The organism is Chitinophaga sp. 22308 (assembly GCF_052045305.1).
Lineage (GTDB): Bacteria > Bacteroidota > Bacteroidia > Chitinophagales > Chitinophagaceae > Chitinophaga > Chitinophaga varians_A.
In genome coordinates this window covers 271,261-328,931 of the sequence record NZ_JBQEOP010000005.1, presented here as the reverse complement: position 1 = coordinate 328,931, position 57,671 = coordinate 271,261, and the positions used below count along the sequence as shown (strand labels likewise).

Here is a 57,671-nt window from a genome sequence, read left to right as displayed (position 1 = left end):
AACAGGCGCCAATGATGCCCGGTTGTATTCACCACCGCCATCTTTCGGCGGTACAGGCGGTGAAGGTACCTTTACCAACAAATCCATCCACATTCAGAGCAATGTGCCTATCGTAGCTTATGCCCATATTTTTGGCAGCGCCTCTTCCGGCGCTACTATGCTGATGCCGGAAGAAACATGGGGCTACTCCTATATTTCTGTCAACAGCCAGCAGGACTATGCCTCCGATTGTTTTTCCTGGATGTTTGTGGTGGCCAACCAGAACAATACCGTGGTGGAAATAAAACCTTCGGTACTGACGCGTAACGGCCGTGCGCCGGGCGTTCCGTTCACCGTAACACTTAACCGCGGCGATATTTACCAGCTGGTAGGCGCTTCCCTCGGCGGCTCCAAAGGCCGTGAACTGACCGGTACCACGGTGAAGTCCATCGGTAACTCCGCCGGCGAATGTTACCCGGTAGCGGTGTTTTCCGGCAGTAGCCGTACCTCCCAGTCGTGCACCAATAGCGGCGGCAGCGGCGATAATAATATCCAGCAGGTGTTCCCCTTCCAGGCATGGGGAAAACGTTACCTGACTGCGCCTTACTCGCATTCTGCCACCCCTACTTCCAATCAGACCTCGATGTATAAAGTAGTGGTGAAAGATCCGACAACGATTGTAAAATTAAATGGCGGCAGTATGCCTGGCCCATTGATCGCTAATTCCTACTATGAGTTCAATAGTAAAACGGCCGATTATATTGAAGCCGATAAACCTATACTGGTAGCACAATACATGCCGTCATCCGGCTCCTGCGGCAATAGTGATCCGTTGGGTGATCCGGAGATGGTTTACCTCAGCCCGATAGAACAGGCGGTTAAACGGACAGGCTTCTATCGCAACAACCGTGAGTTCATCACAGTCAATTACCTGACGCTCATCATTCCGACAGGCGGTCTCACCTCCCTGTTGATCGATGGCAGTCCGTTGTACAATACTTCATATCCGCATCCCAATATGCCGGGTTATTCCGTCGTGGTGAAACGCTGGAATGCCGCACAGGCACAGTGTATTGTGACCAGTGATTCCGCTTTTACCGCCACCACTTATGGACTGGGCAGCGTGGAAAGTTACGGTTACAACGCCGGTACGCTGATCAACAACCTCAACGCAGTGGGTTCTATTCACAACGAACTTGATACTTCTAAAACAACCAATGATTTTACCTGTACACAAACACCGGTAGAACTATCTATCCTCATGGCGTATAAGCCTACCAAGATGGTATGGAAACTGAGCCTGCTGGGAGCCGCTATCACGCCCAATGCCGATGTGACGGTGAATAATCCTGTACCGGTGGCTACCGTGGTGATCAACGGTATCACTTACTATAAGTATACTTTACCGGGCTCTTATAAATTCGCCAACACCGGTGAGTTTGATATCACGGTGATGTCTACCCATCCATCCATTGAAAACTGTACCAATACCGAAAAGGTAGGCTATACGATTTCCGTAAAGACCAAGCCCCGTGCGATATCCAGCTATACCTACAGCGGCTGTACGCTGGACAGCGCCATCTTCAAAGGAGAGAACAATCAGCCGGATTATAAAATAGGCCGCTGGAAGTGGGAGTTCCCCGGTCCGGCGCTCGATAGCGGCATCGAAGTACATCATGTGTTCCAGCCGGGACAGGCCAATGTGAAACTGACGGTGATCTCTACCGATGGTTGCGTGGGCGACACCGCCTTCCAGGTGACCGCTGCCGCTAAACCGGTAGCTAATTTCGCCAGTGACGTGCCGTCGCTGTGTGAAGGCGCGCCGGTAAAACTGACGGACAACTCCACCTACGGCGGAACAGCACCCTTAAAAGAGTGGTACTGGGATTTTGGCAACGACTCCGTGAAGAAAGCCACTACCAATGCGCCGGAATCCATGACCTATAATGGCTATAAAACGTATACCGTCAAACATGTGGTGAAAGTGAGCGATCTGTGTATCAGCGATACCGCCACCCAGACCATTACCGTATATGCGAAGCCGCATGCAGCCTTCGCCTTCCCGGGCGACTGTCTGCCGGTAGATGGCATTGTACAGTTTAACAGCACCGCCACTGTACCGGACGCGCAGACCCTTACAGGCCACAGTTGGGATTTCGGCGATGCCAACGCCACACCAACCAATCCCAATACCTCGTTGCTGGCCTCGCCTTCGCACGCCTATACGAAGTTTGGCACTTATACCATCAAATACCAGGTAACTACCGATAAAGGCTGTACGAAAGATACTACCGTCACTGCCAGCTTTAAACTGAAGCCGCAGCTGGCCTATGCACCGGTGACCGGTGTATGCGTGAACGTGAAAGGCAGTATCAAAGTGGCCAATGCCACCGTACAGAACGGAGTGACCGGCAATGGCTACTACAAAGGACCAGCGACCGACTCCTCCGGTAATTTCACACCTTCCACAGCAGGACCGGGAACCCATCAGATCTGGTATGTGTTTAACGCCAGCACCGGTTGCACGGATTCAGTGGCCACTAACGTGGTCGTATATCCGAAGCCATCGGCGGCCTTTACCGCTACGGCCAGTGTATGTCTTGGTCAGCCGGCGGTGATCACGGACCAGTCCACCATCAGTGGTGGCGCTATCACCACCTGGAAGTGGGACGATGGCAAAGGCCAGCAAACACAGGCCACCAACAATAGTCCGTTTAACGTGCTCTATACCACCGATGGCAGTTATACCGTGAAACTGGTTGCCGTCAGCGATCAACAATGCGTAAGCGACACCGCCTCCATGCCGGTGGCCGTACATCCGTTGCCGGAAGTGAATTTCCAGCTGCCTGCTTCCGTGTGTATGCCGGAGGGTAGCGCGAAGTTCACCAATCTGACCACTATCAAAGACAACTCAGCCCTCACCTGGCAGTGGAATTTCGGCGATGGCAGCGCTACTGCTGCATTAAAGGACCCGTTGCATAACTACACCGCTTACGGTCCGTTCGACGTGGTGCTCTCCGCTACTTCCGCTTTCGGATGTAACGCACAGGCCACCAAACGGATGGAAGCCTTCTTCGGTCAGCCGGTGGCCTCCTTTAAAGTAGCGCCGGACACACTGTGCCAAGGTACAGATAACACTTTCACCGACCAGAGCACTGATGATAAAAGCAATATCACCACCTGGGCATGGGAATTCGGCGATGGTTCTACTTCCACCGCACAGAACCCCGTGAAAAAATATACTTCCCCTGGCGAATATGGCGTACAGCTGAAAGTAACGAATGCCGCAGGTTGTACCTCCGCGCCATTCAGCAGCAAAGTAGTGGTGTACCTGCAACCTGTCATCGATGCTGGCCAGTCATTTGTGGTGCCGCAGGGAACAGTGATCACCTTCAGGCCTACGGCCAATGATTCCGTGAACCTGAAGTTCCGGTGGGAGCCGGCCGCAGACTTCCCCAACCCAACGTTGTTGTCGCCCACTATTCCGGCTATGCACGACCAGATTTATACACTGACAGCGATCGGTAAACACAACTGTACCGCCACGGACCAGATGTCTGTGAAAGTGTTGAAACCAGTGGTACCGCCCAATGCTTTCTCTCCCAACGGTGATAACATCAACGACAAATGGGTGATCTATAACCTGAGCGATTATCCTGACAGTAAAGTGGAAGTATTTAACCGCTACGGTCAACGGGTATATGAATCCAGTGGTTATGCACAGCCATGGGACGGCCGCTTTAAAGGCAATCCGCTGCCGGTAGGCACTTATTACTATGTCATCACCCTGCGTAACGGATTTGCGCCGCTTTCAGGGTATGTGGCCATCATCAGATAACGAACATTATTCACATAAAACACGGACACAAAATGAGAACTAAAATTGCAACATGGCTCATGTCAGTGACAGTCTTCTTCGCCGGCTCCAGGGCGATGGCCCAGGCTGACCCGCATTTCTCGCAGTACTATACCTATCCGTCGTGGCTTAATCCGGCCCTCACCGGCGCTTTCGACGGCGACTACCGTATTGCTGCGATATACCGCACCCAATGGGGAAATATCAGTCCCTTTAAAACATACGGCATCACGGCGGAAGTGCCCACCGCGAAGAACATCAACTTCGGCGCCAGTGTACTGAACCAGGCCGCCGGCGATGGTGGCTATAACTACACCACCGGTTATATCAGTGCCGCCTATACGGGCGTAAAGCTGGACGCCGCGCATTACCATCAGCTCAACTTCGGTCTGCAGCTGGGATTTATACAGCGCCGTTTTGATCCTTCCAAGCTCACCTTTGGTGAGCAATGGAACCCGGTGACCGGCTACAATCCCGGCAACCCGGTAACGGATATACTGACAAGGACCTCTTCTCTTTCCTTTGATGCGGGTGCCGGCGCACTCTACTACGACGCTACTCCGGGCAAGAAGTTCAATATTTACGGCGGCTTCTCCGTGATACACCTTACCCGTCCGCAGGACCAGTTTGCCGCGAAGGGCGATGCCCGTTTTCCGATGCGCTTCAACGTGCATGGCGGCGTGAAACTAACGTTGTCGGACGTATTGAGCATTACGCCCAACTTCCTGTTTATGGCACAGGGACCAGCGCAGGAAAAGATGATCGGCGCCTATGGACAGCTGAAAGCCGCAACAGAAACAGATTTTCTCCTTGGGCTGAACTACCGTTACAAAGATGCTGTCACCACGCATGCCGGTTTTATTTATAAGACCATGATGCTGGGCGTGAGCTACGATATCAATACATCAGACCTGAGCAAAATGGCCCGCGGTTCCAACAGCTTTGAAGTATCACTCACATTTATCGGACGGAGGAAGGTGAAGACACCGGAAGTGGAATTTGTATGTCCCCGTTTGTAATTCATCTCTACTTGTAACAGACATCTCATGAAAAAAATATTCTTTACAGCATCCGTGTTACTGGTCGCTATGACGCTACAGGCGCAGTTTACCTACGATTACCTGAAAGCCGCCGATCAATATTACAAAAAGGAAGATTATAATTCAGCTATTCAGTATTATGAAAAATACCTCGGCACCAGAACTAAATCCTTCCGAAAGGATTCCTATAAGCCTTATGCGGCGGTGAATGCCAGCCGTAAGAACATGGTGCCGGTGAGCAGTGAGCAGCAGGCTGTGTATAAACTGGCAGAGAGTTACCGCAATCTGCATAACTATGAAAAGGCGGCGCCTCACTACGAAAACGTACTGGAAGCAGACAGAAAAAATTTCCCGCTGGCAGCCTACTACTATGCTGTTTCACTCCGTGCCCTCGGTAAATACGAGGAGGCCGAGAAAGCCTTCCATAGCTTTCTGCAGGGCTATGGCGGTAAAGACAGTTACAGTGCTTCCGCTGAACGGGAAGTCAATAACCTCGCATTTATCAATGCCCAATTAAAACGGTCTGACCTTTCCCTCTATGAAATACGTAAGGCGCCGGCTGCGCTGAATACCACCGGAGCGAGCTATGCGCCGCTCTGGACGGCAGATGGCGCATTGCTGTTTACCTCCACCCGCCCCGACCCCGCCAAAAATAAAGGGTTCATCAACAGGGTGTACACCGCAGATTATGCTGACGGGCAGGCTGCCAACATCCGGCTGCTGCCGGTTGCACAGCCTGAATCGCTGCACCAGGGTGCTGTCAGCATCAGCCCTGACGGACAGCAGCTGTTCATCACCCGCTGGCAGATAGATCACGGTAAAAAAAGCACCGCTATCTGGGTATCCCGGAAAAACGGTAATAACTGGGGCGAACCTGCGCCACTGGACGCTGTGATCAATGTGCCGGGCAGCAACACACAACAGCCTTTTGTATTGCCTGATGGCAAACACCTGCTGTATGCCAGCGACCGCCCCGGCGGCCAGGGCGGATTTGACCTGTGGTGTGCCACACTGGACGAAACCGGTAAGCCTGTGAGCACCGTCAATCTCGGTGAAGTCATCAATACTGCAGATAACGAACAAGCGCCTTATTATCACGCTGCCACCCGTACGCTGGTGTTTTCCACTGACGGCCGCACCGGTATGGGCGGGTACGATTTCTTCAGCAGTAAAGGAGAGCCGGGCAACTTCCAGGTGCCGGTGAACATGGGGTATCCGGTCAATTCCGTCAAAGATGACATTTACTTCGCCAGCCGCAGCAACAACCGTAACCTTCTCGATGATGTGCTGCTGGGGACAGACAGGGCGGCCGAATGTTGCCTGGAACTTTTCTTCCTGCACAAGACCCGTCCGGCACGGCAGCTCAGTGGCATCGTAGTGGCATGTAACAGCAATACCCCTGTTGCCGGTGCGGAAGTACGTATCATCGATACCGTTAGTCACCAGGTGGTCACCACCCGCAGTACCGGTGCCGATGGTAGTTACGCCTTTACGCTGAATGAATACCAGCCGCTGGTGGCCGTTGCCAACGCAGCGGGTTACCGGCAGGGCACCCAACACATCGGGGTGCCGCAGAATGAAGATACCGTGGCCATCACAGCGCCGGAGCTGTGCCTGACGCCGATAGTGCCGCCTCCATCGCCGGTGACACTCGAAAACGTATACTACGACTACGACAAAGCGACGCTCAAAGAAGAATCTTTTGCCTCCCTGGATAAGCTGGTAACGCTGTTGCAGACCAACCCGACAATGGAGATACAGCTGAGCGCGCATACTGACGGCAAGGGAGGCACGCGTTACAATCAGCGTCTTTCCGAAGCCCGCGCCAAGAGCTGCGTAGACTACCTCGTGGAAAAAGGAATAGACCCTCACCGCCTTACCCACAAGGGTTATGGCGCATCCATGCCAATAGAGCCCAATACACTGCCTGATGGGTCTGATAACCCCGAAGGAAGACAGAAGAACAGAAGGACCACTTTCACGATAACGAAGAAGTAATGCGGGCCTGTTTTTAACCTAAAACATTGAGTCATGAAAAAGTTTGTGTTAACTGGTCTGATGGGATTGATGACGATGTGGGCGCAGGCACAACAACAGCCGCACTACACGCAGTATATCATGAATCCTTTCATCATCAATCCTGCTGTGGCAGGAATAGAAAACTACTGGGACCTGCGGCTGAGCCACCGGCATCAATGGGCAGGATTGAATGGTGCGCCGGTGACCACCTATCTGACGGTGCACGGGCCGTTGCGCAAATCGGATTACAGCAATGCGTCTCCTACCGGCTTTGAGATGCCGGGCGAGAACCCACGGGGCAAGGCTTACTGGCGTGACTATACGACACCGCCGCCGCACCCCGGCGCCGGCCTGACAATCCTGAATGACAAAGCAGGACCGCTTAACCGCTTCTCCATCAGCGCCGCCTATGCACATCATATCAACCTGTCGCCACGAACCAGCCTGAGCGCGGGCCTGTCGCTCGGTATGCAGCAGGTGAGCCTCGATGCCAGTAAAGTAGGGTTCCTGGACCCTAACGATCCGGCCATTGGCGGCACGGGCATCCTGAACCGCTGGCGCCCTGATATCGGCGCAGGGTTGTGGTTGTATTCAGCAGATTTTTTTGCAGGCCTTTCTGCGCAGAACATCATTCCCCAGAATATCGGCTATGATAACGGTAAGCTGGTGGGAGACAGTGTGTACCGCGGTAAACTGGTGCCTCATCTCTTTTTCACGACGGGCTATCGCTTATGGATAAACGACGATATCAATGTATTGCCTTCCGTGATGGTGAAGTTTATTACCGCTATGCCGGTCAGCGTGGATGTGAATGCCCGCATGATGTTCCGTGACCGCTTTTGGGCGGGGGCGTCTTACCGGCTGCACGACGGCGTGGCAGGCATGTTTGGGGTGAACATCAACTCCACTTTTAACATCGGTTACTCTTACGACTATACGGCATCTTCCCTGAATACCGTCAGCAAAGGCTCTCATGAGATCATGATCGGTTTCCTGCTGGGTAATAAATACGGGGATACCTGTCCGCGGAATGTATGGTAGAAAAAATCAATCAAAATAAACACTTAAACCAAAATTGAAATGATGAAACAAGTAAAGCGCTTCATGCCCTATGCACTGGTCCTTTCTGCTGTAGTATTTTTCATGTCTTGTTCTAAAGATGGTCCTGCCGGTCCTGCTGGTCCTGCCGGTAACAATGGCACACAAGGTCCGCAAGGTCCTAAAGGCGATCCCGGAGATCCAGGTTCAGCTAACGTTATTTATTCCGGCTGGCTGGATGTTCGTTTCCAGGGAGCTCAAACTGTCACCAATCCTGATGGTACCGTAGACACTGTTTTGTACGCCGCGGCCATCAATGCGCCTAAACTGGATTCCGCTGTATTGGCCAATGCCCTGGTGAATGTGTATATCAACCTGGGCACAGCTTCGCAGCAAAGCATTGTGCTGTTGCCTTACACCGATGAATTCGGAACGCTGATCCGGTATGTGGCGGCTTCCAAATCCATCAGCCTTATTTCAAATGGTAATCCCAGTACCCAGACAACATCAACCGGTAAACGTTATCAGTACCGCTATGTGATTGTGCCGGGTGGTGTGGCAGCCCGTTCTGCCAGCAATCTGGACTGGAAAAATTATAGCCAGGTTCGGCAGGCGCTGAACCTGCAAGACTAGGTTATTACTCATAGCCTCCAGCATATAGAAATAATGGTCTCCCTGTCGAGGGAGACCGTTTCCTGAACCTATTTTTTAACGCTTGAAACCTGTGTATGAACAAGTATTCTGATTTTACCGACCACGAACTTATTCGCCTGTATATTGATGGCGATAACCATGCGTTTACCACGCTGGTACATCGTCATAAAAACAGATTGTATACAACAATAGTGCTGCTGGTACGCAACCGTGACCTCGCAGAAGATATTTTTCAGGAAGTCTTCATCAAGATTGTCAATGCCCTGCACAGCGGGCAATATGCTGACAACAACCGTTTCCTGGCCTGGGCCGTACGGATTGCCCATAACTGCTGTATCAGCCATTTCCGCAAGGCCAGCGCCTGGGGCAAAACCATGGTAGCGCCCTATAATGATGAAATGGGCGACAGCCTCGATCTGATGGAGCATAGCGCAGAACATCACCTGATAACGCACGAAACCAACCAGGAGATAGGGGCCTTGCTGGACCAGCTGCCGACGGTACAGCGGGAAGCCGTGATCTTACGGTATTATGCAGACCTGAGTTATAAAGAGATAGCACAAACCATCGGTATCAGTATAAATACAGCCCTTGGCCGGGTGCGCTACGCGATCATGAACCTGCGGAAACAGATGTTGGTGGAAGAGGCCTGAACCTTGTCAATTCAAAGTATTGATCAGGTTAACCACTACTTTAATCATCATGTCCATTTCATCAGCTTTACTTTCTGCAATCATCAGTGTCATGGCTACGAGTGCGTTGTCCGCGATACGTTTGGACCCGTCTTTCCGGTAAAGCAAATTATTTCTTGCCATAAACCAGACAAACAGAAAAGCAGCGATTCGCTTGTTGCCATCTGAAAAGGAGTGATTTTTAATCACGAAATATAACAGGTGCGCTGCTTTTTCTTCTACGCCAGGATATAACTCTTTGCCGTCGAATGTTTGGTAAATGACCGCCAGGGAACTGCGGAAGGAGTCGTCTTTTTCATTGCCAAACAGGCTGCTGCCCCCAAATTTATCCTTCAGGCCCTGGACTGCCTCCATGGCTGCCGGATAGGTAATGTGAAAGCGATTGTCCGCCGTGGTGTCGATAGTTTGCAAACGCTGATGGTCATATTGGTCGAGTATGTCTAACGCATATGCATAATCGGTCAACACGCGCTGCAAGGCTGCGGTTTCGTCTTCCGCGGCAGGGAAGGTGGTCGTCGGCTGTGTCAGTTGCTTGCTGATGGTCTGGTTCACCCATGTCCGGAATTGAATGCACCGCCGGGATTTAATGCGATAAGCTATTGCAATAGCCATGTCCAGCGTATAGTTATCAGCGCCGTTGCTGGTGGCCGCTTCCTCGGCTTCTCCTTCGAGATAAATATAATTAATGTGAAGACGGATGTCGTTTTCGGGCTGCCGAAACAATGTCGCTATCTGCCTTGGCGTGAGCCAGATATTGTTGTGTTTTATCTGAATGTCGACGGAAGTAAGTTCTGTGTCTGTTTGATAGACAAGGGCGGGCTGATTACCCGTGGTAGTGATGTGATACATGACTTTTCTCTTTTGGGTTAAAAAAGTATGGATGATTTGCAAAGATATATTTAAAAAAATATTTGATAGCTTTAAGGAAATGAGCTGTCAGGTATTACTAGACAGCTCGTTTTTTCCAATGATGCTTTTGCCTGTCTGCACTTCGTTTGAAGCAGGAATTCTATAACTCGCCTGGAACGGCTTCCTCTCTTTTCGGTTTCTGGCCTTTCCCCCAGGCATATCCACCCCCAACGCCGAGAGTAGTAGTGGTGATATGTTCAAGTATGCGCATCGAAACCTCCTCTTTATCCAGATATATGCAATAGACAAAAACACTGGCTATAACCAATACAAGGATGGTCAATAAAATAAAAACTAATATCCGATTTCGAAGCATGTATTTGGGCGCAGATCTGAGATATTCTGCCTGCAAGCGCAGATTTTCCCTGGAAATTTCATAGTCGTTTTGTTGTCCCTGCGACTTTAGCCGCATTTCTTCCTGGCGGAGTTTCAGCTCTTCCCTTTGGGTTTCCAGAAGATTTAACAAAGCGGTTTCCGTCAATAACTCATCTTGTTTTTGATGATCGATTGGTTGAAAGGTATTTTCTGACATGGGTTAACGATTTGAATTTTACAATAACATATCCAGTCACTTCATTACTTCCCAGCTTCGGCGGTACAAACTTTGTTGCCAGAATAGATTGTGGGTCTTTTTGAAAAAGTCTGACATACGCCGACGGAGATAATAACAGCTCCTGGCGTAATTGAAAAGGCTTGGGCATATTTATAATCATATACAAAATGTTTAGTTGCCTGCAATATCCGCCAATCCATCCCTCCAAATGTTAACCACTTGTAAATGATCGAAATCCGATCCAGGTGATACTTCGTGTATCACAGAACCCCGTGCGGTCATCCCATAACAGTCCATGACAGCCCGGCCCGCTGATTTATCTACTTTAGTAAAAACAGATACAAAAATTCCACATGGCTGTAATCGCAGGTATCATATTCCACTTCATAGGCGGCTTCGCCTCGGGCAGTTTTTACATGCCCTTCAAAAAAGTAAAAGGCTGGCAATGGGAATCATACTGGCTGGCAGGAGGCCTGTTCTCCTGGCTGATAGTACCGCCGGTAGCGGCATGGCTTACCCTGCCGGGATTCGCTGATTTCATTGCACAGGCTTCCTGGCGCACGCTGGCGGCGACCTACGTGTTCGGGCTGCTATGGGGCATCGGCGGCCTCACTTACGGACTGGGCATCCGCTACCTGGGCATGTCACTGGGCAACTCAGTGATGCTCGGCTGCTGCTCGGTGTTCGGAGCGCTGGTACCGGCGATATACTACAACATCGTCCCCACAACAGGGAAAACATCGCTGTCGGATATGCTCGGCAGCACCTGGGGACAGGTAGTCCTTACCGGCATGCTGGTATGCCTCGCAGGCATCTGCATCTGCGGAAAAGCGGGCATGATGAAGGAAAAGGAACTGCCGGAAGAAGAAAAGAAAAAGACAGTGGCGGAGTTCAACGTGATAAAAGGCCTGATAGTAGGCGTGGTATCGGGTATCCTCAGCTCCTGTTTTGTCTATGGGATAGAAGCAGGGAAAAGTATGGCGGAAATGGCTGTCACACGCGGACTGGACCCGCTGTACCAAAACAATGTGACCTATGTGGTATTACTCTGGGGCGGCCTCACCACCAACCTGGTTTGGTGCGTGTTGTTGAACCTGCGTAACCGCTCGTACACGGATTACACCAACAAACAAACACCACTGGCGGCTAATTACTTTTTTTCGGCGTTGGCCGGCACTACCTGGTTCCTGCAGTTTTTCTTTTACGGCATGGGCGAAAGTAAACTGGGCAACGGCGCCAGTTCATGGATACTGCACATGGCTTTCATCATCCTGATCGCCAACATGTGGGGACTGGTGCTCAAAGAATGGAAAGGCGTCAGTAGCAGGGCTAAAGCTACCATTATCGCGGGTAATCTTACTATTCTCCTTTCTGTATTAATCGTTGGTTACGGAAACTCTCTTAAATAAATATTTGTATGTCGCTGGAAAGAACACAGTTTAAAAATGTCAGTTATTTATGGGACGATGCTACCGCCGCTGCTATGGCCGGCGATGATGTAGCACTGCTGATATACCGCTCTAACCTGCTGGGGGCTGATCTGCGCCTTACCAACTATGGCGGTGGCAATACATCCTGTAAAGCCGTGGTGCCGGACCCACTTACCGGCAGGGAAACGGAGGTGATGTGGGTAAAAGGCTCCGGCGGCGACCTCGGCACCCTGAAACGTAATGGCCTCGCTGCGTTATACACAGACCGCCTTCGCAACCTGGAAAATGTATACCGGGGCATCGCCTTCGAAGACGAGATGGTGGAACTGTTCAATCTCTGCCTGTATGATCCTGCTTCCCGGCCTCCGTCCATCGATACCCCGCTGCATGCTTTTCTGCCATTCAATCATATCGACCACCTGCACCCGGACGCGGTGATAGCTATTGCTGCGGCGAAAAACGGTGAACAGATCACACAGGAACTGTTCGGAGGCACTATCGGCTGGGTGCCCTGGCAGCGCCCGGGCTTCGATCTCGGGCTGCAACTACGGAAATGCCTGCACGACCATCCGGGTATCAGGGGTATTATCCTTGGCTCCCATGGCCTGTTTACCTGGGGAGATACTGCCTTCGAATGTTATTTGAATACGTTGGAAGTGATCGATAAAGCGGCGGATTATATCCATGCGAAAGTATCTCAGCAGCCTGCTGTTTTTGGCGGCGCGGTGATACCACGCCTCCCGGAAGAAAAACGGCACAGTCAGGCAGCCGCACTGGCACCGGTATTGCGGGGTTTCGCCTCCTCTTATCAGTCGATGGTCGGACATTTTACGGATGTGCCTGACGTCATGGAGTTCATCAATGCGAAAGACCTGCACCGCCTGGCGCCTATGGGCACCAGTTGCCCGGACCATTTCCTGCGGACTAAAATCTCCCCGCTGGTACTGGATATCGGGCCGGAAGAAGACCTGCACGACCTGCCGGCGATGAAAAGCCGGATAGCGCCGCTGTTTGAAGCTTACCGGCAGATGTATGCGGAATATTATCAGCAATGCAGACATGATGATAGTCCGGCTATGCGCGACCCCAACCCGGTAGTGATACTGTGGCCCGGCATCGGTATGTTCACCTTTGCCAAAGATAAACAGACGGCCCGCGTGGCGGCAGAATTTTATATCAATGCCATCCATGTGATGCGTGGATCTGAAGCAATTTCTGAGTATATTTCGTTACCAAGGCAGGAAGCTTTTAATATCGAGTACTGGCTGCTGGAGGAGGCAAAGCTGCAACGTATGCCTAAGCCTAAAGCCCTCAGCGGCCGCGTGGCGCTGGTGACAGGCAGCGCCGGTGGCATCGGTAAAGCCATCGCCCGGAAATTTGTGGCGGAAGGTGCGGTCGTAGTGATCAGCGATAATGATGAAACACGCCTGCAAACCGCCAGCCGGGAGTTTGAACAGCAGCTGGGCAAAGACGCTTTCACCGCTGCGTTGCTGGATGTGACCCGCCCGGCTACTATTCAGCAGGCTTACACACAGGCGGCACTGACTTTCGGCGGGGTGGACCTGATTGTGAACTGTGCCGGCCTCTCTATCTCCAAACCGCTGGAAGCCCATACGGAGGCGGACTGGGACCTGCTCTACGATGTGCTCGTAAAAGGACAGTTCCTGGTTACGCAAGCCGGCGTGGAGGTGATGCGCAAACAACAGCTCGGTGGCGATGTGATCAATATAGTCAGCAAAAATGCCCTGATGAGCGGCCCGGACAATGCGGCCTACGGCTCGGCCAAAGCGGCGCAACTGCACCTTAGCAGGCTCAACGCCGCAGAGCTGGGAAAAGATCGTATACGCGTTAACGTTGTCAACCCGGATGCGGTCATCTCCGACAGTAAAATATGGGAAGGAGCCTGGGCGGAAGGCCGCGCCAAAGCCTATGGCATTACAGTGGCCGAACTGCCCGCATTCTATGCCAAACGCACACTGCTGAATGAAATCATCCTGCCGGAAGATATTGCCAACGCCTGCTTTGCACTGGCAGGCGGACTGCTTCATAAATCTACCGGCAACGTGCTCAACGTGGACGGCGGTATTGCCGCTGCTTTTGTCAGATAATAAAAACCGTTTGTATGCAGATAGACCAACACCGGATCGCGGCCTGTAATGAACCACTCACGGCGACGCACCAACGCAGGCTTCAGTCCCTTCGGGAGGAAATACCCCATACAGAAGACATCATCGGCAAACTGACCGCCTTCCAGGTGGCCATCCCCAGCTGGGCATTGGGAACAGGCGGCACCCGCTTCGGCCGCTTCCCCGGTGGCGGAGAACCCCGCTCGCTGGAAGAGAAACTGGAAGACATCGGACTCCTGCATGCGCTCAACCGCGGCAGCGGCGCGGTGTCCCTGCACATCCCCTGGGACATCCCGGCCAATGCGGCACATATCCGTGCGGTGGCCTCGCAGCTGGGACTGACATTCGATGCCATGAATTCAAATACCTTCCAGGACCAGCCCGGGCAGGAGCATAGCTATAAATTCGGCTCCCTCGCTCATACGGACAAGCATACACGCCAACAGGCGGTGGCGCATAACCTGGAAGTGATTCAATATGGCCGTGAACTGGGCTCCAAAGCACTTACCGTATGGCTGAGCGACGGCTCCTGCTTTCCCGGCCAACTCAATTTCCGCCGCGCATTCGATTGCGCACTGGAGAGCTTCGGCGAAATTTATCAGTCATTGCCGGACGACTGGAAACTGTTGATCGAATACAAAGCTTTTGAGCCTAACTTCTATTCCACCACGGTGGGCGACTGGGGCCAGTCGCTGTTATATGCTTCCAAACTGGGGCCTAAAGCCTTTACACTCGTGGACCTGGGACACCACCTGCCGAATGCCAACATCGAGCAGATTGTGGCCCTGCTGCTCCGCGAAGGTAAACTGGGCGGCTTCCACTTCAACGACTCCAAATATGGAGACGACGACCTGACAGTCGGCAGCATACGGCCCTATCAGCTGTTTCTCATCTTCAACGAACTGATAGACGGCATGGACGCAAGGCATATGCGGCACGCCACAGATATGGGCTGGATGATCGATGCAAGCCATAATGTAAAAGACCCGCTGGAAGACCTGCTACAGTCTGTGGAGGCTATCCGTATCGCTTATGCACAGGCCCTGCTGGTGGACCGTGAGCAGCTCACCGCCGCGCAAAATAATCACGATACGGTACTGGCACAGGAAATCCTGCAAAACGCCTTCCGTACAGATGTGCGGCCGCTGATAGCGGAAGCCCGTCTCCGTGCCGGCGGCGCACTGGACCCGCTGGCGGTTTTCAGGCAAACAAAAGTGCGCGACGAACTGGTACGCGAAAGAGGGAAAACTGCCGTCGCTACCGGGTTGTAAATTCATCTGCCGGTTAAATAAATTCCACATGCCCGTTCCCGTTATAGCTGTTTTTGATATCGGCAAAACCAATAAAAAACTGTTGCTGCTCAATGAACAATACCACATTGCCTTTGAGCAGCAGACCTGTATGCAGGAAACCACAGATGAAGCCGGCGACCCCTGTGAGGACTTGCACCTGCTGATAAACAATATGCGGCAGCAATTGGCCGCTGTATTGGCCATGGAGGCCTTTGAGGTAAAAGCGGTCAATGTGTCCGCCTATGGCGCCAGCCTTGTGTATATCGATGAAAGCGGCGCACCGGCCGGCCCGCTGTACAATTACCTGAAACCGTATCCGGAAGAGCTGTCAAACCGCTTTTATGCCGCTTATGGCGACCGTGAGCGCTTCTCCCATGAAACGGCTTCACCTGCTTTGGGCAGCCTCAATGCAGGGTTGCAGTTGTATCGCATACGTCACCGGCAGCCTTTGCTGTTTAGCCGTACCCGTTATGCCTTGCACCTGCCGCAGTTCCTCGGCTATCTCTTTTCGGGACAGGCATTTTCAGAGATGACCAGTATCGGCTGTCATACCGGGCTTTGGGACTTTACCCGCAAGCAGTACCACACATGGGTGGATAGGGAAGGTTGGCTCGATAAGTTGCCGCCGACCGTTCCTGCCACCCAGACTACCCCCGTGCATGTAGCGCATTATGCTTTACAGGCGGGCGTAGGCATACATGACAGTTCGGCCGCATTGGTGCCTTACCTGTTACAGTTCCACGAGCCATTTGTGCTGCTGTCTACCGGCACATGGTGCATCAGCATGAACCCTTTCAATCATGAACCCCTCACCACGGAAGAGCTGCAGCAGGACTGCCTCTGTTATATCCGCTACGACGGGCTGCCGGTAAAATCTTCCCGTTTGTTCGCCGGGCATACGCATGAAACAGCTGCGCATGAGATAGCAGGATTTTTTGGAGAAGATCATCAAAGTTATAAAGTACTGCCCTATGATCCGCAGGTAACGGCGCAGTTAGCACAATCGCCGGAATTTAGTATTTTGGAAATGTCGCGTTATGAAAACAGCACAGTGGCCTACCACCATCTGGTCATGATGCTGGTAAAACAACAACAGCACGCCACCCGGCTGGTACTGGGACATACAGCAGTAAAGAAATTATTTGTAGATGGCGGCTTTGCCCGTAATAACATCTATATGCAACTGCTGGCAAAGGCTTTTCCGGAAATGGAGGTGTATGCTGCCACAGTGTCCCAGGCATCAGCCATGGGCGCCGCGCTGGTAATACATGACAGCTGGAATACCCAACCCGTGCCTGCTGACCTGGTGCAACTGAAACACTACACCTGATATGCCGATAAAAAAATACATACCGCTATTGTTATTGCTGATGCCACTGTTCTCTCTGGCGCAGGGACAATGGACTGCCCGCTGGATAGGACTGGACACGCTTTCCACCCCTAATCAATGGACCGCCTATACGCAGAAAGCGGTTCGTACCACAAAGAAAAAGCAGGTGATCGCCCGTATCGCCACTGACAGCAAATATATGCTAGTGATCAATGACAGAACAGTACTCCGGGAAGGGCAGCTCAAACGCGGTCCCAACCCGCAGGACACCTACTTCGACGAGTTAGATATCGGGCCCTTTCTGCAAAAGGGGGAAAATACGATCACTGTGATCACATGGTTCTGGGGCAAAGAAGGGTTTGCCCACAAAAACAGCGGTCGTAATGCGCTGTTGTTTCAATGTGAAGATACGGCCTTCAATAGCAATACGTCCTGGAAGGCCCGCCGGATGAAAGAATATTATAACCCTGACGGCATACAGCCCAACTTCCGCCTCGCGGAAACCAACGTAGGTTTTGATGCAGGCAAAGCCGGCGCTGAAACGTGGCAGCCGGTGACTGACTTCGGTGCGCCGCCGGTGGCGCCCTGGCATCAGCTGGTAAAAAGGGATATTCCCTTCTTCCGGGAAACTGAACTGAAAAACTATATCGGAGAACCGCTGAAAAACGGCGATACGCTGATCTGCCGCCTGCCTTATAATGCGCAGGTAACGCCGGCATTTACCGTCACGGCGCGGGCAGGCCTGAAAATACAGCTGCTGACAGATAATTACCTCACCGCCGGCGATCCCGAACTGGCCAGTGTGCGCACGGAATATATTACCCGGGAAGGGGAGCAGTCATTTGAAACCCCTGCATGGATGAACGGCCATTACGTAAAATATGTGATGCCGCCGGCAGTGAAAGTTCTCTCCCTGCAATACCGCGAAAGCGGCTACGATACCAGGCTGGCTGGATCTTTCCACTCAAATGATTCAGCTTTGAATACCCTGTGGCAGAAAGCCCAGCGCACCTTGTATGTAAACATGCGGGATAATTATTTCGACTGCCCCGACAGGGAAAGGGCCCTCTGGTGGGGCGATGTGGCCACTGAAATAGGAGAGACGTTCTACGCTCTGGACACGAATGCGAATCAACTATCCCGAAAGGCTATACGAAATCTGGTAGACTGGCAGGCGCCGGACAGCAGTCTGTATGCTCCCATTCCTGCCGGCAACTGGCATCAGGAACTGCCGCAACAGATACTCGCAGCTATTCATGGTATGGAAACCTACTACCTGTACACCGGCGATACGGCCATGATGCGGTACGTCTATCCCGCCGTCAAAAGATACCTGTCACTGTGGAAAACGGATGAACGCGGCATGATCATTCACCGCAAAGGCGGATGGGACCTGCCGGACTGGGGCGCTAATATCGACGCATCGTTGTTAGACAACGCCTGGTATATTGTTGCGGCGAAGGCGGTGGTGACCATGGCGTCACTGAGTGAGGATAAAACATATGCAGCACAGCTCGAAAAACAAATAGAGAAAGTGACTTACGCGTCGCGGCAATATTGCCTGCGGAACGGTGTTTACCGTTCTCCTGATTATCAGGGAGAGACAGACGACCGTGCCAATGCAATGGCTGTCATAGCCGGCATCGCCCGGGTGACAGATTATCCGGCCATTATCAAATTGTTGGAAACAGCGCGCCATGCAAGCCCTTATATGGAAAAATATGTGCTGGAAAGCCTGTTTGCCATGAACGCGCCCGGAGAAGCTTTGGAAAGAATGAAATTACAGTACCAGGTAATGATCGATAACCGGTACACCACGCTCAATGAATTGTTTGATGCCAACGAAGGCGGTACCAATAACCACGCCTGGTCCGGCGGTCCGCTTACGCTGCTGTCGCAATATGCATGTGGGATTGTGCCGCTGAGGCCCGGTTACGAGCGCTATCTCGTAAAACCGATGCCCGGCGGGCTCACTGTTGCCGGCTGCGCTCATGAAACCATCAAAGGACGTATAGCCGTGCAGTATGCCAAAACTGATTACGGCATGAAGCTGGAACTGAATGTGCTGCCTGCAACGCAGGTGGCCGTGGCCATCCCTTATGAAGAAGGACAGAAGGTGGTGGTGAATGGCCAGGACGCATTTGTCGGCGGTGGTTTTATTCCCGTAAGAGGGCTGTCCTGGATTGGCATAGAGAATGGCTACATGTATTTTTCAACGAACATAAAAGGTAAATATGTTTTTGAAACTTATTGAGATATGAAAGCACCCAGACTGATAGACCTGATTGTGATAGACGAGTACTCCGCCACGCCGAAATACCTGCAGCTGGCCAATTCCATCCTGAAAGGACTGGAGAACGGACAAATCAAACCGGCAGACGTGCTGCCCTCTATCAATGAACTTAGCTTTGAACTGGATATCTCCCGCGATACGGCGGAGAAAGGTTACCGTTACCTGAAAAAAACAGGCGTGTTGGGTTCTGTGCCTGGCAAAGGATACTTTATTCCCGATAATGAAGTACCGGCTATCCCACGTATTTTTCTGTTGTTCAATAAACTCAGTGCGCACAAAAAAATCGTGTACGATGCTTTCATGGCGGCTTTGGGCGATCAGGTGGCCGTGGATTTTTATGTCTACAACAATGATTATGCGTTGTTCAAAAAATTGCTGACCAATAAAAGAGAAGACTATTCCTATTACGTGATCATCCCTCATTTCACAGAAAGAGGAGAGAAAGCGCATGCGATCATCAATACATTGCCCAAAGACAAACTGGTGATACTGGATAAAAAAGTAGACGGTATCACCGGTGATTTTGGCGCGGTGTATGAAAATTTTGAGGAAGATATTTACAATGCCCTGCGGGAAGCACGTCCTGCACTGAGCAAGTATCATACGCTGAAGATCATCTTTCCTGATGACTGTTACATCCCGTCGGAACTGTTGACCGGATTTACCCGCTTTTGCCAGGACTATGCCTTCTCCTATAAAATCCTGCACGATGCAGCAGATGAGCCGGTGAATACAGGCGAGGTATATATTACGTTGATGGAAGACGACCTGGTAAAACTGATAGAGAAGATCAACGCTTTGGAGTTGACGGTTGGAACAGATGTGGGCGTGATTTCCTACAACGAAACACCGCTGAAACGTATCATTCTCAATGGTATTACCACCATATCCACTGATTTTCAGAAGATGGGGGAACTGGCCGCCCGGCTGGTCCTGGAGCGCTCGGTAGCGCATATGGAAGTGCCTTTTCGTCTCCGGTTAAGGGCTTCTCTCTGATATTATGCTTTGCGTGTATATACGTAATCGCAGAATGCGTATTTACAGAACGCTTTTTGTGTTGCTGAAGCTGTAATTTCGTATCGCAGTTTCCGGAAAACGGCATACAGTTCACTTTACCCCAAAAACTCCAAAAACTACAAGGTACGCCTGTGCAATACCTCGTTGTACTTAAACCCCAACATCATGAAAAAGTTAGCAGCAAGTCTGGCTGGCGCTATCGGATCGCGCTACCTGAAAAACAGGAACCAGCTTATCCTCGTCGAATACGGCGGTTTTATTTCCACTATTGATCTTTCTCCTGCCGCCGCTACAGTGGTATCCCAGGGCACTGTTGATATAAAAGGCACCTGGTCGTTTGACTGTGAAACCGGTACCAATGTTCCCATGGGCGGCAACGCTGATATTTTCTGGGAACAGATCGATGCCGTCAAAAGACAAATGGTGCCACAAGGCAATGCCGGTATCATCAATCTGGGCGTTACTGATTTTAACCTGGTAACGGCCGCTTCCCTGCAATCCTACGCCTACAGCAATACGCCCGTGATTGGTAATAATGATGCCACAAATAAACTGGTCAACGGTGATGTCTTTTGTGTACAGACAAAAGAAGGTAACTATTGCAAATTAAAGGTGATCACTTACGGTTATAATCTTACCGTGCAGTGGGTCACTTATAGGTTAAACCCCATCTACAGGCATATCGGCAGCGGATACAATCAGCCGGAAGATATTGCCGCGACAGCCAATGAACAAACCGCCTACGTAACAGAACGCGCCGGTAACCTGCTGAAAGTGAACCTCGCCACAGCAGACCGTTCTGCGGCAGCTGTGGTATGCTCCGGCCTCAATACGCCACAGCAGCTGTGGCTGGACGAAGCGCATATGCAGGCTTACGTAGTGGAATATGCCAATCCTGGTAATCTGGTACGTGTGGACCTGAACACCGGTGCCAAAACAGTATTGTATAGCGGCCTTAACCTCGCGGTGGGATTAACCCTTACCGCTGACCTGTCTGCCGCCTATGTGACTGAACAGGGCGGAACGCCCGGTATCAGCCGCATTACCCTGGCCACCGGCACTAAAACGCTCATCGCGGGCGGATTGACAGCCCCCTTCTTCCTGACCTGGGCAGACACCACTGAAACCCGGCTGCTGGTAGCAGAACGTGACCCGGCCAATCGCATCTCCGCGGTAGACGTTACCCAAACCAGCGGTAATGTTAATGTGTTCATCGGTGGTACGGCTTCACGTCCGTCCAGTATCGCGGTGATACAGCCGGGCAACTACTGTGTATGCTGCAATGATGAAGTGGACCAGTACACGCTGACCGCCACTTCCGGCAACTGGCTCTACAAAGGCATCGGTTATGTGCCCTGGAACCTCATCACTGCCGCAGGTAAAGCTGATACTACCACCCAACCGGCCTATCCTTTTCAGTTCCCCAAAGATTCGCCTTTTGGTGGCACATTGCCGGTGAATATCGATCATTATAATGCCTGGAACAACAATGTGCGTTACTATAAAGTGCTGGTAGACGGCAGTCCGCGTTTTGATTCGTGGAATGATCTCCGACTCAATCCCGTGAATGGCCATTATGATATCATCGAGCTGCAAAAGCCTGATGTCAATGGTTTCTATGGCATTCACAATCCTGCGTTCGTGTACTACAATACCGATCTGGGTTGCCTGTTGAACAGTGTGTCTGTGCCTAACGGCGCACATACGCTTAAACTGGAATTTTACGATGGATCACATGTGTTATTGTCTTCCATGAGCAATGCGTTGCTGGTGAATAATGATCAGTGTGTGGCCAGTATGGACATCCCGTTATTGAATATTACGCCGGCAGATCCGAATTGTGGCTATCTGAAATACACCAATACCGCAGATATTGTGAAGTTACATTGGACAGCTTCTCACCCGCAGGGATTTGCTACCTGGTCTTTTGGTATCATCAAAGGTGCTCATGGTTATTTTGGCACGTCCGGTGCTTTGTTTCCGGCTACCTTCCATACAGAAACGTTTACTAAAAGCGTGGCAGACATGCTGGGCGCCTGTCCTGGCGTAGCGGCCTTTGCCGAGTCTTTGTATGTGGCGTCTACGGTGATTAATGGGGTAGGGCGTCAGAGCCAGTATGATGCGTCTGCGTCTATTGCTTTCTGTCTGGCACCGTAATGACGGATTAATTTGATTTAACCAATCCGGTTACAATATTTACCAATCCGGCTACTTTTTGCAAATAAGTAAGGAGGAAATTTGTATCGTAATTGGATTGGTTAAATCAATTAAGCGTATAACTTATGCAAAATCAAATCAGGGAAAAAGTTGTTGTCATTACCGGCGCAAGCGCTGGTATTGGTGAAGCTACAGCCTTAACATTGGCGGAAGCAGGTGCGAAAGTAGTGCTGGGCGCCCGCAGGACAGAACAGCTGGAAAAAATCACCGGAATAATTAACAGGAACGGTGGAGATGCTGCGTTTCTGGAAACAGATGTGAAGCATAAAAGTGATCTGGTAAGGCTGGCGGAGCTGGCAGTGAATAAATATGGAAGATTGGATGTTATGGTGAACAATGCCGGCGTTTGTCACCTCAGCCGGATAGATGAGATGGACATTCCAGGCTGGGAAGAAATGATAGATATTAACCTGAAAGGTGTTTTGTACGGAATGGCTGCTGCCATGCCGCATTTTAAAAAGCAGCAATCGGGGCATATTGTTAATATTATCTCTACCGCAGGAATTAAAATTGTTCCGACACAGGGGGTATATGCAGCGACTAAAAATGCAGTCCGTACTATGGCGGAGGCATTTCGCCAGGAATCGGACGGTACAATAAGGATCACCGGTATTTCCCCAGGTTTTGTGAAAACCGGTTTTATCAGGGATGTCAAAGAACAAACGTTGAAAGCGGCCATGCTAAAGGATATGGAGCAATGGGCGATTCCCCCGGGAGCGGTGGCGAATGCGGTGCTGTATGCTATTGGTCAGCCACAGGAAGTGGAAATTGGTGATATCGTCATTCGGCCTTCAGCTCAAAAATGAGTACATTTAGTATGTTGAAAATGAAAAATACATCCGGTACATATCATTTTAACAGTATTTCCCAGTTGATGCGCTACCTGGGACAGCCTGCGCCATTGCACCCGTTGATAGGGTGGGTGGACTACAGCAAAGGATTAATAAACACCTTTGAAAAGGATGCCAAAATCAGTCTTGATTTCTATAAAATTTCATTTAAAAAAGAATTTAAAGGACAGGTAAAATATGGTCAGGGATATTATGATTTTGAAGAAGGTGGGTTGGCCTTTTTGAAACCCAGACAGATAGTTGTGTCTTCCGGGAATACAGATAGTTATGAGGGTTGCGTATTATATTTTCATCCTGACTTTATCAGAAATTATCCCCTGGGCAACCAGGTAAATCAATACGGCTTTTTCTCCTATGCCGTTTCAGAAGCACTGTTTTTATCAGCAAAAGAGAAAGATATTATCGGGAATTTGTTTAGTACAATAGCGGGTGAGCTGGAAACGAATATTGACAAGTTCAGCCAGGATATCCTGGTAGCGCAGATTGAACTGCTGTTGAGCTACAGTAACCGCTTCTACAACCGGCAGTTTATTACCCGGAAAACCATTAATCACCAGGTGATAGCTTCGTTGGATAAACTGCTGGATGAATACTTCAATGGAAATCATGGATTGGAGGCAGGTGTACCTTCCGTTCAGCAAATCAGTAGCCGATTGAATTTATCGCCACGTTACTTAAGTGATATGTTACGTTCCCTTACAGGATTAAACACACAACAGTATATTCAAAACAAGTTGATTGACTATGCTAAGGATTTACTCAGCACCACTGCTCTTTCTGTAGCCGAAATTGCCTATCGGTTAGGGTTTGAACATCCGCAATCTTTTAGTAAACTATTTAAGACAAAAACCGACCAGACCCCGGTTAGGTACAGGCAGTTATTTAACTGAGGCGCCAATTGCTGTCTACATAACAGCCGGCAGCCCTTCATATTCCACCCGTGCAATCACCGTTTCATCATCAGGCTTTACTTTACGAACAGAATTCACCGGCCAGTATTCCAGTTGTTCGGCCGGATATTCATGCTGAATAATATTACGTATATCCGTGTCTGTTAGATCTTTTTTGATCCATTGCAGCGCCAGGTCATCCGGTAGCATCAGCGGCATTCTGCCGGCATTGTCGCCACCATTGTGTATTTGCCGCATCACGGAGTTGGCGGCGCGGGTGAGCAGAGTGAAAGTAGGGATGCGTTCAGGTTTGTCCACGTCCCAGGAGTTGGAGTAGGCCCATAATCCGGCGATGAAGAAAATTTCCTGTTCACGGGAATGAATATAGTAAGCTACTTTGTTTTTCCAGCCGGGTATCTGCCGGTATTCGAAGAAACCCGTCACCGGTACGAGGCAGCGCTGGTGCCGGATAGCGTTCCACATGGTGCCGCTTTCCGGAACTTTTTCGCTACGGGCGTTCAGGTACATTTGCCGTTGTCTTTTCACTTTTTCGGCGGTGTCCAGCAGCCTTGGAATAGGGCCCCAGGTGAACCTGTCCAGCTGTGGTCCGTTGTTGTCCACGATAACAGGCCATTGTGGAAAAGACATGCCTATTTTATGATAAGTGGGGGCAAAGTCGAAATCCAGGTTGATGCCTGTCTGTAGCAGGGGCACCCGCTTCAGGATCTTTTGCAGGTTGGCATTCAGCGCAATATCGTAACACATTATTTTAGTAGCTTTCTATTGCCGGTAAAGGTACTTTTATTTCTTCATCTCCATATTTCAGGGAGAGATATAGTTCCCCGTATTGCAGGGCGTATTGAATACAGATATCTTCCGTGGGCCAGGTGGTATATTGACTGATATAATGTTTCACATGCTGTACCAGCTGCGGGGCCGGGGCTTCATGCTCCGGGTCTATCAGGGCCAGATATATTTTGTAGCCCGCAGGCTGTGTGGCGGCGTGGCGCAACTTTTCTTCTTCTTCCGGATGAGAGGTCTGGTAGATGTACTTGCGCCGGTCGAACCGGATATGCTGGAAATGTGCGTTGGCGCTGGCAATGTCTTTATATGGTGTGATCAGAAATGCTTCCCGGATATGGGTATCAGCAGCTGAGATGCCGGCAGGATAACCCTGGCGGACAAAGAAGTGGTATTCTTCTTCCAGCAGCGCGGATAACAGCGCTGCCGACAATAACGTTAACGGATGATGCATAAGTTGTTGTTTCGCTATTTACGCATGTCCACAATTACCGCCGTTACAATGCCCCATACCTGGAAATCCGCGTCGTCCGTGATCATCACCGGTTTGTGAAACGGGTTCTCCGGATGTAATACCCAGTTGCGCCCCGCTTTTACCAGCCGCTTGATGGTAAACTCGCCATTCAGCGTGCCAACGATAATATCGCCGGTAGAAGGCCGGATGGACCGGTCCACCACGGCAAGGCTGCCATCCGGGATATGCGCCTCGCTCATACTGTCACCTTTTACTCTTACAATAAAGGCGTTGCGGGCATCTGTGGGTATAATACGGGAAAGATCGATCCTTTCCTGTTCGTTGTCAAAGGCAGGTGAGGGAAGCCCCGCGGCAATACTGGTATCAAAATATGGCAGGGTCATGTCAGGCTCACTCCACTTCATTGCTTCCATACAACTATCGCTTTAAATGAATACTAATATTATTAGCAAAATAAAGCTAAATAATTTAGTTTAAGAAATACATTAACAGATCATTTGCAAAGCCCGTAACCCCCATTGGATGCTAACTGCCGGCTAATCAACCGGATGGGGGAAATGATTGCTAAAACAGGCGCACCGTAAAAATTTTCCGGCTGAAACCCGGCAGCGCTCCGCTGCGAAGGCATTTCAGAATATGGGAATTATTTCTATATTTGTAACGCAATTTGTACGGAGGAACAGGATTTTTAAGTTCCCGGATTAACCAACATAGCCCCACGCCCGCAGCTATATCCCGCTTACTTTCAGTTATTCCGTCGATTTTTTATGAAAACAGCATCCGGGAGATGTGATCCTCGTGTGCCACAGCGCCGTGCCACAATGAGAATGCATTCGCCGGTGCATATTTGTTAACAACTTTAATACGATCAACCTATGGCTTACATAATGGTAGATGTAGAATCAGACGGCCCCATCCCCGGAGACTATTCCATGATCTCTTTCGGCGCCGTACTGGTAGATGAAGCCCTGAACACCACGTTCTACGGGCAGTTAAAACCCATTTCAGATAATTATGTCCCTGAAGCGCTGGCCGTGTCCGGCCATACACGGGAAGAAACCCTGCAATTCGATGACCCCCGGAAGGTCATGTCGGCCTTCGCCGCATGGCTTGGCAGGAACTGTAAGGACAGGCCCGTGTTTATCAGCGATAACAACGGGTTCGACTGGATGTTCATCTGCTGGTATTTTCATCATTTCACTGGCAGCAATCCCTTCGGCCACAGCTCCCAGAACCTGGGCAGCCTGTACAAGGGAATGGTAAATGATACCTTTAAGAATTTTAAACACCTGCGCCGGACCAAACACACCCATCACCCTGTTGATGACGCCATCGGCAACGCGGAAGCCTTGCTGACACTTAAAAAAGAATATGGACTGAAAATTAAATGGTGATTAACAAAAAAATAAGTTTGATTTCCCGATTTACTTATTATTTTTGTACCCGACATTATGATTATCAACGTACATATCCATCATCACCATCATTCTTACCGAGCAGGTAGGCTGGGATGATAATGTGTATACAACCATATTAGATTCATCATCAGGGGCTTACCACACGGTAAGCCCTTTTTTTATTTTTACACATCATGAAACTAAAGATCGCCATCCAGAAATCCGGCCGCCTGCACGATGATTCCATCAAATTATTGAAGGAATGCGGCATCGACATTAACAATGGTGTTAACAAACTGAAAACGGAAGCCAGCAACTTCCCGCTGGAAGTGTTCTTCCTCCGTGATGATGATATTCCGCAATACATTGAAGACGGCGTGGCAGATATTGGTATCGTCGGCGAAAACGTAGTATTAGAGAAGAAAAAACAGGTCAACATTGTTGAGAAACTGAACTTCGGCAAATGCCGCCTGTCCATGGCGGTGCCTAAATCCTTTGAATACAATTCTGTAAAGGATTTGGAGAACACCCGCATCGCTACCAGCTATCCGGTGATCGTACAGGAATTCCTGCAACGCAACGGTATCAAAGCTGAAATACACGAGATCAGCGGATCTGTGGAGATAGCGCCCGGCATTGGCCTGGCAGACGCGATCTGTGACCTTGTCAGCAGTGGTTCCACCCTCTTCATGAACGGCCTGAAAGAAGTGGAGACCGTCCTTAAATCAGAAGCGGTGCTCGCTGCCTGCCATAACCTGCAACCGGAACAACAACAGCTGCTCGACAAACTGGTGTTCCGCATTCAGGCGGTGAAAAGGGCTAAAAACACCAAATACATCCTGCTCAACGCGCCTAATGAAAAACTCAATGATATCATTGGCCTGCTGCCCGGCATGAAAAGTCCTACAGTATTGCCGTTGGCACAAGAAGGATGGAGCTCCGTTCACTCCGTGCTCAATGAAAATGATTTCTGGGACATCATCGAAAGCCTGAAAGCCGCCGGCGCACAAGGTATCCTCGTAGTGCCCATCGAAAAAATGGTGATCTGATAAAAAGCAACAACAAACATGCAAACAATAAAATTTCCCGATAAAGCTACCTGGAACACTTTGCTGCAACGCCCGGTGATGGATACTTCAGCGCTGGAAGCCAAAGTGGAAGCCATTCTTCGCGATGTACAGCAGAATGGCGACCAGGCGGTGAAAAAATATGCGGCTGAATTTGACAAGGTGCAACTGACAGAGCTGGAAGTAAAACCGGAAGCATTCACCGCAGCGGAAGCAGCCCTGGAACCTGCGCTGAAAGCAGCTATTCAGCAGGCGGCTAAAAACATCGCCACTTTCCACAAAGCACAACAGGAAAAAACACAGATCATCGAAACCATGCCCGGCGTACAATGCTGGCGCAAACCGGTAGGCATTGAGAAAGTAGGACTGTATATCCCCGGTGGCTCTGCGCCACTGTTCTCTACCATCCTGATGCTGGGCATTCCTGCTACCATCGCCGGTTGTAAGGAGATCATCCTCTGTACGCCTTCGTTGCACCCGGCTATCCTGTATACGGCTCAACTGGTGGGCATCTCCCGGGTATTCACCATCGGCGGGGTACAGGCCATCGGTGCTATGGCCTATGGCACAGAAACAGTGCCCAGGGTGTATAAAATTTTCGGTCCGGGCAACCAGTACGTTACCTGCGCCAAACAGCTGGTCAACAAAAGAGGTGTGGCCATCGATATGCCTGCCGGTCCTTCGGAAGTGGCTGTGCTGGCAGATGACAGCTGTGTGCCCGATTTTGTGGCAGCCGATCTGCTCTCCCAGGCGGAACACGGTCCGGACAGCCAGGTGGTGCTGGTCACCACCAGCGAAAAAGTAATCGCAGACGTGGAAAAAGCCCTGCAGGCGCAGCTGGACAAGCTGCCCCGCAAATCCATCGCCACGGCGGCGCTGGACAACAGTAAGATGATTTTGGTGCAGGATCTTGATACCGCTATGGAGATGCTCAACGCGTATGCGCCTGAACACCTGATCCTGGCCTGCCGTAACGAGCTCAACGTGGCAGATAAGGTAACCAACGCGGGCTCCGTGTTCCTGGGCAACTATACACCGGAAAGCGCAGGCGACTACGCCTCCGGCACCAACCACACCCTGCCTACCAACGGCTATGCCACCGCCTACAGCGGCGTGTCTTTGGATAGTTTTGTAAAGAAAATTACCTTCCAGCAGATAACACCACAGGGCCTTCAGCAAATCGGGCCCACTATTGAAGCCATGGCCGCGGCAGAAGGACTGGACGCACACAAAAACGCCGTGTCTGTCAGATTGCAGTAACTACATATTAAAATATTAAAATATCAAGATGTTTAATCTGGAATCCCTGCTCAGGGAAAATATAAAAAGACTGGTGCCGTATTCTTCCGCAAGGGATGAATTCAAAGGGCAGGCGTCCGTATTCCTGGATGCCAACGAAAACGCCTTCGGATCGCCGCTGCCGGTGAACTATAACCGGTATCCTGACCCGATGCAATGGCCGCTGAAATACAAACTGGCCGAAATCAAAGGTGTGCCGCCGCAGAACATCTTCCTCGGCAATGGCAGCGATGAGCCTATCGACCTGCTGTACCGCGCTTTCTGCAATCCTGGTGGCCGCGATAACGTGGTGCTGTGCCCGCCCACCTACGGCATGTACGAGGTGAGCGCCCACATCAACGACGTGACCATCCGCAAAGTAAGCCTCACCCCCGATTTCCAGCTGGACCTCGAAGGGCTGCAACAGGCAGTGGATGAAAATACCAAACTGGTGTTTATCTGCTCTCCTAACAATCCTACCGGTAATTCTATCAACCGGTCAGATATAGAACTGCTGCTGAATAATTTCGACGGTATCGTGGTGATCGATGAAGCATACATCAATTTCTCCCGCCAGAAGTCCTTCATACAGGAGCTGACAGAATATCCCAATCTGGTGGTGCTGCAAACCCTGTCCAAAGCATGGGGACTGGCCGGCCTCCGCGTAGGCATGGCTTTCGCCGGCGAAGACATCATCAATGTTTTCAATAAGGTAAAACCGCCGTACAATATCAGCCAGGCTACACAGGAACTGGCCTTGCAGGCGCTGGACAACGTGGCGCGCGTCAATGAATGGATACGCGACATCGTGATAGAACGTGACCTGCTCTCTGCCGGCCTGGAACAGCTGCCGCAGGTGCTGAATGTATATCCCAGCGACGCCAACTTTATTCTGGTGCAGACCACCGACGCAAAAGGCATCTATCAATACCTCACCGAACGTGGCATCGTGGTGCGCGACCGCTCCAAAGTAGAGCTTTGCATGGGCTGTCTCCGCATCACCGTAGGCACACCGGAAGAAAATGTGCAGTTGCTCGACGCATTAAAAACTTTTAACCTGAAAACTGAAACACCGGTATCAGCATGAAACGAGTGCTCTTTATAGACCGCGACGGTACCCTTATCAAAGAAGTGCCGCCTACCTATCAGATCGATAGCCTGGATAAAGTGGAGTTTTATCCGAAAGTATTTGTGAACATGGCCCGTATTGCGGCCGAGCTGGACTATGAGCTGGTGATGGTCACCAATCAGGACGGACTGGGTACGGCTTCTTTCCCTGAAGATACGTTCTGGCCCGCTCAGAACATGATCCTCAAAGCATTTGAAAATGAAGGGGTGACCTTCAGCGAAATATTCGTTGACCGCAGTTTCCCGGCAGACAATGCGCCTACGCGCAAGCCTGGTACCGGTATGCTGACCCGCTTTTTCTCCGACGGTTATGACCTGGCCAATTCTTTCGTGATCGGCGACCGTATCACCGATGTGCAGCTGGCCAAGAACCTCGGCGCCAAAGCGATCTGGCTCAATGAAGGCAATAACCTCGGCGGCACCGAAATCAGTGATACCCTGCAGGCCCTCGAATCAGTGATCGCACTGGAATCTACCGACTGGGACCGGATTTATGAGTTCCTGAAACTGGGCTTGAGAACGGTAACGCATGTACGAAAAACAAATGAAACCGATATTACCATCGACATTAACCTGGACGGTAGCGGTAAAGCAAACGTACATACCGGCCTGGGTTTCTTTGATCACATGCTGGACCAGATCGCCCGCCACGGCTCCATCGATCTCAGCATCACGGCCAAAGGCGATCTGCATATAGACGAACATCATACGATTGAAGATACCGGCATCGCCCTCGGTGAAGCCATTGCCCGGGCGCTGGGCGATAAACGCGGCATCGAACGGTATGGCTTCTGCCTGCCCATGGACGACTGCCTGGCGCAGGTGGGCATCGACTTCGGCGGCCGTAACTGGCTGGTATGGGACGCTGAATTTAAACGGGAGAAAATAGGGGAGATGCCTACAGAGATGTTCTTCCATTTCTTTAAATCCTTCTCCGACGGCGCTAAAGCCAATCTTAACATCAAAGCGGAAGGCGAAAATGAACATCATAAGATAGAAGCGATCTTTAAATGTTTCGCCAAAGCTATCCGGATGGCGGTAAAACGCAATCCCTATAATATGCAGCTGCCGAGCACCAAGGGTATGTTGTAGCAGACGAAAAAAAAATTTGCATTTGTTATAAAAATGTTCCAATTTTGTCTCGCTATGAATAATAACATGACAAATAAACATTGGTGGTGGCACGGAATCAATTCCTGATCTGTGTTACAGTGCCATGTTTCGTCTGAAATATACTTGGAAAGGCTCGCTGTTACACAGCGGGCCTTTCGGCTTTTTAGGCACATCCTTTTTCTAACAAACAGCAAACACTTTCACCCTGAATATCATGCGTACCATTCAAGTAAAAACGAGATCCAAACAGATGCTGGCGGACATCTTCACACCAGTAGGCATCTATCTGCGGTTGCGCGATAAGTTCCCCGGCTCTATCCTGCTGGAAAGTACCGACTACCGCGCCAGCGAAAACAGCTATTCCTATATCTGTATCAAGCCTATTGCAGGCATCGAGGTAACTTCCACCAGCCACTTTGAATTTAAATATCCCAATCTGCCGGTGGAAAAGAAGGAACTGAAAGACACCCAGAAAGTACTGGACGAATTACAGAAGTTCCTGGGCAGCTTCTCCTTCAACGGCAATCACCCGGTACCCCTTGCCCAGACGCTGTTTGGATACAGTACGTTTGATTCGGTGCAGTTCTTTGAAACAATTGAATTCGATAAAAAGAAAAAAGGCGGTAATGCACAGATCCCCCTGATGCGGTACCGGTTTTACCAATATGTGATCGCCATCAACCACTTCAAAGATGAACTTTACCTCTGCGAAAATCAGATAGAAGGCCTCGACAGTGAGTTTGACCTGGTTGAATCACTTATCCGCCACAAGGATTCTCCCGGCTATCCTTTCGCCACCACCGGGGATGAAACCAGTAATATGACGGACGCGGAATATATGCAGATGGTGGAACAGGGCAAACAGCACTGTTTTCGCGGAGATGTCTTCCAGGTTGTTCTCTCCCGCGCCTTTAAACGCTCTTTCTCCGGTGATGAATTTAATGTGTACCGCGCGCTCCGCTCCATCAATCCTTCCCCCTATCTCTTCTTCTTCGATTACGGCGATTATAAATTAATGGGTTCTTCTCCTGAAGCACAGATTGTGATCAAGGACGGTACCGCTGCTATCCACCCGATCGCAGGCACTTTCCGCCGTACCGGTGATGACAAGCAGGATAAATTGCTCGCTGATAAACTGCTGCAGGACCCGAAAGAAAATGCGGAACATGTGATGCTGGTGGACCTGGCACGCAATGACCTCAGCAGAAATGCTACCAACGTAGCAGTGTCTACTTACCGTCAGGTACAGTACTACTCCCACGTGATACACCTGGTAAGCGAAGTGAAAGGGACAGTAGACCCCGCCACCAATCCTTTTAAATTGCTGGCTTCTTCCTTCCCGGCAGGCACCCTTTCGGGAGCGCCCAAGTATCGCGCCATGCAGATCATTGACCAGCTGGAACCGACGCCCCGTGGCTTCTACGGCGGCTGTATCGGTTGGGTGGGCTTTAACGGCAACTTCAACCACGCTATTATGATCCGCTCCATCCTCAGTAAAATGAATACCCTTTACTATCAGGCCGGAGCCGGTGTAGTAGCCAAATCGGTGGCTTCTTCCGAACTGGAAGAGGTAAACAATAAACTCAATGCATTAAAACAAGCCATCCTGCTGGCACAAACCATCTGACATGAACATCCTCGTTTTCGATAATTACGATTCTTTTACCTATAACCTCGTTCACCTCGTGGAGAAGCTGGTCAACGGCAAAGTGACCGTTGTCCGCAACGATGAAATTCCATTGGAGAAAGTGAACGATTATGATAAAATCATCCTGTCGCCCGGCCCCGGCATTCCGGAAGAAGCCGGACTGCTGCTGCCGCTGATCAAGGAATATGCGCCGTCTAAATCCATCTTCGGCGTATGCCTCGGCTTACAGGCCATCGGGCAGGCTTTCGGCGGTTCGCTCATCAACCTCAGCGAGGTATACCACGGCGTGGCCACCAATGTGAAAATAGTGTCCGACCAGGGCCGCCTCTTTAAAGGCATGCCCCGCGACATACAGGCCGGCCGTTATCACTCCTGGGTGATCGACAAAGCCACCCTTCCTGCTGATTTAACCCTGACAGCAGAAGATGAGGAAGGCTTTATCATGGCCCTGCAGCATAACAAGTACGATGTAAGCGGTGTACAGTTCCATCCGGAGAGTGTACTCACGCCACAGGGAGAACAGATACTGAAAAACTGGCTGGAACTATAATACCACCGCAGTTTTCCACCTTCTCTTTGATCATTTTAAATACATCATTCTGGTATGAAAAAGATACTTAACTACCTGTTCGAACATAAAACTTTTACCCGCGAAGGGGCTAAAGATATACTCATCAATATCTCCAAAGGCATGTACAACGAGAGCGAGCTCGCTGCTTTCATGACCGTGTTCCTCATGCGCAGCATCACCATCGATGAGCTGCTGGGCTTCCGCGATGCCCTGTTGGAGCTGTGTATCCCTGTAAAACTGAACGGCTACGATGTCCTCGATATCGTAGGTACCGGCGGAGATGCAAAAAATACCTTTAATATTTCTACCTTGTCGTGCTTTATCGTGGCCGGCGCAGGTGGTAAAGTGGCCAAACACGGTAACTATGGCGTGTCTTCCATCAGCGGCGCTTCCAATCTCATGGAGCTGGTAGGCTACAAATTTAAAGCCGACGACGCCAAACTCCGCACAGAACTGGAAGAGGCAGGCCTCTGTTTCCTGCACGCGCCCCTGTTCCATCCGGCCCTGAAAAATGTGGCCGGTATCCGCCGCGAACTGGGCATCCGCACGTTCTTTAACATGCTGGGACCATTGGTGAACCCTGCCTTTGCCCAACACCAGCTGATTGGCGTGTACAGCCTCGAAATGGCCCGCGTGTACAACTACCTGTTCCAGCAGACAGACAAAAAGTTTGTCATCGTGCACAGCCTCGATGGTTATGATGAGATATCGCTGACCGCAGATACCAAAGTCATCACCAACAAAGGTGAACAGGACTGGACACCGGAACAGCTCGGCAAACGTAAGGTGCATCCGGAAGATATCTATGGTGGCAACACCGTGGAAGAAGCGGCTAAGATCTTTATGAAAATACTCAAAGGAGAAGGCACCTGGGCACAGAACTCTGTCGTGCTGGCCAACGCCGCTATGGGCCTCTACAGCCTCGGTAAACACAGCTCTTATGAAGAAGCGTTTGCCGCTGCCGTGGAATCCCTCGAATCCGGTAATGCCCACAAAGCATTCAAAAAACTGATTGAACTACAATAACGCTGATGAAAAATATATTAGCAGAAATAGTCGCCCATAAACAGGTGGAAGTAGCGGCCCGCAAACAACAACGCAGCGCAGCTGAACTGCAACAGACCTCTGTGTTTGACAGGGAGCCGTTATCGCTCCGCAGTTTCCTGCAAAACCCGGAAAAAACCGGTATCATCGCGGAATTCAAACGGCGCTCCCCCTCCAAAGGACTGATCAACGGCGAAGTAACAGTGCAGCAGGTCACTACGGCCTATACCCGTTACGGCGCCTCCGGCCTCTCTGTGCTGACAGACGAGAAATATTTCGGCGGTTCCTCCGATGACCTGCAACAGGCACGCAGCTTCAACCAGATACCAATCCTGCGCAAGGACTTTGTGATCGATGAATACCAGATCCTCGAAGCAAAAGCTATCGGCGCTGATGTGATACTGCTCATCGCGGAATGCCTCGACGCCGCACAGGTAGCGCACCTCTCACAGTTTGCGCACAACCTTGGCCTCGAAGTGCTGCTGGAAGTACACAGCGAAGCACAACTGGAAAAGGTAACGGAACATACCCATCTCGTAGGTGTGAACAACCGCGACCTGATCACTTTCCAGGTGGACTTCAACCGCTCTTGTGAACTGGCGCCGAAAATTCCGGCAGACAAAATCAAGGTGGCGGAAAGCGGCATCAACGACCCTGCTGCGATCGTCACGCTCAAAGCCGCCGGCTTCCAGGGCTTTCTGATTGGTGAGCACTTCATGAAACAGGAAGACCCTGCCCGTGCCTTCGAGAATTTTGTACAGACATTAAACGATCTGCAGGCTAAATAATCAACACCATGCGTATTAAAGTTTGCGGAATCACCAGAGCGGCCGACTTACAGGGACTGACAGATAACCAGGCAGACTTCGCGGGATTTATCTTTTATGAAAAGTCCCCCCGTTTTGCCGCCAATAAAATAGATGCCCGTACCGTGCGGGAAACCGCCGGTATCCGCAAGGTAGGCGTGTTTGTAAATGCCACCGCGGAACAGGTGCTACGCACCGTGGCCGACTATGCACTGGACATGGTGCAGCTGCATGGCGATGAAACGCCGGCATTCTGCGCTGCCATCCGGGAAACAGTGCCGGTGATCAAAGCTTTTCGTATAGGTGATAACGTTGACTGGCAAACGCTGCTGACGCCTTACATACCCGTAACGGATTATTTCCTCTTTGACACGGCATCTGTAAAGGGTTACGGCGGCACCGGGGAACGGTTCAACTGGGAGCTCTTACAGCAATATCCTTTTGAACATCCGTTCCTGCTGAGTGGCGGCATTACGCCGGAAGACGCGGAGATCATCGGTGAACTGAAACTGCCTGCGCTTTTTGCCGTAGATATCAACAGTAAATTCGAAGAAGCGCCCGGCGTCAAGAATATGGAAAAAGTGAAGTTGTTCCTTACGGAAATAAGAAAATGACCAGATAATAAAATAATCAAATAAAAATATTCTCCATGGACATTGCAATTGATACCAGCAAATCCAGGTACCAGGTGGACAAGAATGGCTATTACGGCAGATTTGGCGGCGCCTATGTTCCTGAAATGCTGTTCCCCAACGTGGATGAACTGCAACGAAAGTATATGGAAGTGCTCAGCGACCCTACCTTCCAGCAGGAGTTTGAAGCCCTGCTGCGGGACTATGTAGGACGCCCTTCCCCGCTGTACTTCGCAAAACGCCTGTCAGAAAAATATAAGGCGAAGATTTTCCTGAAAAGGGAAGATCTGAACCATACCGGTGCCCATAAGGTGAACAATACCATCGGGCAGATACTGCTGGCGAAACGACTGGGCAAGAAACGTATCATCGCCGAAACCGGCGCCGGTCAGCATGGCGTGGCCACTGCCACCGTATGCGCGCTGATGGGAATGGAATGTGTGGTATATATGGGCAGCATCGATATCGAAAGACAGGCGCCCAACGTGTCCCGCATGAAAATGCTCGGCGCTACCGTAGTGGCAGCCACCAGCGGCAGTCAAACCTTAAAAGACGCTACCAATGAAGCGATCCGTGACTGGATCAACAACCCGGTAGATACCCACTATATCCTCGGCACCGCTGCCGGGCCGCATCCCTATCCCGACATGGTGGCCCGCCTCCAGTCAGTGATCAGCGAGGAAATCCGGAAACAGTTGCTCGAAAAAACCGGCAGTGAACTTCCTGACTACGTAGTGGCCTGCATCGGCGGTGGCAGTAATGCTGCCGGCGCATTCTTCCACTATCTCGATGAAGAAGAGGTGAAGCTCGTTGCCGTGGAAGCCGGTGGTAAAGGCGTACACAGCGGCCATTCTGCCGCCACTACGCAGCTGGGTAAAATAGGTATCATCCACGCAGCCAAAACATTGCTCATGCAGACAGAAGACGGCCAGATCACCGAGCCGTACTCTATCTCCGCAGGACTCGACTATCCCGGTATCGGGCCCATGCACGCGCATCTGTACGAAACAGGCCGCGCCATGTTCCTCGACGCTACCGATGATGAAGCCCTGGCTGCCGCTTATGAGCTGTGCAAACTGGAAGGTATTATCCCCGCGATGGAGTCAGCCCATGCGCTGGCCAAACTGAAAGACCTGCCCTTCAATCCTGATGATGTAGTGGTGGTGTGCCTTTCCGGCCGCGGTGATAAAGACCTGAATACCTATATCCGTCACATGAATAAATAATCTGGAGTATGCAAAATCGTATTGACCAATTGTTTGCTGCCAAACAAACTGGTGTGCTGAATATATATTGCACCGCCGGCTATCCGGAACTGAATGACACCCTGCCGGTAATGACGGCCCTGCAACAATACGGGGCGGACCTCATTGAACTGGGCATACCCTTCTCAGATCCGTTGGCCGACGGCCCCGTGATCCAGGACAGCGGTACTCAGGCGTTGAAAAACGGTATGAGCCTGCATAAACTGTTTGAACAGCTGGAAGGCTTTCGTGAACGTATACACGTCCCTGTTATTCTTATGGGGTATTTTAATCCTGTGCTGGTGTATGGGGTGGAAGCGTTTGTGAAAAAATGCGCGGAAGTAGGCGTGGATGGCGTGATTCTGCCTGATCTGCCCAAAGCGGAATACGAAGCGGAATACAAACCTATCTTCGAAAAATACAATGTATGCCTGGTCTTCCTGGTCACACCGGAAACCAACGATGAACGTATCCGTCAGCTGGACAGCCTGAGCAGAGGGTTTCTGTATGCGGTGTCTTCTTCTTCCACTACCGGTAAAGACAAAGACATGTCGCACCAGCAGGCCTATTTCGAACGCCTGCAGCAGCTGAAGCTGAAGAACCCGGTGCTTATCGGATTTGGGATTAAAGACAAGGCTACTTTCGACACCGCCTGCCGTTACACCAATGGCGCTATTATCGGCACCGCCTTTATTAAAGCGTTGGGAGAAGGCAAGGATATTGACAGCACAGTTCGTACTTTTATCGGCGCTATCAAAAACTAAATATGAAAACAGCCATCATAAAATACAATGCCGGCAATATCCGCTCCGTGCAGTTTGCGCTGGACCGTTTAGGTGTGAATGGCATTGTAACAGATAATCCGGAAGAGATCCTGTCGGCCGACAGGGTGATCTTCCCTGGCGTAGGTGAAGCCAGTACTGCTATGCGGTACCTGAAAGAGCGTAACCTCGATAAGCTGATCACCAGTCTGCAACAGCCGGTGCTGGGCATTTGCCTGGGCATGCAGTTGCTGTGCCGCCATTCGGAAGAAAATGATACGCCGTGCCTCGGCGTATTTGACGTGGAGGTAAAACGTTTCACCTCTCCGGTGGAGAACCTGCTGAAGATACCGCAGATAGGCTGGAACAATATTACCGGTCTGCATAGCGTGATGTTTGAACATGTGCCTGAAAACAGCTACATGTATTTTGTGCACAGTTATTATGCAGCACTGGGCGCAGACACCGTAGCGATCACTAACTATGTGATCAACTACAGCGCTGCTTTACAGAAAGATAATTTTTATGCGGTGCAGTTCCACCCCGAAAAATCGGCGGAACACGGCTCCCGTATCATCGAAAACTTTTTGAACTTATAAGATGCAAATCAGAAGGATCAGCGTGGACGACGCGTTGTTGCAGGTGCGCAGGGACGTATTGTACCCGCACGCAACACTGAGCGCGGTGACAGTGGAACATGACGCTGACGGCTTGCACTTCGGTGTATTTGAAGGCGGACAACTGGTGACGGTAGTATCGTTGTTTCCCGGGAAGGGAGAGGCGCAGTTCCGTAAACTGGCCACGCTGCCCGCAGCACAGGGCAAAGGTTATGGGAAAGCCATACTGGAGCACCTGGCAGACATCTGCCGGAAAGAAAACATCCAACTCCTCTGGTGCAACGCCCGTGACACGGCAGTATCTTTTTACGACCGCCTCGGGTATACCACCCGGGGCAATTATTTTGTAAAAGACGGTATTAATTTCATCCGCATGGAACTATCATTGGAAAAGCCTGTAGCCAAACGTTTTGAGGTCATTCCCGCTATCGATATCATCGATGGTAAATGTGTGCGCCTCACGCAGGGCGATTACAGCCAGCAGAAAATATATAACGAGCATCCACTGGAAGTGGCGAAGGAATTTGAAGCGCTGGGCGTGCGCCGCCTGCACCTGGTAGACCTCGACGGCGCCAAAAAAGGAGCGGTGGTCAACTGGAAAGTACTGGAAAATATTGCTGGTAAAACATCGCTGGTAACAGATTTTGGCGGCGGCATCAAAACTGACAAGGACCTGGAGATCGTATATGAATGTGGGGCGGCGCTGGCCACTATTGGCAGCGTGGCGGTGAAATCGCCCGAACTGTTTTTTAGCTGGGTGGAAAGGTTCGGGGCAGATAAGATCTTCCTGGGCGCCGATGTGAAAGACGAGAAGATCGCCGTAGGCGGATGGCTGGAAACGACCGGCCTGTCGGTATTTGATTTCCTGGCATCCAACATAGCACGGGGCGTGCAAAATATCTTCTGTACAGATATCGCCAAAGACGGCCTGCTGGCCGGCCCTTCCATCGACCTGTACAAAAAAATCCTTGGCGAATTCCCCGCTATCAGCTTCGTGGCCAGCGGCGGCGTAAGCAATATCGGTGATGTGGCCGCCCTGCAGGAAATAGGCTGCCATGGCGTGATCATCGGAAAAGCTATCTACGAAGGAAAAATTTCCACAGCGGAATTAAAATCATTCCTCTAAAATTATTGACGTATGCTGACCAAACGTATCATACCCTGTCTGGATATCAAAGACGGCCGCACCGTAAAAGGTATCAATTTTGAAAATATCCGGGATGCCGGTGATCCTATTGAACTGGGCGCGCTGTACGCATCTCAGGGAGCGGATGAACTGGTGTTCCTCGATATAACGGCAACGAATGAACGAAGAAAAACACTGGCAGAACTGGTTACCCGTATCGCACGGCATGTCAACATTCCGTTTACCGTAGGCGGCGGCATCGCCGAAGTGGAAGACGTAAATGTGCTGCTGCAATCCGGCGCTGACAAGATCTCCGTGAACACCGCCGCCTTCAAAAATCCGGGGCTGGTGGACTTGCTGGCACGGGAGTTTGGCAGCCAGTGTATCGTGCTGGCCATTGACACGCGCTTTGAAGATGGCGACTGGTACGTGTACCTGAACGGAGGCCGTGTGAAAACAGACCGTAAAGCGTTCGACTGGGCCAAAGAAGCGGTCAACCGCGGCGCAGGCGAGATCCTGCTTACCTCCATGAACAATGACGGTACCAAACAAGGCTTTGCGCTGGATATCACCGCGCAGCTGTCGCAAAACCTGAACGTGCCGGTGATTGCTTCCGGCGGCGCAGGCACCATGGAACACTTCGTGGACGTATTTGAAAACGCACAGGCAGATGCAGCGCTGGCCGCCAGCATCTTCCACTATAAAGAAATTGAAATTCCGGAACTGAAAACCTTCCTGTATGGGAAAGGAGTGAATGTTCGCTTTTAACCACCGCTGAAATTGCTTATCATGCAAATAGATTTTGAAAAATCGGCCGATGGCCTGGTACCGGCCATCATCCAGGATGCCGCCACAGGCAAAGTGCTTATGCTCGGATATATGAACCGGGAAGCGCTGGACAAAACCCTGGCTGAAAACAAAGTCACCTTCTACAGCCGTTCCAAAAAACGCCTGTGGACAAAAGGAGAGGAGAGTGGCAACTTCCTCCTGCTGCAAGACCTGAAGGTAGATTGTGACTCTGATACCATCCTCGTGAAAGCCAATCCCGTTGGCCCCGTATGCCATACCGGCGCAGACACCTGCTGGAATGAAGTGAATACCAGCAACGATTTCCTGGCCCGCCTCGAAAGCATCATTACAGACCGGAAAAATAATCCTTCCGATAAGTCGTACACTTCCCAGCTGTTTGCCAAAGGCATCAACAAGGTAGCGCAGAAAGTAGGCGAGGAGGCCGTGGAAGTGGTGATAGAAGCCAAAGACGATAACGATGAACTGTTTCTCAATGAATCGGCGGACCTGCTGTTTCATTACCTCGTTTTACTGCAGGCCAAAGGTTTTACGCTGGGAGACGTTATAAAGGTGTTAAAAGAAAGACATAAATAGTCAATTACAAATTACGAATTACGAATTACGAATTTGGGGCTTACTGGTAAGCGAGAGTGTTTTACATATGTATTTTTTGTAAAGACGCTTTTTCCTGCCAGTAAGCCCCAAATTCGTAATTCGTAATTTGTAATTCGTAATTCGTAATTGTTTATATTCGTCCTAACTAACTAATTAAAATTAATTATAATGAAAGGAATTTTCCTGTTAGCCGCAGGTGCTTTATTATCTGCGGGTGTTTATGCCCAGCAGGTGTCGGGAACGGTGAAAGGGGCCAATGGCAAGAAGATATACCTGTTCGACGACCAGGATAATAATCCGGATGACTCCCTGACCATACAAAATGAGCAGTTTACCTTCAAAGTGAAGGCTGGTAAGGAACCTTCCGTGTATGCCCTGATAATACAGGATGTGAACTATCCCATGTTATTTGTGTCTGGTGGTGAACCTATCCACTTTACCACTACCCTGGCCACTTTCCCGCTGGCATCGGCAGTAAAGGGCAATGAAAATACCATGGCCATGCAGGCCTACCAGAAAGCATTTGACCCGTTGATCAAACGTGCCCAGGACCTCAACCAGGAGGCCCGTGAAATCAACCCGGAAGATGAGCCGGCAAAAAATGCTTTCCGTAAAAAAGCCGACCAGTTCAGCAAAGACATTGTGAAAACCGGTACTGATTTTATTAAAGCCCACCCTAAAAGCATTGCCAGCATCTGGCTGATGATGAACGAACTGCGTTCACGTGTGGAGCCGGCCGAGTTTCAACAGTTGTTTGACTCGCTGGACAAGTCCATCCGCGAAAGTGCCTATGGAAACAGTGTTACCGCCTACATAAAAAGCCTGAAAGCCAATGCAGTGAATATTCCGGCAGACGATTTTGCCCAGGAAGACGAGAAAGGCAACCCGGTTAAACTGTCTTCTTTCAGAGGGAAATATGTGCTCGTTGATTTCTGGGCCAGCTGGTGCGGCCCGTGCAGACAAGAGAATCCTAATGTGGTAAAAGCGTATAACAAATATAAAAGCAGAAACTTCACCATTCTCGGCGTATCCCTTGATAACGACCGTGACCGTTGGCTGCGGGCTGTAAAACAGGATGGGCTTGCCTGGACACAGGTATCTGACCTGAAAGGCTGGGGCAATGAAGTAGCAGTGCAGTATGGTATTCAGTCCATTCCTGCCAATATGCTGATAGGCCCTGACGGTACTATTCTGGCCAGGAACCTGCGTGGAGAGGAACTGGAACAGAAACTCCAGGAAGTGCTGAAATAGCCGCTTATCAAAATCAGGTTGTCAATCCGCGCCTGATTTATCAAATTTGTTATTCGTCAAAAAAATTAAAAACCAATGAAGAGATATTTTGTGGGGATCGCCCTACTGATGCCAGCCGTAGCATTGTTTGCCCAGGAGAAAAAAGCCGGAGCAGCAGGCAAACCATATACTATCCAGGGAACTATTTCTGAACAAAAAACGCCCGCAACCGTATTCCTCAGAATGCGCAAAGGCTCAGAAATGGTAACCGACAGCGCCCAGATAAAAGACGGTAAGTTCACCTTCTCCGGTACGCTGGAAGAACCACTGCTGGCCAGTCTGATGCTGGTACAGCGCGGTGGCGAAAAACCGGTTTCCATGGGCCGTGATCTGCTGGCGGTATTTCTGGATAAAGGCAATATCATGGTGACTACCACTGATTCTATCAGCAAAGCCACTGTCAGCGGCTCTCCTGCCAACGAAGACTATAAACACCTGCAGGAGCAACTGAAAGAAGTCAACGAGAAAGGTGCGGCACTGCAACAACAGTACCGTGAACTGGCCAAAAATAAAGACGAAGAAGGTATCAAAAAACTGGAAGCAGCTTACGATGCACTGGACGCAGAAGAGAAAAAAATCGAAAACGATTTCTTCGCTAAAAACGCCAACTCTCCGATAGCACTGTATGTGCTGAACCAGGTGGCCGGTTATGATATCAATCCAGCCGAGGTAACGCCGCTGTTCAAAAAACTGAGCAAAGAAGCGAAAAACTCCCCTTCCGGTAAAGAGTTCGCCAAACGCCTCGAGTCTGCCCGTAAAACGGCTGTAGGCCAGTCTGCGCTGGAATTTGCACAGGCAGATGCTGGCGGTAAAAATATCAGCCTGTCTTCCTTCCGCGGAAAATATGTACTGGTTGATTTCTGGGCCAGCTGGTGCGGTCCCTGTCGTGCAGAAAACCCTAACGTGGTAAAAGCATACGACAAATTCAAAGACAAAGGTTTCGAAATCCTGGGTGTTTCCCTCGATGATAAAAAAGACAAATGGCTGGCTGCCGTAGAAGCCGACAAACTCACCTGGACACACGTTTCCGACCTGAAAGGCTGGAAAAATGCTGCCGCTGAACTGTACGGTGTACGCGCCATCCCGCAGAACGTGCTGATCGATCCAAAAGGAAAGATCGTCGCTAAAAACCTGCGTGGCGAAAACCTCGAAAAGAAATTAACCGAGGTACTGCCTTAATCACTCCGAAGGTTTAAAACAAAGTATACCGGGCTGGCCTGAACAGGTCAGCCCTTTTTGTTGCCAGAAGTCCCAGGGCTGAAGCCCTGGGTTACAATTGGTTTTGACTTTTCCCGGTAAAATGTATTTGTTTAAGGGAAGTAGACATTTTTAGCGCATGGCCATGGATTAATTGCATTACCCAGACACTGCATAACACACATGAAAATTAATCGATACCTTTCCCTTCCTCAAACCCAATTCATCAAAACAACCCGAATAACAAAACGTAGCCCTGGAACTCCGTGTTTTTATTTTTTTATTATTGATAATGAATAATTTATATCAAAATTTCCCAATTCCTCAAAAAAATATATTTCTATTTACGAAACTTTCGTAGATTTACGAAATATTCGTAGAAAGTTAAATCACGCTATATGGAAAAACTCACGCAACAGGAGGAAGCAGCCATGCTGGCGATATGGAAAACGGGGAAGGGATTTGTAAAGGATTTTCTGGAGAACCATCCGGCACCAGCGCCGCCGTATACTACGCTGGCATCTACCATTAAGAACCTGGAGAAAAAAGGATATTTGGAAAGCAGAAAGGTGGGTAACGTATATGAATACACGCCTGTGATCGCTGAAGTTACCTATAAGAACAAATTCATGAGTGGCTTTGTGAAGGATTATTTTGAGAACTCCTATAAGGAGCTGGTTTCTTTTTTCGCTAAAGAAAAAAAGATCAGCCCGGACGAATTAAAGGAGATCATCAAAATGATTGAGAATAGTAAATAACTAAAACCCGGAGCAATGATACCTGCCATCCTGATATATCTGCTCAAAGCCAATATAGCGCTGACCTTGTTTTTTCTGGCTTACTGGCTGGGCTTGAGACGACTGACCTTTTACACGCTTAACCGTGTATTTCTGCTGTCGGGCATCGTCTGTTCTTCCCTGTTCCCGCTGGTATCTGTCAATACGTTTGTAGAGCGGCATGAAACCATTGCAGGCGGCATCGCCTACCTGCCGGACCTCAGCGCGTTAACAGCCCCGGCTGAACAGTTTTCCGTGTGGACGCTGTTCGTGTACCTCTTCTGGGCAGGGGTAACAGTAATGACTATACGCCTCGCGATACAACTGCTGTCTTTGTGGAAAATACACCGCCGCTCCAGCCCCGCCACCGTTGATGGCGTAACGGTCAGAGCTGTAAAACAACAGGTGAACCCGTTTTCTTTCTTCCGCCATATCTATATCAATCCTGCGCTTCATCAGCCGGAAGAAAGACAGGGAATTCTCTGCCATGAAAAAGTACACGTTCAACAATGGCACAGTGCAGATGTTGTGCTGGGTGAACTGAATAATATCTTCTACTGGTTCAACCCCGGTGCATGGTTGATGAAAACGGCCATCCGCGAGAACCTGGAATTCATTACCGACCGCTGTCTGTTAAGACAGGGCGTGGATAAAAAAACGTATCAATACAGCCTGATAAAAGTAAGTGGGATCCCATATGCGACGGCCATCGCAAACAATTTCAATTTCTCACATTTAAAAAACAGGATCATTATGATGAACAGGAAACAATCATCCACTATCCAGCTGGTTCGCTATGTGGCCCTGGGCGCAGTAGTGGGAGGCGTGGTGTTGTCGCTTAACTACAGCAAGGTTTCCGCAACCCCGTCACAAGAGGAGAAAACCGCGGTCGGTCAACCCATAGTCGTGGAAGTACCTAAGCAAGCGCCCATACAAAAAAACGGATCCGACATCAATGTCGCCATCGACACCGCTACTCCTTCCGCCAAAAACACATCACCTAAAACCAGCAACAAACCTGCCCCGGTTCCGCAACCTGATGCCGATCCTGCTCCTGTACAACAAGTGGCGCCGGTTGTTACCATAAGAGGTTCCGCAGAGCCCGGACCGGTTATCCTTTTGAACGACAGGCTGATCAGCCAAGCTGAAATGAGTTCGCTCCCGCCGGACGACATTGAGTCTGTCAATGTATTTAAAGGCGCCATTATCACTGACGAAGTAATTGCCCAATATGGTGAAGATGCCCGCAACGGTATTGTGGCGATTTATACCAAACCCTGGTTAGCTGCCTCCAATAATAAAAAACGTTTTGGTGGTATTATAACGACCGCTGTTGCCGGCAAAGCCACTACTGTCACTGCCGGTCGGGGCCAGGTAACAAGTGTGCGTAATACTGCCACAGGTGCTGTTTTTGTGGCTACCAACAGCTATTCCGGCGGTTCAGCTACTGCTACTTCCGGTTCTGTTTCTGCCAGCAGTTCTGTTTCTACCGGCAGCTCAACTGGAGGCAGCGGTTCCACCAAAACAGGGACAATTGTCGTTCTCGGCCATCCAACAAAAGGCACGGTTGAAAAAGTGTCTACTGGCGGTAAAAACGAGGAAATCATCGTCATCGGCAGACCAGCAGAAAAAGGTACGGTGGAGAAAAAAGTCACCACACACGAAGAATAAAACAGTCCAAGTGCCGATAAATGAGAAGTAGAGGCAATACTGTTTATGTTAGCAAAAAGCCACGGTTCGCCACCGTGGCATTTTTGTTGGAAGACAACTTTCTCCGGACCTCAACGTTATATTAAAGCACCCGGATAAATTGTTGTGTATGTTACAGAAAGGCAATAAAGCACCCGATTTTACGCTCGCGGCGTCTCCGGACAAAAAGATAACGCTTTCAGACCTCCGGGGAAAAAATGTAATATTGGCATTCTATCCCGCAGACTGGAGCCCGGTGTGCAGCGATCAGATGGCGTTGTATAACGAAATGCTTCGTTTTTTTGAACGCCACAATGCTGTGCTCTTTGGTATCTCAGTAGACGGGGAATGGTGTCATAAGGCTTTTGCAAAGGACAGGAACCTGCATTTCGACCTGCTGGCCGACTTTGAACCAAAAGGAGCTGTCTCCCGGCAATATGGTGTTTATAAGGATGGTGTCAGCCAGCGTGCGCTGTTTGTCATTGATGATCATGGGGTGATACAATGGAGCTATCTGTCACCCATCGGCGAAAATCCGGGCGCTGACGGCATTCTGCAGGCATTGGAAACGATGGCAAAAACTGCCTGATGCCCTTCGTAATTCGTAACTCGTAATTCTCCTTTATGCTTACACCTCCCATTACCAGCCGTGACCACGTCACCGGTAACCAACAAGGCCCCACGGAGATTGTGGAGTATGGCGACTTTCAATGCCCCTATTGTGGAGAAGCTTTTGGGGTGGTCCGCGATATGTTGCAGGCGCTCAGTAATATCAAATTTGTTTTCCGCCATTTCCCGCTGGCGGAATCGCATGAATATGCCATGGACGCGGCGTTGGCCGCAGAAGCAGCTGCCCGCCAGCAACAGTTCTGGCAAATGCATGATGCCCTTTATCTGCACCAGCAGGAACTTTCTGATACCCTGTTCCCTGAACTGGCCAAACAGCTGCAGCTCAACCTGGAGCAGTTTCAGGAAGACATGCAGGACAACCTGCTCGTCAGCAAAGTGGAAGCCGATTTTGAAAGCGGCATCCGTAGCGGCGTCAATGGCACGCCTACCTTTTTTATCAATGGGAAACGGTTTAACGGCGATTACCGCAACCTACTGGCGGCCGTTCGACACTGACTTCACACAACGAAAACCCAGATTGGCAAGTCCTGATTCCGGAGTGGTCTTCATTCTGGCAGATACCCGGTAACCCCGGCAGTATTCATCACTGCACATGTAGGAACCTCCGCGGATCACGTGTTTTTGCTGCCCCGGATCCTCAGGATCATAACCTTTGGCTGGTCCGGCAGGATTGGCAGCGTCTTTTTCCACCTGCGCATAATAGTTGGCATCATACAGGTCGGCCACCCATTCCCACACATTGCCGGCCATATCGTACAATTGATAACCGTTAGGCTTATACGATTTTACCGGTGCGGTACCGGAAAAGCCATCGGTAGTAGTCTTATCATAGGGGAAATGCCCATTCCAGGTATTGGCTTTAGGTTTGCCGGCAGTGAGCGCTTCACCGCCCCAGGGATACACCTGGTTGGAAAGACCGCCCCTGGCGGCATATTCCCATTCTGCCTCTGTAGGCAGGCGTTTGCCGGCCCATTTGGCATAAGCCTGGGCATCGGTCCAGGAGACCTGTGTAACGGGATGATCTTCCCTGCCTTTGATATCGCTGCCAGGACCTTCAGGATGTTGCCAGCTGGCACCGGCAACAAAACTCCACCATTGTGATACGTCATTCAGCGGCACACGGTGGTCCGGTGGGGTAAACACCAGCGCTCCGGCCGCCAGCATGCTGCTGTCAGGCTCCGGTGAGCCCGGCGGCAGACTGGCCATCAGCTCTTCTTTGGAGATAGGCTTCTCAGCGGTGGTCACATAACCGGTGGCAGTGACGAAAGCGGCAAATTCCCGGTTGGTCACCTCGTGTTCGTCCATCCAGAAACTGTCTACTTTCACGGTATGTTTAGGATATTCGTCAGGCATGCCGGTACTGTCGTCCGCACCCATGCTGAAACTGCCGCCAGGTACCAATACCATGTGGTTTAAGGTGTCCGGCCCGCTGGCAACTGTTGCCACCGAATCCTGCTGAACGGGTGCTTTGCTGCCGCTTCCACAGGCGGCTATCGCCGCTGTCATCATACTGAGATATATCAAATGCCTGGTCATCTTCACAAAATAAGAAAAGTTTTTTCTCACAAGGCAATAATGTGAGCAAGGGTTTCCCGGGGAAAGCAGTTAACAATAAAATAATGATTTTTTTACGTAAACTATTGTAAACTGCATGCTGATCGGGTGCAGCCCGACTGCACTTTTATTCAGCTAATATGCAACAATCGGCCATCCCTTTCACCCGGAAGGATTTCGGGGATGATTTTCTGTGGGGCGTTACTATTTCTGCGTTTCAGAATGAAGGCGCACACGACTTCGACGGCAAAGGGCCTTCCATCTGGGACACCTTCTCCCGCCGCAAAGGAAAAATCCGCGATAAAACACATGCACAGGTGGCGTGCGATTTCTATAACCGTTATACACAGGATATCCTGCTGGCAAAAATGCTGGGCTTCAGTGTGTTCCGCTTCTCCCTGTCATGGGCCAGGATCATTCCCGGCGGTACCGGCGCTGTTAACCAGGCGGGTATTGATTTTTACCACCGGGTGATAGACGCCTGCCTGGAGCTGGGACTGGAACCATATGTGACCCTGTACCACTGGGACCTGCCGCAGGCGCTGGAAAACAAAGGAGGATGGTGCCACCGCGGGGTGGTGTTTGCCTTTGAAAACTATGTAAGGGTATGTACCCGCGCTTTTGGCAACAAAGTGAAAAACTGGATCATCCTGAACGAACCATTTGGCTTCACCGCCTTGGGATATATGCTGGGCGTGCATGCTCCGGGAAAGATAGGCCTGTCCTGGTTTCTGCCGGCAGTGCACCACGCAGTGATGGCACAGGCGGAAGGCGGCCGTGTGGTAAGGGAGGAGGTGGCAGGCGCCAATATAGGTACGGCCCTGTCCTGCTCGCAGATCATCCCGTTCACCAATAATGAAAAAGATTTGCAGGCTGCCCGCAAGGCAGATGCGCTGTTTAACCGCATGTTCCTGGAACCCGCGCTGGGCATGGGTTATCCGGTAGATGATTTCCCGCTGTTGAAACGCATTGGCAGAAGATATGCGCTGTGGCGCGACTGGGACAAGCTGGCTTTTGACTTCGATTTTATCGGGGTGCAGAATTATTTCCCGCTGGTGGTGAAATACAATGCTTTTATGCCGGTGGTCAACATATCGGAAGTGAAGCCCCGCGCCCGCAATGTGCCTGTCACCGCGCTGGGATGGGAAATCAACGGCAACGGCCTGTATGAAGTGCTCAAACAGTTCTCCGCCTATGACAAGGTGAAGAAGCTGATCGTCACAGAGGGCGGCGCCGCTTTCCCCGATGTACGCGCGGAAGACGGCGCCATTCGTGACACAGACCGTATCCGGTATTTCGCTGAATATCTCGGTGGAGTGCTCAAAGCCAAAAGGGAAGGCATTCCGGTAGAGGGATATTTCGCCTGGACACTCACTGACAACTTTGAATGGGCGGAAGGATACCGCGCCCGCTTCGGATTAGTACATATCAATTTTGAAACGCAACAGCGTACCATTAAAGACTCCGGCTACTGGTTCCGGGAACTGTTGCAGCCCGATGCCTGATTATTGGTTCAGCCGCTTCAGGAACCAGATATCACGCAGGCTGAAGTTAAATACCGCATTCACATACGTTTCCTTGATCAACCCGTTGCTGGTGCTGCCCCGCTGCCCGGCTTCCAGGCCTATGTAGTAACGCAACTGCCCCGTTTTGCTGGGAAGTGAAGCGCCCAGCGTACCGGACACATCGTGTATGGTGGTATTTTTGATCACCAGCGGGGACTTGTTGTAACTGAAGCCTGCCTGAAGTATCAGCCCTTCTATAGGCCGGTTGTAATATTGCCGGCTCATGGCGTATTCTATGCCGGTGGAAAACCGTTGCCCATCCTGATAGTAATAATTCAGCCCTTTGTCATTGAGCGTATTCCACTGCTGATGACGGTAATCTGCCACCCAGGTAATGGTGCCGTTAGTGAGGGAGAGGCCGCCGCCAAATTCGGCAGGCAGCGTAAAGGAGCCGGGGGCCAATTGTTCAGTGTAATAAGGCACATTGTCCTGGTTGACGATGTTGAGTTTCTGTTGCAGTTTCATGTGTGTTTCGAAGCGGTAGGTGGCGCCGAGGCCCAGTTGCCAGTCTTTGGACACTTTGGTCACATACTGCGCGCCCGCAGTGAAATTGGGCTTAAAGGTGTACTGGTTGTGCTGTGTGGCCAGCGAGTCGGAGCCTACGGTCTGACTGATATCTATAGGGCCGAACAGGAAGCCGGTAGACACGCCGACAGAGAAATGTTTGTTGAGCTGAAACCCGTTGGAGATATAAGCCCTGTTTAATCCGCCGGTACCGGTGGTGGTGGCTGTCACCGGATTGCCGGTGCCGGTAATGAACTGATTATTGAGCAGTTTATAATCTACCGTGCTGAATGGCGTAATGCCTGCGCCGATGCCCCACCAGCGGGCCGCTTTGAAGCCGAGGGCCAGCCGTTTGAAATTGAGGTCGCTGGCTGTTTGTGTTACTTTGTCACCGGAATAGTTGAGGTACTGCGCTTTCAGTGATACATCGAACATAAAGTTTTGTGTCGGCAGCGCGCTATAAGAGGCCGGATTTTGCTCGTTCAGGTAGCCGCTGTTGCGCCGGCCTATGCCGGTGCTGCCGAGGCCGAAATTGCGGCTGTAATCCCTTGTTTCGAGATCGCCAATGCCATAGGCGGTATAAATGGAATTGAGGCCGTGTTGTGCTTTTGCTGCGCCGGCGAGAAGCATCAGCGCGGTCACACAGGTATATATTTTTTTGCGCATAGTCATGTCCGTTATTTATACAGCAGGTAATAGACCTGTACCTTGATTTTTTTCCTGGGAGCCTGCTGGTCGTTGATCACCAGTCTGTCGAAACTGTTTCGGCCGGCGCCTCCCGGCGTGGTGAGAAACAGCCCGCGTGCGCCGTTGTCGTCGGCGGTGAGCTGTGTATTGCAGTAATTGGTGATATCGTAGGAATAGTAGGTGTTCTCATTATACTGGTCGTCTACCGTGAGGCTGCCATAGGAAAGGGTGTCGGTCACGGTGTTGGTCTTGTCCACCTGGCACAGGGCCACCCTGGCGGGTATCTGGCTGCTGCCGTTGAAGGTGCCGGCGGCGGGATAGACGGTGAGTATCACTTTCATGATTTTAAAAAACTGCCCCAGCTGTTGCATGTTTTTGAGATAAGGGAGATCGATGCGGGTCCCTATGCCGGTCAGTGATTGCGTGAAAGACATATTGCCGGTGGCGGAAGAAGGGAGCTCCCTGACCGGCACCTGCAATTTTTCCAAAGGCGTACCGCTGCGGTTGGCCGTGACCTGGTTGAACTGCAGCTCGCTGGCATTCATCTTAAAATCAACATACTTCACCGTCGTGACGATCTCGTTGATGTGATAATACAGGCGCATAGTCAGCGAAGTGTCCTGTGCCAGGAAAGTCATCAGGGCAGCGCTGCCGGGGCCGGGCACTATTTTCAGGCCACGGAAAAAGTCCAGGAAGTTGGGCCCTGCACTGACTTCAGGGCTTTTGTCGCGCAGCATGGTGAATAACTGGCTGCCCAGCGCATCGGACAAGGGAATGCTCACGCTCTTGTCCGTCTTGGGCCGGATAATACCGGAGAATGTTCCCAGCGGTGTGTTTTCTGTGGCGAAGCTGCTGTTGTTATATAGGCTGTAGAAGGTTTTGGCGAACTGGATGGTCTGCGTTACCCGGTATACCTGCAGGCTTTGCGGCCGCAGGGAATCGCCGGCAATATAACCGGAAGGGCGCAGGATAAGCCGCAGGGAATCGAAAGAGGAGCCATTGGCAGGTATGTCCGCTCCTGTTGGTTGTATCACCTGGAAGTAAGAACCGGCGGTAACGGCCCCCAGGTAGGGGTCTGACTTAGTGCCTATCAGCAAAAGCCCGGAACCGGAGGTAGGCACGGAGTCATACAGGATGGTCTTCATGGCCACTGACAGCGTGTCGGTAAGGATATAGTCGGTTTGCTGGTTGTCTACCACATTATCATAGGAGAAGCCTGCTTTCTGACAGGCGGCCATTCCGGCCAGCAATACCAATAACAGCATATATCTTATGCTGCGTAGCTGCCTTGCGCCTTTGCGTGAAACAAAAAACCTTTGCTTCCCTTTTATTTCTCTGCGTGAAAAAAAATCGTTGTTCATGGTGCGCAATTTTAGACAGGATCGATACTTGCCGTTGCTGTAATATGCCAATGGGCATTATTCATCGATGAATCCATTGATCTGTTCTTTGTGCCGTCAAAAGCGCCCGTATCACGGCTAAACGCAAAAGATTACTGCTGGCAGATGAAAAAGCGGTATCCGTCAGTTAAAAAGAGGAGAATGTCTATTTCCTGTTTGCCGGAATGCTCTCACGGATAATTTTGGCTACAGTAAAACGAACATGCGAATGCGTTATTTAAAAGGTTACAGTTTATTATTGGTCGCTTCCCTGGTGGCCTGTTCCAAGGACTCCTCCACGACTACGAAAGTAGGCAACTGGATCAGGCGTTCTGAGTTTGAAGGGGTGGCCAGAAGTGCTGCCGCTTCCTTTGTCATAGATAACAAGGCTTATGTAGGTACCGGTTATGATGGCACCAACAGGTTACAGGACTTCTGGGTGTTTGATGTTGACCTCAACCAGTGGACACAGAAAGCGGCATTCCCGGGCGTGGGCCGCAGCGGTGCCGTAGGTATGTCTATGGCCGGCAAAGGATATATCGGAACGGGGTATGACGGCCTCAACAAGCTCAACGACTTTTATCAGTATGATCCCGTTGCCAACACCTGGAGCCGTAAGGCTGACTTTGGTGGCAGTGCGCGGTATGGCGCAGTCGCATTTGCACTGAATGATAAAGGATACATCGCTACCGGATATGACGGCAACTGGCTGAAAGACAACTGGCGCTATGATCCCGGGGCTAATGCATGGACACAGGTGCAAAGCCTTACCAGCGGCAAAAGACAGGATGGCAATGCCTTTGTGATCAATAATAAGGCCTATGTGTGCATGGGCACGGCCAATGGCAGCTATGTCAGCGATTTTTATGCATTCGACGGCGCTACCGAAACATGGTCCACGTTACGCTCTATCGATAACGTGACAGACCAGAGCTTCGATGACAATTATAATTTCAAAGGCAGCGGCGCCGCGTCTTTCGCTATGCGCGGCCTGGGATACATCGTGTCCGGTACCAAAACTGGCCTGTCCAGCGCGGTATGGGAGTATAACCCGGGCACCGATCTGTGGGTGCAGAAAACAGATTTCGAAGGCGCTGCTCGCAACGGGGCCACCGGCTTTACGGTGAAAGACAGGGGCTTTGTAGTGCTGGGCACCAGTTCCAGCCAGCCATTCGATAATATGTTTGAATTTGATCCTACAGCCGCATATAACCAATATGACTAAACGAAAATTATCCTGGCTGGTCCCCGTGTTGTTATTGTTGCTGTTGGCAGGATACCGGTATTATCTGGATTCCTCACAGCAGGTGGATATGATACAGCTGACGGTGGTGCCTTTTGAAACAGGAGATGGCTGGGGATATAAAGTAATGGCAGACAACCATTCCTATATCTACCAGGATGTGATCCCCGGCATTGCCGGGAACAGGCCCTTCCGGTCCAGGGAAGATGCGGCAAAAGTGGGGCAGGCGGTAGTGGAGAAGCTGATGGCGCATCAACGGCCTACCATGACGTTAACGGAATTATCAAAGATGCAGGTAGCTGGCTTGCAATAATAGAATGTTGTCTGTTCAGGGTTGTAGTCCCGCCTGGTTTTAAGCAGTTAGAACCGGGTGGGATTCCCTATTGGTATACTTTTTAACTTCGTTTTAATACTAATTTAATTTTAACAATCCCTTATACCAGGATTAACAAACTTTAACACAAGCTATACCGGATACGGTTGTATGTTTATCGCATCAATTACAATGATGCTCCATTTCAAACGTATATTAAAGAATCGTCCGGTCGTCGTATCCCTGCACATCCTGGCATGGGTGTGTTTTTTATTCTTTCCCTTTTTCATTTACCGCATTCAGATTCTGCATAAGACCTTTTTCATCAAGGAGCTGATTGACAACCTCTTTCTGATAGCTGTTTTTTACCTGAACATTTATGTGCTGATACCCCGGTATTTCAACCGGCAGAAGATTGTAAAATATCTCTGTACCGTGATCGTACTGGTGGTGTTTATCACCATGCAGCAGGCCGCGCTGGATTTTTATTTTTTCCGGAATTACATGGGCCGTCCGGCGATGATGGCCATGCGCCTGGATAAGGCAAGATTGGCGAATGATGTAACAACGAAGGCCTTTCCGCCGTTTAACCATCGGTACGAGATAAGAGAGGAGGAAGGAGCGCAGGTAACAGCCAGCAGCCTGGCTATGCCGCTGGGCAATGGAAAGCCGCATGTTACCGTAATGGCCAGGCCGGTGATGTCTACGCTGCCGCTGCCGCCGCCACGCTGGTTCCGGATAGTGGAAGGCAAAGTCTCTTTCTGGGATTATCTGTTGTTCCCGGAAGTGCTCCGCCGCTCCGGCTTTTTCGCTCTGTTGATGCTGTTTATGAGCGGGTTCATCAAAATTGCCGTAGAGTGGTTTGAAAGTGAAAAACAACGGGAAGCGTTGAAAGTGGAAAAACTGAATGCAGAACTGAAATTTCTGAAGTCTCAAATCAATCCGCATTTTCTTTTTAATTGCCTGAATACGATTTATTCACTGGCACACAAACAATCCGGCCAAACGGAACATGCTATCCTGAAGTTGTCGACCATCATGCGGTATATGATTTATGAGTCCAACGAAGACAAAGTACAGCTGGAACACGAACTGAAATACCTACAGGATTACATAGATATACAGCGGTTGCGGTTGCCGCAGGACATTGACATCCAATATGAATTAAAAGGCAGTGCGTCCGGTTTCCTGATAGAACCGATGCTGCTGGTGCCCTTTGTGGAGAATGCCTTTAAGCACGGCATCAGCTATGCGGAAGAATCCTTTATCAACATAGATATCACTATTGCAGAAAATATGATCAGATTAATTGTCAGAAACAGCCTCTTTAAAGAGCGGGTATCCGAAAGAGGCGGTATCGGATTACAAAACGTACGGAAAAGACTGGACATGCTCTATGCCGGAGACCATGACATCACTATCACGGAAACAGAAAACCAGTTTATTGTTGATCTTAAAATAGTATTGAAAAAATGATAAAGTGTATCGCTGTGGATGACGAGCCGCTGGCCCTGGAAATCCTGGAAGACTACATCCGCAAAGTGCCCTTCCTTCAGCTGGCCGGTAAGTTTGAAAACGCTGCCAATGCCCTGCGCTTTATTCAGGAAGAACCGGTGGACCTGGTTTTTCTGGATATCAAAATGCCGGATATCACTGGCATACAGTTCCTCAAGTCCCTCAAATATCCGCCCATGGTCATTTTTACCACCGCATACGGCGAGTATGCGCTGGATGGCTTTAACCTCGATGTGGTAGACTATCTCCTGAAGCCGGTGCCGTTTGAACGGTTCCTGAAAGCCGCCGCCAAAGCCAATGAAACGTTTACGGCCAATCAGCAAAAGGCCGCCCCGCTCGATATGGCCACTTTTGTCAGTGACTATATCTTTATCAAAACAGAATACAAAATCATCAAGATCAATCTTGAAGACATTCTTTTCATTGAAGCACTCAAAGACTATACGAAAATCTATACTCCCAATCTGCCTGTGCTCACGCTGCGCAGCCTGAAGTCATTCGAAACCCGCCTGCCGGCCGACAAGTTTATCCGCGTGCACCGCTCTTACCTGGTGTCACTCAATAAAATCAATTCGGTAGAAAAAAACACGGTGATGATCGCTAACCAGTCCATCCCTATCAGTGATGGTTACCGCGACCGGTTTTATGACCTGATCAACAGGAATTCCTGATCATTTTGATATTTGGGTATTTTGATATTAGGATATTTACTGGTGAAATTTGAACATTTCACCAGTATAGTCTTATTGTATATTATTTATATAATAATATATTTAATTGTGATTAGTGTTGATATCTAATTTATTATGTAGATGATATCCGACCTATTCAATAGGTCAACACAGCAATAGGAAGATATAAACAGTAAACAGTTGTATATCAGCCTATCAAAATATTCAAATTTTTCGGAACTTTGATGGCACCATTACAAAAAGCCTTAATCAAAAACCACCAACATTGGAAAGAATTTATTTTGATAATGCAGCAACCACCTCTCTGGACCCGGTGGTATTAGATGCCATGCTGCCCTATATGACGGAAAAGTTCGGAAACCCTTCGTCTATCTATTCCTACGGAAGAGAAACCAGGCTGGGCATAGAAAATGCACGCAAATCAGTGGCTAAGATCCTGAACGCGCATCCGGGAGAAATCTTTTTTACGTCCGGCGGAACAGAAAGCAGCAACACCGCTATTAATGCTGCCATCAACGACCTGGGATGTAAACACATCATCTCTTCCCCGATAGAGCACCACGCCACCTTGCATACCGTAGAGTACCTGCATCACCATCGCGGTATCGGATTGTCTTTTGTCAAAATATTGCCATCCGGCCATATCGACATGGACCATCTCCGCGAACTGTTGCAGCAGGCCGGTGGCAAGTGCCTGGTAACGCTGATGCACGCCAACAACGAAATCGGCAACCTGCTCGATCTGCACGCCGTAGGCACGCTCTGTAAAGAATTTGATGCCATCTTCCATTCCGATACCGTTCAAACCGTTGGGCACTATCCGTTTGACCTGCGCAATACACCAGTACATTTCATTACCGCTGCAGGGCACAAATTCCATGGCCCCAAAGGCGTAGGTATCCTGTACATCAATGAGAACGTGAAAATCAGTCCGTTCATCCAGGGTGGCAGCCAGGAACGCAACATGCGCGCCGGCACGGAGAACCTCTATGGCATCATCGGTTTCGCCAAAGCACTGGAACTGGCTACTGAGCACCATGCTGAGCACAGTGCTTATATCAACGACCTGCGCCAGTACATGGCGGCGGAACTGGAAAAAAATATTCCGGGCGTCACCTTCAACGGCGACCTGAAAGGCCGCAGCCTTTACACCGTGTTGAACGTGTCTTTCCCGAAATCAGAGAAAAGCGAAATGATCCTGTTCAACCTGGACATCAACGGTATCTGCGCTTCCGGCGGCAGTGCCTGTACATCCGGCGCCAACGCAGGTTCTCACGTGATACGCGCCATCAACAGCAATCCTAACCAGATCGCCGTGCGTTTCTCTTTCTCCAAAAAC

General features: G+C 50.4%; 51 protein-coding genes (2 of these 51 only partly in view). 43 read left to right on the top strand and 8 right to left on the bottom strand.

All coding sequences use genetic code 11. From position 1 onward, the window contains the following. The 6 genes from ACTJJS_RS21610 to ACTJJS_RS21585 form a co-directional block, all read left to right on the top strand. Positions 1-3,817: the 3' portion of a PKD domain-containing protein gene (locus ACTJJS_RS21610; RefSeq protein ID WP_440665207.1), read on the top strand. Its footprint begins 314 nt before the window's first position; only the last 3,817 of its 4,131 coding nucleotides appear in the window; its start codon lies off the left edge, out of view; it ends in the stop codon at positions 3,815-3,817. Between the two features lie 32 nt (positions 3,818-3,849). Beyond that, on the top strand, positions 3,850-4,854 hold the full coding sequence (locus ACTJJS_RS21605; protein WP_440665206.1) for a PorP/SprF family type IX secretion system membrane protein: 1,005 nt from the start codon (positions 3,850-3,852) through the stop codon (positions 4,852-4,854). Positions 4,855-4,881: 27 nt separating this feature from the next. Next, positions 4,882-6,873, top strand: a complete 1,992-nt coding sequence (locus ACTJJS_RS21600; protein ID WP_440665205.1) for an OmpA family protein — start codon at positions 4,882-4,884, stop codon at positions 6,871-6,873. Between the two features lie 33 nt (positions 6,874-6,906). After that, positions 6,907-7,935: a PorP/SprF family type IX secretion system membrane protein gene (locus ACTJJS_RS21595; protein ID WP_168871918.1), complete on the top strand. Its 1,029-nt coding sequence runs from the start codon at positions 6,907-6,909 to the stop codon at positions 7,933-7,935. A 39-nt stretch (positions 7,936-7,974) separates the two neighbouring features. Further along, positions 7,975-8,565 (top strand): hypothetical protein, encoded by a 591-nt coding sequence (locus tag ACTJJS_RS21590; RefSeq protein WP_168871919.1) that lies wholly within the window; start codon positions 7,975-7,977, stop codon positions 8,563-8,565. Positions 8,566-8,660: 95 nt separating this feature from the next. Beyond that, complete coding sequence (locus ACTJJS_RS21585) at positions 8,661-9,239, top strand: RNA polymerase sigma factor (RefSeq protein WP_168871920.1); 579 nt, start codon at positions 8,661-8,663, stop codon at positions 9,237-9,239. 6 nt (positions 9,240-9,245) lie between these two features. Here the strand turns inward: ACTJJS_RS21585 and ACTJJS_RS21580 are convergent, their stop codons facing one another. Continuing rightward, positions 9,246-10,127: a Fic family protein gene (locus ACTJJS_RS21580; protein ID WP_440665204.1), complete on the bottom strand. Its 882-nt coding sequence runs from the start codon at positions 10,125-10,127 to the stop codon at positions 9,246-9,248. Between the two features lie 160 nt (positions 10,128-10,287). Continuing rightward, positions 10,288-10,719: a hypothetical protein gene (locus tag ACTJJS_RS21575; protein ID WP_440665203.1), complete on the bottom strand. Its 432-nt coding sequence runs from the start codon at positions 10,717-10,719 to the stop codon at positions 10,288-10,290. Positions 10,720-11,093: 374 nt separating this feature from the next. On the opposite strand from ACTJJS_RS21575, the gene rhaT reads away from it, so the two are divergent. From rhaT to ACTJJS_RS21530, 9 genes are all read left to right on the top strand, one after another. Continuing rightward, a complete protein-coding gene (gene rhaT / locus ACTJJS_RS21570; RefSeq protein ID WP_440665202.1) occupies positions 11,094-12,149 on the top strand; it encodes an L-rhamnose/proton symporter RhaT in 1,056 nt (351 codons plus the stop codon). Positions 12,150-12,157: 8 nt separating this feature from the next. After that, a complete protein-coding gene (locus ACTJJS_RS21565; RefSeq protein ID WP_440665201.1) occupies positions 12,158-14,278 on the top strand; it encodes a bifunctional aldolase/short-chain dehydrogenase in 2,121 nt (706 codons plus the stop codon). 14 nt (positions 14,279-14,292) lie between these two features. Next, on the top strand, positions 14,293-15,567 hold the full coding sequence (locus ACTJJS_RS21560; protein ID WP_440665200.1) for a TIM barrel protein: 1,275 nt from the start codon (positions 14,293-14,295) through the stop codon (positions 15,565-15,567). A 28-nt stretch (positions 15,568-15,595) separates the two neighbouring features. Continuing rightward, positions 15,596-16,918, top strand: a complete 1,323-nt coding sequence (locus tag ACTJJS_RS21555) for an FGGY-family carbohydrate kinase (RefSeq protein ID WP_440665199.1) — start codon at positions 15,596-15,598, stop codon at positions 16,916-16,918. Position 16,919: 1 nt separating this feature from the next. Further along, positions 16,920-19,172: an alpha-L-rhamnosidase-related protein gene (locus ACTJJS_RS21550; RefSeq protein ID WP_440665198.1), complete on the top strand. Its 2,253-nt coding sequence runs from the start codon at positions 16,920-16,922 to the stop codon at positions 19,170-19,172. 3 nt (positions 19,173-19,175) lie between these two features. Continuing rightward, a complete protein-coding gene (locus ACTJJS_RS21545) occupies positions 19,176-20,207 on the top strand; it encodes a GntR family transcriptional regulator (RefSeq protein WP_168871928.1) in 1,032 nt (343 codons plus the stop codon). A 186-nt stretch (positions 20,208-20,393) separates the two neighbouring features. Continuing rightward, positions 20,394-22,385 carry a hypothetical protein gene (locus tag ACTJJS_RS21540; protein ID WP_440665197.1) on the top strand — a complete coding sequence of 664 codons (1,992 nt, stop codon included), beginning with the start codon at positions 20,394-20,396 and terminating at the stop codon, positions 22,383-22,385. 125 nt (positions 22,386-22,510) lie between these two features. Then, positions 22,511-23,251 carry an SDR family oxidoreductase gene (locus ACTJJS_RS21535; protein WP_440665196.1) on the top strand — a complete coding sequence of 247 codons (741 nt, stop codon included), beginning with the start codon at positions 22,511-22,513 and terminating at the stop codon, positions 23,249-23,251. Between the two features lie 116 nt (positions 23,252-23,367). Further along, complete coding sequence (locus tag ACTJJS_RS21530) at positions 23,368-24,186, top strand: helix-turn-helix domain-containing protein (protein ID WP_440665195.1); 819 nt, start codon at positions 23,368-23,370, stop codon at positions 24,184-24,186. Positions 24,187-24,201: 15 nt separating this feature from the next. On the opposite strand, the gene ACTJJS_RS21525 is transcribed toward ACTJJS_RS21530, so the two are convergent. From ACTJJS_RS21525 to ACTJJS_RS21515, 3 genes are read right to left on the bottom strand one after another with little or no spacing between them, the layout of a single operon-like run. After that, positions 24,202-24,951: an SOS response-associated peptidase gene (locus tag ACTJJS_RS21525; RefSeq protein ID WP_440665194.1), complete on the bottom strand. Its 750-nt coding sequence runs from the start codon at positions 24,949-24,951 to the stop codon at positions 24,202-24,204. Positions 24,952-24,955: 4 nt separating this feature from the next. Then, a complete protein-coding gene (locus ACTJJS_RS21520; protein WP_440665193.1) occupies positions 24,956-25,441 on the bottom strand; it encodes a hypothetical protein in 486 nt (161 codons plus the stop codon). 14 nt (positions 25,442-25,455) lie between these two features. Beyond that, positions 25,456-25,875 (bottom strand): LexA family protein, encoded by a 420-nt coding sequence (locus tag ACTJJS_RS21515; RefSeq protein WP_440665192.1) that lies wholly within the window; start codon positions 25,873-25,875, stop codon positions 25,456-25,458. Between the two features lie 462 nt (positions 25,876-26,337). On the opposite strand from ACTJJS_RS21515, the gene ACTJJS_RS21510 reads away from it, so the two are divergent. The 22 genes from ACTJJS_RS21510 to ACTJJS_RS21405 all read left to right on the top strand — a co-directional run bounded on the left by ACTJJS_RS21510 (position 26,338) and on the right by ACTJJS_RS21405 (position 47,375). After that, the gene (locus ACTJJS_RS21510; protein ID WP_440665191.1) at positions 26,338-26,856 is read left to right on the top strand and encodes an exonuclease; all 519 of its coding nucleotides are present in this window, start codon (positions 26,338-26,340) and stop codon (positions 26,854-26,856) included. Positions 26,857-27,053: 197 nt separating this feature from the next. Next, the gene (gene hisG, locus ACTJJS_RS21505) at positions 27,054-27,908 is read left to right on the top strand and encodes an ATP phosphoribosyltransferase (protein ID WP_211092661.1); all 855 of its coding nucleotides are present in this window, start codon (positions 27,054-27,056) and stop codon (positions 27,906-27,908) included. A gap of 18 nt (positions 27,909-27,926) precedes the next feature. Beyond that, positions 27,927-29,186: a histidinol dehydrogenase gene (gene hisD, locus ACTJJS_RS21500; protein ID WP_440665190.1), complete on the top strand. Its 1,260-nt coding sequence runs from the start codon at positions 27,927-27,929 to the stop codon at positions 29,184-29,186. Between the two features lie 28 nt (positions 29,187-29,214). Next, the gene (gene hisC, locus ACTJJS_RS21495) at positions 29,215-30,291 is read left to right on the top strand and encodes a histidinol-phosphate transaminase (protein ID WP_168871935.1); all 1,077 of its coding nucleotides are present in this window, start codon (positions 29,215-29,217) and stop codon (positions 30,289-30,291) included. Further along, a complete protein-coding gene (gene hisB, locus ACTJJS_RS21490) occupies positions 30,288-31,424 on the top strand; it encodes a bifunctional histidinol-phosphatase/imidazoleglycerol-phosphate dehydratase HisB (protein WP_440665189.1) in 1,137 nt (378 codons plus the stop codon). The genes hisC and hisB overlap by 4 nt, the downstream gene beginning before the upstream one ends. Before the next feature lie 235 nt (positions 31,425-31,659). Continuing rightward, positions 31,660-33,072, top strand: a complete 1,413-nt coding sequence (locus tag ACTJJS_RS21485) for an anthranilate synthase component I family protein (RefSeq protein WP_168871937.1) — start codon at positions 31,660-31,662, stop codon at positions 33,070-33,072. Between the two features lies 1 nt (position 33,073). Then, positions 33,074-33,643, top strand: a complete 570-nt coding sequence (locus ACTJJS_RS21480; RefSeq protein ID WP_440665188.1) for an anthranilate synthase component II — start codon at positions 33,074-33,076, stop codon at positions 33,641-33,643. 54 nt (positions 33,644-33,697) lie between these two features. Continuing rightward, positions 33,698-34,690, top strand: a complete 993-nt coding sequence (trpD, locus tag ACTJJS_RS21475; RefSeq protein ID WP_168871939.1) for an anthranilate phosphoribosyltransferase — start codon at positions 33,698-33,700, stop codon at positions 34,688-34,690. Positions 34,691-34,695: 5 nt separating this feature from the next. After that, positions 34,696-35,496, top strand: coding sequence for an indole-3-glycerol phosphate synthase TrpC (gene trpC / locus ACTJJS_RS21470; RefSeq protein ID WP_168871940.1), 801 nt, complete (start codon positions 34,696-34,698; stop codon positions 35,494-35,496). An 8-nt stretch (positions 35,497-35,504) separates the two neighbouring features. After that, positions 35,505-36,128, top strand: a complete 624-nt coding sequence (locus ACTJJS_RS21465) for a phosphoribosylanthranilate isomerase (protein WP_440665187.1) — start codon at positions 35,505-35,507, stop codon at positions 36,126-36,128. 35 nt (positions 36,129-36,163) lie between these two features. Continuing rightward, positions 36,164-37,372, top strand: a complete 1,209-nt coding sequence (gene trpB, locus ACTJJS_RS21460) for a tryptophan synthase subunit beta (RefSeq protein WP_168871942.1) — start codon at positions 36,164-36,166, stop codon at positions 37,370-37,372. Between the two features lie 8 nt (positions 37,373-37,380). Then, positions 37,381-38,154 (top strand): tryptophan synthase subunit alpha, encoded by a 774-nt coding sequence (gene trpA / locus ACTJJS_RS21455; RefSeq protein ID WP_440665186.1) that lies wholly within the window; start codon positions 37,381-37,383, stop codon positions 38,152-38,154. Positions 38,155-38,156: 2 nt separating this feature from the next. Further along, a complete protein-coding gene (gene hisH / locus ACTJJS_RS21450) occupies positions 38,157-38,750 on the top strand; it encodes an imidazole glycerol phosphate synthase subunit HisH (RefSeq protein ID WP_168871944.1) in 594 nt (197 codons plus the stop codon). A gap of 1 nt (position 38,751) precedes the next feature. Next, a complete protein-coding gene (gene hisA / locus ACTJJS_RS21445; protein WP_440665185.1) occupies positions 38,752-39,894 on the top strand; it encodes a 1-(5-phosphoribosyl)-5-[(5-phosphoribosylamino)methylideneamino]imidazole-4-carboxamide isomerase in 1,143 nt (380 codons plus the stop codon). A gap of 12 nt (positions 39,895-39,906) precedes the next feature. Continuing rightward, positions 39,907-40,662, top strand: a complete 756-nt coding sequence (gene hisF / locus ACTJJS_RS21440) for an imidazole glycerol phosphate synthase subunit HisF (RefSeq protein ID WP_168871946.1) — start codon at positions 39,907-39,909, stop codon at positions 40,660-40,662. A gap of 21 nt (positions 40,663-40,683) precedes the next feature. Further along, entirely contained in the window at positions 40,684-41,277 is a 594-nt protein-coding gene (hisIE, locus tag ACTJJS_RS21435; protein ID WP_168871947.1) for a bifunctional phosphoribosyl-AMP cyclohydrolase/phosphoribosyl-ATP diphosphatase HisIE, read from the top strand. Between the two features lie 189 nt (positions 41,278-41,466). Then, positions 41,467-42,549, top strand: a complete 1,083-nt coding sequence (locus ACTJJS_RS21430) for a redoxin domain-containing protein (protein WP_440665184.1) — start codon at positions 41,467-41,469, stop codon at positions 42,547-42,549. Between the two features lie 75 nt (positions 42,550-42,624). Next, positions 42,625-43,767, top strand: coding sequence for a redoxin domain-containing protein (locus tag ACTJJS_RS21425; protein ID WP_440665183.1), 1,143 nt, complete (start codon positions 42,625-42,627; stop codon positions 43,765-43,767). A gap of 416 nt (positions 43,768-44,183) precedes the next feature. Further along, on the top strand, positions 44,184-44,543 hold the full coding sequence (locus ACTJJS_RS21420; protein WP_168871949.1) for a BlaI/MecI/CopY family transcriptional regulator: 360 nt from the start codon (positions 44,184-44,186) through the stop codon (positions 44,541-44,543). 15 nt (positions 44,544-44,558) lie between these two features. Next, on the top strand, positions 44,559-46,232 hold the full coding sequence (locus tag ACTJJS_RS21415; RefSeq protein WP_440665182.1) for a M56 family metallopeptidase: 1,674 nt from the start codon (positions 44,559-44,561) through the stop codon (positions 46,230-46,232). 148 nt (positions 46,233-46,380) lie between these two features. Beyond that, positions 46,381-46,839, top strand: a complete 459-nt coding sequence (locus tag ACTJJS_RS21410; RefSeq protein ID WP_440665181.1) for a redoxin domain-containing protein — start codon at positions 46,381-46,383, stop codon at positions 46,837-46,839. Between the two features lie 35 nt (positions 46,840-46,874). After that, positions 46,875-47,375: a DsbA family protein gene (locus ACTJJS_RS21405; RefSeq protein ID WP_168871952.1), complete on the top strand. Its 501-nt coding sequence runs from the start codon at positions 46,875-46,877 to the stop codon at positions 47,373-47,375. Here the strand turns inward: ACTJJS_RS21405 and ACTJJS_RS21400 are convergent. Next, positions 47,352-48,416: a formylglycine-generating enzyme family protein gene (locus tag ACTJJS_RS21400; RefSeq protein ID WP_440665180.1), complete on the bottom strand. Its 1,065-nt coding sequence runs from the start codon at positions 48,414-48,416 to the stop codon at positions 47,352-47,354. The genes ACTJJS_RS21405 and ACTJJS_RS21400 overlap by 24 nt on opposite strands. 158 nt (positions 48,417-48,574) lie before the next feature. Here ACTJJS_RS21400 and ACTJJS_RS21395 point away from each other — a divergent pair, with 158 nt between their 5' ends. After that, on the top strand, positions 48,575-49,939 hold the full coding sequence (locus ACTJJS_RS21395; protein WP_440665179.1) for a GH1 family beta-glucosidase: 1,365 nt from the start codon (positions 48,575-48,577) through the stop codon (positions 49,937-49,939). Here ACTJJS_RS21395 and ACTJJS_RS21390 read toward each other — a convergent pair whose 3' ends face one another. Then, positions 49,940-51,169 carry a hypothetical protein gene (locus ACTJJS_RS21390; RefSeq protein ID WP_440665178.1) on the bottom strand — a complete coding sequence of 410 codons (1,230 nt, stop codon included), beginning with the start codon at positions 51,167-51,169 and terminating at the stop codon, positions 49,940-49,942. A gap of 11 nt (positions 51,170-51,180) precedes the next feature. After that, positions 51,181-52,551, bottom strand: coding sequence for a DUF4270 family protein (locus tag ACTJJS_RS21385; RefSeq protein WP_440665177.1), 1,371 nt, complete (start codon positions 52,549-52,551; stop codon positions 51,181-51,183). Positions 52,552-52,798: 247 nt separating this feature from the next. On the opposite strand from ACTJJS_RS21385, the gene ACTJJS_RS21380 reads away from it, so the two are divergent. The 5 genes from ACTJJS_RS21380 to ACTJJS_RS21360 all read left to right on the top strand — a co-directional run. Beyond that, positions 52,799-53,794 (top strand): Kelch repeat-containing protein, encoded by a 996-nt coding sequence (locus ACTJJS_RS21380; protein ID WP_211092662.1) that lies wholly within the window; start codon positions 52,799-52,801, stop codon positions 53,792-53,794. Beyond that, on the top strand, positions 53,787-54,125 hold the full coding sequence (locus tag ACTJJS_RS21375; protein WP_440665176.1) for a DUF4907 domain-containing protein: 339 nt from the start codon (positions 53,787-53,789) through the stop codon (positions 54,123-54,125). The genes ACTJJS_RS21380 and ACTJJS_RS21375 overlap by 8 nt, the downstream gene beginning before the upstream one ends. Before the next feature lie 171 nt (positions 54,126-54,296). After that, on the top strand, positions 54,297-55,601 hold the full coding sequence (locus ACTJJS_RS21370; RefSeq protein ID WP_440665175.1) for a sensor histidine kinase: 1,305 nt from the start codon (positions 54,297-54,299) through the stop codon (positions 55,599-55,601). Further along, the gene (locus ACTJJS_RS21365) at positions 55,598-56,311 is read left to right on the top strand and encodes a LytR/AlgR family response regulator transcription factor (protein ID WP_440665174.1); all 714 of its coding nucleotides are present in this window, start codon (positions 55,598-55,600) and stop codon (positions 56,309-56,311) included. Before ACTJJS_RS21370 ends, ACTJJS_RS21365 begins: the two co-directional genes overlap by 4 nt. A gap of 286 nt (positions 56,312-56,597) precedes the next feature. Beyond that, on the top strand, positions 56,598-57,671 hold the 5' portion of the coding sequence (locus ACTJJS_RS21360; protein ID WP_168871961.1) for a cysteine desulfurase family protein. The gene runs 54 nt beyond the window's last position; 1,074 of the gene's 1,128 nt are visible here — the first part of the coding sequence; it begins with the start codon at positions 56,598-56,600; its stop codon lies beyond the right edge, outside the window.

Excerpts from the sequence above, each read along its gene's own strand:
- ACTJJS_RS21605 (WP_440665206.1), top strand. The coding sequence starts at position 3,850 with ATGAGAACTAAAATTGCAACATGGCTCATGTCAGTGACAGTCTTCTTC.
- ACTJJS_RS21600 (WP_440665205.1), top strand. The coding sequence starts at position 4,882 with ATGAAAAAAATATTCTTTACAGCATCCGTGTTACTGGTCGCTATGACG.
- ACTJJS_RS21595 (WP_168871918.1), top strand. The coding sequence starts at position 6,907 with ATGAAAAAGTTTGTGTTAACTGGTCTGATGGGATTGATGACGATGTGG.
- ACTJJS_RS21590 (WP_168871919.1), top strand. The coding sequence starts at position 7,975 with ATGATGAAACAAGTAAAGCGCTTCATGCCCTATGCACTGGTCCTTTCT.
- ACTJJS_RS21585 (WP_168871920.1), top strand. The coding sequence starts at position 8,661 with ATGAACAAGTATTCTGATTTTACCGACCACGAACTTATTCGCCTGTAT.
- ACTJJS_RS21580 (WP_440665204.1), bottom strand. The coding sequence starts at position 10,127 with ATGTATCACATCACTACCACGGGTAATCAGCCCGCCCTTGTCTATCAA.
- ACTJJS_RS21575 (WP_440665203.1), bottom strand. The coding sequence starts at position 10,719 with ATGTCAGAAAATACCTTTCAACCAATCGATCATCAAAAACAAGATGAG.
- rhaT (WP_440665202.1), top strand. The coding sequence starts at position 11,094 with ATGGCTGTAATCGCAGGTATCATATTCCACTTCATAGGCGGCTTCGCC.
- ACTJJS_RS21565 (WP_440665201.1), top strand. The coding sequence starts at position 12,158 with ATGTCGCTGGAAAGAACACAGTTTAAAAATGTCAGTTATTTATGGGAC.
- ACTJJS_RS21560 (WP_440665200.1), top strand. The coding sequence starts at position 14,293 with ATGCAGATAGACCAACACCGGATCGCGGCCTGTAATGAACCACTCACG.
- ACTJJS_RS21555 (WP_440665199.1), top strand. The coding sequence starts at position 15,596 with ATGCCCGTTCCCGTTATAGCTGTTTTTGATATCGGCAAAACCAATAAA.
- ACTJJS_RS21550 (WP_440665198.1), top strand. The coding sequence starts at position 16,920 with ATGCCGATAAAAAAATACATACCGCTATTGTTATTGCTGATGCCACTG.
- ACTJJS_RS21545 (WP_168871928.1), top strand. The coding sequence starts at position 19,176 with ATGAAAGCACCCAGACTGATAGACCTGATTGTGATAGACGAGTACTCC.
- ACTJJS_RS21540 (WP_440665197.1), top strand. The coding sequence starts at position 20,394 with ATGAAAAAGTTAGCAGCAAGTCTGGCTGGCGCTATCGGATCGCGCTAC.
- ACTJJS_RS21535 (WP_440665196.1), top strand. The coding sequence starts at position 22,511 with ATGCAAAATCAAATCAGGGAAAAAGTTGTTGTCATTACCGGCGCAAGC.
- ACTJJS_RS21525 (WP_440665194.1), bottom strand. The coding sequence starts at position 24,951 with ATGTGTTACGATATTGCGCTGAATGCCAACCTGCAAAAGATCCTGAAG.
- ACTJJS_RS21520 (WP_440665193.1), bottom strand. The coding sequence starts at position 25,441 with ATGCATCATCCGTTAACGTTATTGTCGGCAGCGCTGTTATCCGCGCTG.
- ACTJJS_RS21515 (WP_440665192.1), bottom strand. The coding sequence starts at position 25,875 with ATGGAAGCAATGAAGTGGAGTGAGCCTGACATGACCCTGCCATATTTT.
- ACTJJS_RS21510 (WP_440665191.1), top strand. The coding sequence starts at position 26,338 with ATGGCTTACATAATGGTAGATGTAGAATCAGACGGCCCCATCCCCGGA.
- hisG (WP_211092661.1), top strand. The coding sequence starts at position 27,054 with ATGAAACTAAAGATCGCCATCCAGAAATCCGGCCGCCTGCACGATGAT.
- hisD (WP_440665190.1), top strand. The coding sequence starts at position 27,927 with ATGCAAACAATAAAATTTCCCGATAAAGCTACCTGGAACACTTTGCTG.
- hisC (WP_168871935.1), top strand. The coding sequence starts at position 29,215 with ATGTTTAATCTGGAATCCCTGCTCAGGGAAAATATAAAAAGACTGGTG.
- hisB (WP_440665189.1), top strand. The coding sequence starts at position 30,288 with ATGAAACGAGTGCTCTTTATAGACCGCGACGGTACCCTTATCAAAGAA.
- ACTJJS_RS21485 (WP_168871937.1), top strand. The coding sequence starts at position 31,660 with ATGCGTACCATTCAAGTAAAAACGAGATCCAAACAGATGCTGGCGGAC.
- ACTJJS_RS21480 (WP_440665188.1), top strand. The coding sequence starts at position 33,074 with ATGAACATCCTCGTTTTCGATAATTACGATTCTTTTACCTATAACCTC.
- trpD (WP_168871939.1), top strand. The coding sequence starts at position 33,698 with ATGAAAAAGATACTTAACTACCTGTTCGAACATAAAACTTTTACCCGC.
- trpC (WP_168871940.1), top strand. The coding sequence starts at position 34,696 with ATGAAAAATATATTAGCAGAAATAGTCGCCCATAAACAGGTGGAAGTA.
- ACTJJS_RS21465 (WP_440665187.1), top strand. The coding sequence starts at position 35,505 with ATGCGTATTAAAGTTTGCGGAATCACCAGAGCGGCCGACTTACAGGGA.
- trpB (WP_168871942.1), top strand. The coding sequence starts at position 36,164 with ATGGACATTGCAATTGATACCAGCAAATCCAGGTACCAGGTGGACAAG.
- trpA (WP_440665186.1), top strand. The coding sequence starts at position 37,381 with ATGCAAAATCGTATTGACCAATTGTTTGCTGCCAAACAAACTGGTGTG.
- hisH (WP_168871944.1), top strand. The coding sequence starts at position 38,157 with ATGAAAACAGCCATCATAAAATACAATGCCGGCAATATCCGCTCCGTG.
- hisA (WP_440665185.1), top strand. The coding sequence starts at position 38,752 with ATGCAAATCAGAAGGATCAGCGTGGACGACGCGTTGTTGCAGGTGCGC.
- hisF (WP_168871946.1), top strand. The coding sequence starts at position 39,907 with ATGCTGACCAAACGTATCATACCCTGTCTGGATATCAAAGACGGCCGC.
- hisIE (WP_168871947.1), top strand. The coding sequence starts at position 40,684 with ATGCAAATAGATTTTGAAAAATCGGCCGATGGCCTGGTACCGGCCATC.
- ACTJJS_RS21430 (WP_440665184.1), top strand. The coding sequence starts at position 41,467 with ATGAAAGGAATTTTCCTGTTAGCCGCAGGTGCTTTATTATCTGCGGGT.
- ACTJJS_RS21425 (WP_440665183.1), top strand. The coding sequence starts at position 42,625 with ATGAAGAGATATTTTGTGGGGATCGCCCTACTGATGCCAGCCGTAGCA.
- ACTJJS_RS21420 (WP_168871949.1), top strand. The coding sequence starts at position 44,184 with ATGGAAAAACTCACGCAACAGGAGGAAGCAGCCATGCTGGCGATATGG.
- ACTJJS_RS21415 (WP_440665182.1), top strand. The coding sequence starts at position 44,559 with ATGATACCTGCCATCCTGATATATCTGCTCAAAGCCAATATAGCGCTG.
- ACTJJS_RS21410 (WP_440665181.1), top strand. The coding sequence starts at position 46,381 with ATGTTACAGAAAGGCAATAAAGCACCCGATTTTACGCTCGCGGCGTCT.
- ACTJJS_RS21405 (WP_168871952.1), top strand. The coding sequence starts at position 46,875 with ATGCTTACACCTCCCATTACCAGCCGTGACCACGTCACCGGTAACCAA.
- ACTJJS_RS21400 (WP_440665180.1), bottom strand. The coding sequence starts at position 48,416 with ATGACCAGGCATTTGATATATCTCAGTATGATGACAGCGGCGATAGCC.
- ACTJJS_RS21395 (WP_440665179.1), top strand. The coding sequence starts at position 48,575 with ATGCAACAATCGGCCATCCCTTTCACCCGGAAGGATTTCGGGGATGAT.
- ACTJJS_RS21390 (WP_440665178.1), bottom strand. The coding sequence starts at position 51,169 with ATGCGCAAAAAAATATATACCTGTGTGACCGCGCTGATGCTTCTCGCC.
- ACTJJS_RS21385 (WP_440665177.1), bottom strand. The coding sequence starts at position 52,551 with ATGAACAACGATTTTTTTTCACGCAGAGAAATAAAAGGGAAGCAAAGG.
- ACTJJS_RS21380 (WP_211092662.1), top strand. The coding sequence starts at position 52,799 with ATGCGTTATTTAAAAGGTTACAGTTTATTATTGGTCGCTTCCCTGGTG.
- ACTJJS_RS21375 (WP_440665176.1), top strand. The coding sequence starts at position 53,787 with ATGACTAAACGAAAATTATCCTGGCTGGTCCCCGTGTTGTTATTGTTG.
- ACTJJS_RS21370 (WP_440665175.1), top strand. The coding sequence starts at position 54,297 with ATGTTTATCGCATCAATTACAATGATGCTCCATTTCAAACGTATATTA.
- ACTJJS_RS21365 (WP_440665174.1), top strand. The coding sequence starts at position 55,598 with ATGATAAAGTGTATCGCTGTGGATGACGAGCCGCTGGCCCTGGAAATC.